The following is a 57,671-nucleotide window of genomic DNA, read 5'->3' as shown; positions in this document are numbered from 1 at the left end:
AAGGTCGCGTGACCTTCCGGGCCGATGGTGAGAGCGGCGATTTGTTTGACGCGCTGCATGGGCGATTGGCCCGGATCCTTGGTTCCGAGTTTGCCGAAAACGCGCTTCGCATTGATGCGGATCGTGAGGGCATCAAGCTGATCGGTTACGCAGCATTGCCAACCTATTCTCGCGGCTCCAGCACGGCGCAGTACCTATTCGTGAACGGCCGCCCGGTGAAGGACAAGCTTTTGGTCGGTGCGTTGCGCGCGGCTTATTTTGATTTTCTGTCGCGCGACCGTCATCCCGCAGCTGCGCTGTTTATTGATTGCGATCCACAGCTCGTGGATGTGAACGTTCACCCGGCGAAATCAGAAGTGCGGTTCCGCGATCCTGGCTTGGCGCGGGGGCTGATCGTTTCCGCTCTGCGTCACGCCTTGGCAGAGGCCGGGCACCGGGCATCGACCACTGTGGCCAACGCCACCCTAGGGGCGATGCGCCCGGAACCCACCGGACCTGCGCGGGTCTATCAAATGGATCGCCCATCGCTTGGCGCGCGAACTGCCGCCTACCAAGCGCAAGCGCCGGGTCTGGCGGAGCGGAGCTCGGCTTGGGACAGTACCCCCGGCGCGCCGCTGATGGAGACACCGGTTTCTGGGCGGGTTGATGTGGTCGAGGTTCCCGCTGAAAGCGCGGATGAACCAACGCTTGAACAGAACCCCTTAGGCGCGGCGCGCGGTCAGGTGCACGAGAACTACATCATTGCGCAAACCGCTGATGGTATGGTCATTGTCGACCAGCACGCGGCGCATGAACGTCTGGTCTATGAAAAACTCAAGAAGCAGATGGCTGAGAAGGCGGTGCCGGCGCAAGCACTGCTGATCCCTGAAATCGTTGAACTGTCATCGGCTGGCTGCCAACGCCTGTTGGGGCATGCTGATGCGCTCACCAAGATGGGGCTGACTATTGAGGCCTTTGGGGGGGACGCCATCGCCGTGCGCGAAACGCCCGCGATCCTAGGCGAGGTCAACGCACGGTCTATGATCCTCGATATTCTGGACGAGCTGGATGATCAGGGCGAAAGCCAGTTGGTTCAGGCCAAGATCGAAGCAATCCTGAGCCGCGTGGCCTGTCATGGCTCCATTCGCTCTGGCCGCCGTATGCGGGCTGAAGAGATGAATGCGCTTTTGCGGGAAATGGAAGCCACGCCTCACTCCGGGCAATGCAACCATGGGCGCCCGACTTATGTAGAACTCAAGCTGGCCGATATCGAGCGGCTGTTCGGACGGACGTGATGGATTTTTCTGATCCGCAAATTCAGATGTACCTTTTGATCGGTGCTGGCATTTTGGTGGCCCTGATCCTGCTGATGCTGCGCGCCGTTCTAAGGCAGGCGTCTGGTTCAGCGTTGCAGATGAATGCTTTGGCGCAGCGTGTCGACCAACTTTCGTCTGGCCAAGAACAGCTGGGCGGCAGCCTGTCGACGGTTGTTCAAAACCAAAGCCAAGGCCAAAACCAGATCACCAATCTGATGGAACAGCGATTGGGCGAGGTACAGCTGAACCTGCATGAGAACCTCTCCAAAGTTCAACGTCGGACCGGTGAAAACCTTGCAACGATGCAGCAGCAGATGGCGGATAACTTGGCCGCGCAGCAGCTGAAGATGCAGGAAAACCTTGCCAATATGCAGATGCGGACGAACCAGTCCTTGTCGGAGCTGCAAGAGAAGATGAACAACAGTCTGATGGGCAATGCCAAGCAGACCGCGACGTCCTTGACGCAATTGCAGGAACGGCTCGCGACCATCGACAAGGCGCAGGACAATATCACCAAGCTCTCCAGCGACGTTTTGAGCTTGCAGGACATCTTGAGCAACAAGCAGACACGCGGGGCGTTTGGGGAAATTCAGCTCAACGACATTGTGGGCAAAGCCCTACCGCGCGACAGCTACGCATTGCAACACACATTGCCGAACGGAAAACGCGCCGACTGTTTGATTCACCTGCCCAACCCTCCGGGTCCGATTGTGATCGACAGTAAGTTCCCGTTAGAGGCCTATGAGGCGATGTTGGCGTCCGAAACAGAAGCCGAGTTGAAGGCGGGTATCCAAGCGTTCAAAACTTCCGTGCGCAAACACATCAATGACATCGCTGATAAATACATCATCGAGGGCGATACCGCCGATGGGGCGCTGATGTTCTTACCTTCCGAGGCGATCTACGCTGAACTTCATGCAAAATTCCCTGATTTGGTACAGGAAGGATTTAGCAAGCGGGTTTGGATTGTGTCCCCGACCACCTGTATGGCGACGCTGAACACCATGCGTGCGATCCTCAAGGATGCGCGCATGCGCGAACAGGCGGGTGAGATTCGCAAAGCGCTGCGCAATCTCCACCGCGATGTTGAGATCGTGGGCGAGCGTGCCGGAAAATTGGAAACCCACCTTCGCCAAGCGGGTGAGGACGTCAGCGGCATTCTGACTGCAGCTTCGCGGGCCGGTAAGCGTGCACATAAGCTTGATAATTTCGATTTTGAAGAGCTTGCGCCAGAGCAGGCCCCTGAGCCGCCCAATGTGGTTCCGTTGACCAAACAGCCGGGCGAATAAGCTCCTTTTCGCCGCTTGCGCCAGATCAAAGCGGGTATGTGGTATACTCAGGCACAGTGGCACTGAGAAAGGAGCCGCGACATGCTTGAAATCACACCATGGAAGGTTGCGCAGGTTGTCCTGATGGGGCGCGAGTTGGATCGTGCTGAGGGGGAGCTGCGTGGGTTTTTTGAACGCCTGACCGACGACGAAATGATAGATCTGGTGGCCATCATGTGGATTGGCCGAGAGAGTTTTGAGCCGGAAGATTTGGCGGAAGCGCTGAAGACCGCGCGAGACGAAAGATCGACGCCTTCGGCTGATTATCTATTGGGAACGCCGCATCTGTCAGATCATTTGGAAAACGGAATGGACGCTTTGGGCATTTCTTTGGTGGATGCCGAAGATGATCTGATGGCCCGCCAATAGAAAGTTTCGTTAGGTCCAAATGGTCAAAAACGCGATGAAATTTCATTGAGCGTTTGTGTTTCCTGATTCGATGCGAGAAGCTCTCTCGAAGCTTTCTGCATGTGAGGATACGATGCTGAATTTGAATGATCCTTCCCTGTTCCGCCAAGCGGTACCTGTCGGCAACCGTTGGATTGAGGCTGATGCCGAAACAGGAACGCCGATCTATAACCCGTCCAACGGTGACTTGATCGGCTATGTCCCGAACTTGGGTGCTGCTGAAACCGAAGAAGCGATTGCTGTGGCGGAAGACGCGCGACATGCTTGGGCGGCGCAAACAGCCAAACATCGAAGCGGTGTACTGCGTCGTTGGTTCGAATTGCTGATGGAGAACCAAGATGATCTGGGGGCGATCCTAACGGCTGAGCAAGGCAAGCCTTTGACTGAGGCGAAAGGCGAAATCGCATATGGGGCGGGCTTTCTAGAGTGGTTCGCAGAAGAAGCGCGTCGAGCTTATGGCCAGACAATACCGGCCCCCATGTCGGATCGACGGATCGTCGTGATCAAACAGCCTGTTGGTGTTGTTGCGGCGATCACGCCTTGGAACTTCCCGAACGCGATGATTACGCGCAAAGCAGGGCCTGCGCTGGCGGCAGGCTGCGCGATGGTTCTCAAACCTGCACCGCAAACTCCATTTTCAGCGATTGCATTGGCGATCTTGGCGGAACGCGCTGGATTGCCCGCTGGCTTGTTCTCTTTGGTGACAGGCGATGCCGCAGAGATTGGTGGCGTCATGACGGCCAGCCCCACCGTGCGCAAGATGACCTTTACAGGTTCAACCGGTGTCGGATCGTTGCTTTATGGGCAGTGTGCTCCAACGGTGAAAAAGCTTGGTCTAGAGCTGGGTGGCAACGCGCCATTCATTGTGTTCGACGATGCTGATCTTGATGTCGCGGCTGAAGGTGCATTGTGGTCGAAGTTCCGCAACAATGGCCAAACCTGTGTTTGTGCGAACCGGATCTATGTGCAGGCAGGGGTGTACGATGCCTTCGCCGAAAAATTCGCCGAGAAGGTCGCTACTTTGAAAGTGGGCGATGGCTTTGCGGATGGTACAGTGATCGGCCCTTTGATCGATGACAAAGCGGTTGCCAAGGTTGAGCGTCACATTAGCGATGCGGTCGATAAAGGGGCGTCCGTGGTGACAGGTGGTAAGCGTCATGACCTAGGCGGCAAATTCTTTGAGCCAACCATCTTACGCGACGCAACGGTGTCTATGGCCTTTGCCAGAGAAGAAACGTTCGGGCCGGTTGCACCACTGTTTAAGTTTGAAACGGAAGCCGAGGTGATCGCCGCTGCCAATGACACAGAATATGGCCTGGCGGCTTATTTCTACACCAAGGACATGGCGCGCAGTTGGCGTGTCAGCGAGGCGCTGGACTATGGCATGGTCGGCGTCAACGCAGGGGTGATTTCTGCTGTCGAAGCTCCGTTTGGTGGCGTGAAGATGTCTGGTCTTGGTCGCGAAGGCGCGAAACAAGGTTTGGACGATTATATGGAAGAGAAATATATCTGCATGGCCGAGGTTAATCCGGCCTAAGCCATTCCGTTAAACAAAAAGCCCGCCAGACCGGCGGGCTTTTTTTGTCTTCAGGTTTAGAAGTCGAGGTTCTCAACGCTGAGTGCGTTCTTCTGAATGAACTCGCGACGTGGTTCCACAACATCACCCATCAGCTTTGTAAAGAGGTCATCGGCGTCCGCCATGTCTTCGACCTTCACCTGCAGCAGCGTGCGCGCATCCGGGTCCAAAGTGGTTTCCCACAACTGATCCGGGTTCATTTCGCCGAGACCTTTGTAGCGCTGCAAGGTCAGCCCGCGCTCGCCCTCAGACAAAATCGCGTCCAGCAGGTCTAGCGGGCCATGAATGACCTGATTGCGCTCTTTGCGGGTAAGGGATGCCGCAACGCCGTACACTTCTTGCAGGCTTTGCGTGAAGCTGCCGGTTTTACGCGCTTCGCCAGAGCGCAGCATCGGGCCGTCAAGCGTGCGAACTTCTTCGACACCGCGCAGGATGCGGGCTAGACGAATGCCGTGGTCTTGTGTGATGCGGCCTTGCCAACCCTGTTCGTATTCCAATGCGATCAGGTTCAAACGCTCTGCAACCTTGTCAGCAACGCCCTGCAAGTCGGCTTCAACTGCGCCCGGAACAAAGGCACCTGCAATGGCTGCCTGTTCCAGAATGTGGCGCGGGTAATGGGTCGGGAACGCATCCAGCACGCGCTTGAGTTGGCGCGCTTCGTTCACGACACGGGCAAGATCCGCGCCAACAATCTCTTCGCCAGAGCCAAGGCGCAAAACGGCACCATCGACGCCTTGTTCCACCAGATAGTCATCCAGTGCCGCTTGGTCTTTGAGGTACACCTCGGACTTGCCGCGAGAGACTTTATAAAGCGGCGGCTGCGCGATGTAGAGGTGGCCACGTTCGATCAGCTCTGGCATCTGACGATAGAAGAAGGTCAAAAGCAGCGTCCGAATGTGCGCACCGTCCACGTCCGCATCGGTCATGATCACGACCTTGTGGTAGCGCAGTTTATCGACGTTGAATTCATCACGGCCAATCCCGGTGCCGAGCGCCATGACCAAGTTGCCGATTTCCTGAGACGATAGCATCCGGTCAAAGCGTGCGCGTTCGACGTTCAGGATTTTACCGCGCAGCGGAAGCACGGCCTGTGTGCCCCGGTCACGACCGGTCTGGGCAGAGCCACCAGCGGAGTCACCCTCCACCAAGAAGACTTCGGTTTTGGCCGGGTCTTTTTCAGAGCAGTCTTTCAGCTTGCCAGCGAGGTAGTTCACATCCATCGCCGTTTTACGGCGGGTGAGTTCGCGCGCTTTGCGCGCTGCTTCGCGGGCCATGGCTGCTTCGATGATCTTCCCAACGATCATCTTGGCCTCATTAGGGTTTTCCTCAAACCATTCCGACAGCTTTTCACCCATCAAGCTTTCAACCGCCGGGCGCACCTCGGAGGAAACCAATTTGTCTTTGGTCTGAGAGGAGAATTTCGGATCAGGGACTTTCACGGACAGGACACAGGTCAAACCTTCGCGAGCATCGTCGCCGGTGAAGTTGATCTTTTCCTTTTTCGCGATCCCGCTTTCCTGGGCGTATTTTGTCAGCGTCCGGGTCAAAGCACCACGGAAGCCCGCAAGGTGTGTACCACCATCGCGCTGTGGAATGTTGTTGGTGAAGGGCAGGACGGTCTCGTGGTAGCTGTCGTTCCACCACATGGCCACTTCGACGCCGATCTCGTCCTTTTCACCGTTCACATAGATCGGCGTGTCCATCATCGCTGTTTTGTTGCGGTCGACGTATTTGACGAATTCTTTCACGCCGCCTTCATAGAACAACTCGGTCTTGAGCGGCTCTGCGGGACGCTCGTCCTCTAGGATGATGCGCACACCGGAGTTTAGAAAGGCCAGTTCGCGCAGGCGCTTTTCAAGAGTGTCGAAGGAGTATTCGAGATTGGAGAATGTGTCTGTGGAGGCAAGGAAACGCACTTCGGTACCGGTGTGATCGCCAGCGTCCCCAACCACTTTCAGGTGTTCGGAGGTCTCACCGCCCTCAAACCGCGCAAAGTGTTCTTTGCCGTTGCGCCAGACCCGCAATTCCAGCCAATCCGACAACGCGTTCACAACGGAGACACCCACCCCGTGCAGACCGCCGGACACCTTGTAGGAGTTGCTGTCAAATTTACCACCGGCGTGGAGCTGGGTCATGATAACCTCGGCTGCGGACACGCCTTCTTCGGGGTGAATATCAACTGGAATGCCGCGCCCGTTGTCGCTGACAGAAACAGAACTATCTGCGTGAATTTTCACGGTCACATAGTCAGCGTGTTTCGCCAAAGCTTCGTCGATGCCATTATCCACGACCTCATACACCATATGGTGCAGGCCAGAGCCATCATCGGTGTCACCGATATACATGCCCGGGCGTTTCCGGACGGCTTCCAAGCCTTTGAGAACTTTAATAGAATCCGCGCCGTATTGCTCGGGGTTTTGCGCGTTGTCGCTCATGTGGTGAGGTCCCTTATTCTTTCAGGAATTTATACCGGTTTGCCGTGGGAATGTCACGTGATTGGGGCAAAAAACTGGGCGGAAGGTTGCGTGCGTTTTAAGGGGCTTTGCACGTGCCGCTGGCGCTGGAATTTGAGTATTTTTGCAAAGGTGAATTTAGGAGGTTTTGCTTTCAGAAATACCGTTGGTTTCGGTGATCTCGAGGTATTGGCCGCGCGCCCCAAGCGAGTCAAAAAGCCCGTCTTCTGTGCCGGTCATCCATGCTTGTGCGCCTAAGGCACAGATCTCATCATAAAGGGCTGCGCGACGGTTTGCGTCGAGATGGGCCGCGACTTCGTCGAGCAGTAGGATTGGCGGCGTGCCGATTTGATCTGCAAGCGCGCGGGCATTGGCAAGGATGAGGGAAATCAGGAGTGCTTTTTGCTCTCCGGTAGAACACTCAGACGCCGGGACACCTTTGGCAATATAGGCCGCGTAAAGGTCGCTGCGGTGTGGGCCGACCAGCGTGCGCCCTGCCATGATATCGCGGGGCCTGCTTTCGGCGAAGGCGTCTTTGAAATCGTCCTCTGTGGTTGGGATCGCGCCTTCTGTCTGTTGGATCTCAAGTTCCGCGATTGGAAAGGCCGTGGTGGTTTGCGCTTGTGCACTGGTCAGCGATTGGATGGTGGCTGAGCGGTTTGCATGGATCTTTGTCGCCGCCTGCGCCATTTGATCCTCAAGAGCGCGGTACCAGTGCGCATCGCGGACTTGCTCTTTAAGCAGACGGTTGCGCTCTCGCATGGTTTTTTCATAGGTCAGTGCGGCTTCGGCGTGATCCGGAAAGAAGGACAATGCGGTTCGGTCCAGAAAACGACGGCGGCCTTCTGCGCCCTCGATCCAAAGGCGGTCCATGGCCGGGATCAACCAGATGACACGGCAGAGTTCTCCGAGGCGCGTCTGGGGCGTGGTTTTGTCGTTTATCTTGACCTGTCGTGCCGCGCCTTCATCTGACCAGGTTTCGATCTCTTGCGGGCCCGTGGTGGCGTTCAGGATGCCTTTGAGCTTCCATCCAAGGGCTTCTGGGCGACGTGTCATGTCTTGGGCGCTGGCGCGGCGGATGCCGCGGCCCGGGGAGAAAAGGGACACCGCCTCTAGGATGTTGGTTTTGCCGGCGCCGTTCGGGCCAAAGATCGCAATAGGGCGTGCGTCGCACTCGATCCGGCTATGTTTGTGGCTGCGAAAATGGCTGATGGTCAGCTGCGTAAGCGCAAGAGTCATAAGGCCCCCGGCAATGTTGCGGAGGCCTTAAGGAATAGGAATATGGTTGCTGGCTCGCTCACACGCGCATTGGCATCACGACATAGACCGCAGTCGTGTCGTTGCCTTCTCGCATCAAAGTTGGGTCGCCAGCGGAATTGAACATGAAGACCGCGTTTTCGCGATCCACCTGGCTTGCGATTTCCAGCAAGTATTTGGCGTTAAAGCCGATTTCCAAGCGCTCGTCGCCATAGGCAACTGCGAGCTCTTCTTCTGCAGCGCCGGAGTCCGGTGCATTCACTGACAGGATCAGGCGGTCTTCATCGAGTGCGAGTTTCACGGCGCGAGAGCGTTCAGAGGAGACCGTCGCAACACGGTCGACTGCTTGTGCAAAGTCCGACGCGTCGACTTCCAAGCGGCGGGTGTTGCCTGCTGGGATCACACGTGTGTAGTCCGGGAAGGTGCCGTCGATGACTTTGGATGTCAGGGTGATGTCAGGGGTTGCGAAGCGTACTTTGGTTTCAGAGACGGACACCGCGATATCCATTTCGTCGTCATCCAGAAGCTTGCGCAATTCGCCCACGGTTTTGCGGGGCACGATGACGCCCGGCATGTCAGCCGCACCATCTGGCAGATCAGAGTCGATGCGCGCTAGACGGTGACCGTCCGTCGCTACGCAGCGCAGAACTTTGCCGCCATCTGCGTCAGAAACGTGCATGTAAACGCCGTTCAGATAGTAGCGCGTTTCCTCGGTTGAGATCGCAAACTTGGATTTATCAAACAGGCGACGCAGCTGGGCCGCGTTGGCGCTGAAGTTGCAGGCATATTCAGAGGATGCCATGACCGGGAAGTCCTCTTTCGGCAAGGTTGCCAAAGAGAAGTTCGACCGACCCGCTTCCACGGTCAGACGTCCGGATGTGCCATCGTCAGTCAGAGTCACCAAAGCGCCGTCTGGCAGTTTGCGGACGATTTCATGCAGCGTGTTGGCGGAAACCGTTGTTGCGCCTGCGCGCTCCACTTGAGCCGGGGCCTTGTCCACCACCTCGATGTCCAAATCAGTCGCGCGGAACTGAACCGTGTCACCTTCTGCTTCGATCAGAACGTTTGCCAAGATTGGGATTGTGTTGCGCCGCTCCACCACGGATTGCGCTTGAGATACTGCCTTCAGCAGGGTGCCACGTTCGACGCTGATTTTCATCTCTTCTTCCTCCGAAGTGCGGGCGGGTTCCCGGGGCGACTACACTAGCCGCTTCATCCCATTGCTCAAGCCCTTTTTGCCTTTTTCCGCCGTTATTTAAAGGGCGTCAAGCGTTAGACAGAAAAGCGGGCCACAATGGGCCCGCTGAACATGAATTTTTGCAAATTGGTTACGCTTCAAGCGCACGGCGCAACAATTCCAGATCTTCGGCGATCTGACCGTCAGAGCTGCGCAGCTCTTCGATGCGACGCACGCCATGCATGACTGTGGTGTGGTCGCGGCCACCGAAGCGACGGCCGATTTCTGGCAAGCTGCGGCTGGTAAGCTGTTTGCACAGGAACATGGCGACCTGACGAGGGCGCGCAAAAGTGCGCACACGTTTCGGGCCAATCATGTCGCTCAGGCGAATGTTGTAGTGTTCCGCCACACGACGCTGGATTTCCTCGACGCTGATCTTGCGCTCGGATGCACGCAGAACGTCAGATAGACAGTCCTGTGTCAGGTCCATGGTGATTTCGCGGCCTACCAGCGATGCGAATGCGAAGAGGCGAGTCAACGCACCCTCTAGAACGCGCACGTTTGTAGAGATGCGGTGTGCAAGGAATTCCAGAACACCGTCGGCAATTTTCAGGTCAGGGTACTGACCGCGATATTGCTCGACCTTGCTTTGCAGAATGCCCAAACGCAGTTCGTAGTCGGTTGGGTGCAGGTCCACAACCAGACCACATTGCAGGCGTGAGCGGATGCGGTCTTCCATATCCTTAATCTCACCCGGTGCGCGGTCAGCCGAAATGATGATCTGCTTGTTCTGATCAACCAAAGCATTGAACGTGTGGAAGAATTCTTCCTGAGTGGAGTCTTTGCCCGCGATGAACTGTACGTCGTCGACCATCAAAACATCCACCGAGCGGAACATTTCTTTGAAGTCCATCATTTTGCGGTCACGCAGGGCTTGCACGAAGCGATACATGAATTGTTCAGCAGAGAGGTAAAGAACGTTCAGGTCCGGGCGCTGGGTCTGAAGCTCCCATGCGATCGCGTGCATGAGGTGGGTTTTACCAAGGCCAACGCCCCCATAGAGGAATAGCGGGTTGAAAGAGACAGGACCACCCTCGGCGACGCGGCGAGCGGCAGCGTTTGCCAGCTCGTTTGGTTTGCCAACGACGAAGCTGTCAAACGTAAAGCGCGTGTCGAGCGGTGCACCAGGCAGGTCGTCTTTGCTTGACGCGACCGTACTTGTAGCCGGTGCTGAGGCACGGTTCGCCGAAGGCTTCCCCGGAGCGGCGATGCTAGGTGACGCTGCGCCGTTGCTATTGGCCGCTGCGCGACCAACAGTGAAATGCACGCGCTGAACGTCTTCGCCCGCTTGCGAAAGCTGGTGAATGATTAAGTCACCGAAATTTTGAGATACGTAGTTCCCGATAAAGTTGGTTGGCACCGTAAAGGTCGCCACACCATTTGCCAGTTCCGTAAGCCGCAGCGGCTCGATCCAAGCTTTGTAATTATTCTGCCCAACTGTCTTTAAAAGGTCTTGCTGAAGCGACCCCCACTGCTCCTGTGTCATCTGTCCCCGTTTCTGCGCCTTGCTTTGTGGGGCGCGAGCCCCGTCTTTGCCATTCCCAGATCCACAGCACCTCTACGGGAATCGCGGCTCATGGAGCCTGGACAAAACTATCCCGTCAGGAAAAGTCCCCACTTTTCCCGTTTGTTTCGTCCAACGCACGTTAGCGCGAGCAAAAATAGGCTTTGGCACCTCGCTGTTACACCCTGGAAACTTGCAATGCGGTTGAAACCGAGCGCGTCTCCTTTGGGTTGTAATAGCAAGCAACTTTCCAGTTTAAACTGACTAGGCGCCGGCCCCCCGATGTGGCGATGTGAATCGCAGAACCAAGCTAGCAATATCGCCTGCGGCCCGGCAACTGATCTTCGAACTTGACTCTAAGATTCAGTAAAAAGAATCTCTTTGGCTCGTTGAACTGAGCATATAAAAAAGGCGCCTCTCTCAGAGAAGCGCCTTGAAATCTTGCAGTCTTATAAAGACTTAGCTCAGTGCTTTTACACGAGCTGCCAGACGGGAGATTTTGCGAGAAGCGGTGTTTTTGTGGAATACGCCTTTGGTAACACCACGCATAACTTCTGGTTGTGCTGCTTTCAGTGCTTCTGCAGCTGCAGACTGGTCGCCAGTCTCGATCGCTTCTTCTACTTTGCGCAGGAAAGTACGAATGCGAGAGCGGCGTGCTTTGTTTACTTCAAAGCGGCGTTCGTTTTGACGGGCGCGTTTCTTCGCCTGTGGTGAGTTTGCCATGAATCTCAGACCTTTATTTCTAACTTTGTTCAGCGTTTCACGCGTCTCATAACACCAAACAGGTCTGTCCAGTTTCCCGGACCGATTCTTGCCTGAGCGGGCATCACGCGCATGTATGACGGCGGTCTATAAAGGGTTTGGCAGAGATTGTGAATAGCAAAATAATCAGTAAGTATTTTGCACATGCAGCGAACTTTTTGCTTCGCAACAATTCGAATCATAAAGATGATTCTTGCGCGGCTGTGTGGCAAAAAAGCCGCCCTGATTGGGCGGCCTTCTGATTCTTTTGCGAGCTTACCGTTGGGTCGCTCTTACTTGTCACGGAATTGGGCTTCGCGCTTTTCTTGGAAAGCTGCCATGCCCTCTTTCTGGTCTTCTGTGGCGAAGAGCGAATGAAACAGGCGACGTTCAAATAGGATGCCTTCGGTCATCGTTGTTTCATAGGCGCGGTTTACGGCTTCCTTTGCAGCGAGGCTCGCAATGATGGACTTCTCCGCGATCTTTTGTGCTGCACCCATCGTTTCGTCGATCAGCTTTTTCGCCGGAACCACCCGAGAAACGAGCCCAGAGCGCTCTGCTTCTTCCGCATCCATAAAGCGGCCCGTGAGATGCATATCCATGGATTTCGATTTACCCACAAACCGCGTCAGGCGCTGAGTGCCACCAATCCCAGCAATAACACCAAGGTTGATTTCTGGCTGGCCAAACTTCGCGGTGTCGGAAGCGATGATGAAGTCACACATCATTGCCAGTTCGCAACCGCCGCCAAGAGCATAGCCTGATACCGCAGCAATGATTGGCTTACGTGTGTTCACAACGGCATCACCTTCGCCCGCAAAGAAGTTGGACAAAAACATATCCACGAAGGTCTTCTCGGACATTTCTTTGATATCGGCTCCGGCGGCAAAGGCCTTCTCCGAGCCTGTTAGGACGATGCAGCGCACTTTGTCGTTGGCGTCTGCTTCTTTGAGAGCCTGAGCAAGCTCGCCCAGCAATTCGGAGTTCAGCGCGTTCAACGCGTCAGGGCGGTTTAACTTGATCAGTGCAACGTGATCTTCAACTTCGACGATGATCGTCTCAAAAGCCATGAATCTGCTTTCTGTTGTTTCCGTTCAGACTCAAAGCCTTACCACCTGCGTGCGCCGGATCAAGCTATCTTTGGCATTGCGGGCAGTAGAAAGAAGAGCGCCCCGATTGGGTGATTCTCACGATTTCCCCATTGCAATCCTCGCTGCGACAAGGCTCCGAGTCGCGTCCGTAGGCGTCAAAGGAATGCTGAAAATATCCAAGTTCTCCATCGGCTTGGCGGAAATCCTTGAGCGAAGACCCTCCCGCAGAAATGGCGTCAGTCAACACATCGCGGATGATTGGAACGAGGCTGGATATGCGCGCTGAAGAGATCTTGTTGACGTGACGTTTGGGCGAAATTTTTGCACGATAGAGCGCTTCACAGACGTAGATATTGCCTAATCCTGCGACGATTTTCTGATCCAAAAGCGCCGATTTGATGGGCGTTTTCCGTCCCTCGAGCTTTTTGACCAGATAATTTTCGTTAAAATCGTTGCCCAAAGGTTCCGGGCCAATTGATGCCAATAGAGGGTGTTCGGCAGCGGTCGCGGTGTCCAGAAGATCCATCGCGCCGAAACGGCGAGGATCATTAAATGTGACACGTGCTCCGTTCTCCATATGAAACACCACATGATCGTGTTTTTCCGGGGCAGGGTGCTCGTGCACAAATTGCCCCAATGGATCACCCGAAATCAGCATACGTCCTGACATGCCGAGGTGAATAAGCAGGGTCTCGTCTGTCGATAGGTCTGCGAGGATGTATTTTGAACGCCGCCTTAACGCATTCACGCGCGCGCCAGTCAGCCGCTCTGCCATGCGATCTGGAAAAGGCCAGCGCAGATCTGGCCGGTTCACATCTGCCTTCGCAATCACGATGTTTTCCATGGCCGGGACAAGACCTCGGCGAACGGTTTCGACTTCTGGAAGTTCAGGCAATTTTGGGCCTCTCTGGTCTGGACCATCGATTGCTAGCGCAATTTGGAAAGGGGCGGAAGTGGGGCCACCTTGGGCGCGTCAAAATGATCGTGAATTCAGCGCATTGTCTGAGGCTGAAGAGGCCTATATGTAAGGCACGACATTTAAGGTGGCACCGCTATGACACAGACAGAAGAAAACACCACGCATTTTGGTTTTGAAACCGTTCCGGAATCTGAAAAGGCGGGGCGCGTGAAAGGGCTGTTCTCTGACGTAGCCGACAATTACGACCTGATGAATGACGTCATGAGCATGGGGATCCACCGCATCTGGAAAGATGCGATGATGGATTGGCTTGCGCCGCGTCCGGGTCAGAAGCTGTTGGATGTGGCTGGCGGCACGGGCGACATTTCATTCCGCTTTCTGAAACGCGCTGGCGAAGGCCATTCAACGGTGTTCGATCTGACCGCGCCAATGCTCGAAGAAGGACGCAAACGGGCAGAAGCAGAACAGATGGCTGACAGCTTGGACTGGGTGACTGGCGACGCTATGGCTTTGCCGTTCGCCGACAACACATTCGATGTCTACACAATCAGCTTTGGTATTCGGAATGTGACCCGCCCTCAGGAAGCCCTGAATGAAGCGTTCCGCGTACTGAAGCCCGGTGGGCGTCTAATGGTTCTGGAGTTTAGCCAACTGCCAAACCCGGCAATGCAATGGGCCTATGATCGCTATTCATTCAATGTGATCCCGGAAATGGGAAAGCTGATCGTAGATGATCGAGACAGCTATCAGTACCTTGTGGAATCCATCCGTAATTTCCCAGACCAAGAAACCTTCTTAGGCATGGTGAAAAAGGCAGGCTTCTCCAACGCCAAATACCGCAACATGTCCATGGGCATCGCGGCGCTGCATTCTGGTTGGAAAATCTAATATGCGCGGACCGCATAATATTTGGCGCTTGATCCGAACTGGCGCAACGCTTGAGCGCACGGGTGCCATGGGTGTCGTGCTTGAGGCCTTTAATGCACCAAAACCTTTGCGCATTATGGCACGCTCAATTGTTTGGCCGTTTCGCTGGCTGGGCATCAAGGGTGATCAAAACATGCCGCCCGTCGTACGTGCACTCAGCGCTTTGGGACCGGCTTACATAAAGTTCGGGCAAGTGCTGTCCACGCGGCCAGATGTGGTTGGTGGCGAGATGGCGACGCAGCTGCGTGTTCTGCAGGATCGCTTGCCGCCATTCTCGGTGGCAGAAGCCAAAAAGGCGATTGCCGCTGAACTGGAAGTATCAGCCGATCAAATCTTCTCTGAGTTTTCTGAACCCGTTGCGGCGGCGTCAATTGCGCAAGTCCACAAAGCGACTTTGGCTGAGACGGGCCAAGTCGTGGCGGTCAAGGTCCTGCGTCCGGGCATCGAACGCGCCTTTCGCAAAGATGTGGATGCGTTTTATTTCGCCGCGCGTTTTGCCGAACTCTTCTTGCCCGGCTCACGCCGTCTGAAACCAACCGACGTCATCAAACATTTTGACGGTGTTGTCACCGGTGAGCTGGACCTGCGCCTTGAAAGCGCATCGGCCAGCGAGTTTGCCGCGAACACGGCAAAGGACGCAGGCTTTCAGATACCTACGATCCTTTGGCAGCATTCCGGGCGGCGGGTGATGACAATGGATTGGGCAGAAGGCGCTCCGCTTGGCGACAATGACGCTTTGGACGCCGCTGGCCATGATCGTCATGCCCTTGGAAGCCGTGTCCTTCAACTATTCCTGAGCCACGCTCTGCGCGACGGATTTTTCCACGCAGATATGCACCAAGGCAACCTGAAGGTCGCTGCCAATGGGGATATCATCGCCTATGACTTTGGGATCATGGGCCATATCGACGAGTACACCCGTCGGGTGTATGCAGAAATCCTGTTTGGATTTATCCAGCGCGATTATCAGCGCGTGGCAGAAGTGCATTTTGAGGCGGGATATGTTCCAGCTGATCGAGATGTCGATGAGTTCGCCCGCGCTTTGCGTGCCGTTGGTGAGCCGATCTTTGGTATGGACGCAACCAAGATTTCAATGGGGCGGTTGCTGAATTACCTGTTTGAGGTAACCGAGCGCTTTGGCATGGAAACGCGTACCGAGCTAATCCTTTTGCAACGCACCATGGTTGTTGTCGAAGGGGTGGCGCGGTCCTTAGATGAAACCTTGAATATCTGGGATGTGGCGAAGCCAGTGGTGGGTGACTACATCAAGCAATCAATTGGCCCGCGTGCGCTTGCAAGCGATCTGATGAAAACCGCTAAGGTCATTGCGCGCTTTGGGCCTCGGTTGCCGGGGCTGGTGGAGAGCGCATTGATTGCACAGTCGACACCAGTTGAGACACCGCCTGTCCGGGTTTGGCGCTATGTTGCTTTAGGGATTGTCGCCGGAGCTGCTGCTGCGCTGGGTGGAAGCTATGCAGCGCTCTTGTGGCTCTAGAAATCAAACCCCGCAAACAAAAAAGCCTCGGTGATGAACCGAGGCTTTTGTCATTTTAGAGATCGCTTAGATTAGCTGATCAGGCCCGCATGGCGCATAGCCGCGTCGATCTGCGCTTTGGTGTCGTCCAGAAGGCCGGTCAACGGTGAACGAACTTCTTCGCTGCACAGACCCAGTTTGGACATCGCGTATTTTGCGCCCACAAGGCCAGGCTCCACAAAGATCGCTTCGTGCAGCGGGAAGAGACGGTCCTGCAGTTCCAACGCTTTCGCGTAGTCGCCTGCCAGAGTAGCTTCTTGGAACTCTGAACACAGACGCGGTGCGACGTTGGCGGTTACAGAGATACAGCCTTGGCCACCATGAGCGTTGAACGCCAATGCGGTGCCATCTTCGCCAGAAAGCTGGGCGAACTCTGTTCCACAAGTAATGCGTTGTTGGCTGACACGGTTCAGATCGCCTGTTGCGTCTTTCACGCCAACAATGCGCGGAAGTTTCGCGAGTTCGCCCATGGTTTCTGGGGTCATGTCGACAACCGAGCGGCCCGGAATATTGTAAATGATGATCGGCAGCTCGCAGCAGTCATGCAGCGCCGTGTAATGCGCGATCAAACCACGTTGGGTTGGCTTGTTGTAGTAAGGTGTCACCACCAAACCCGCATCCGCACCCGCTTTCTCAGCAAATTGCATAAAGCGGATGGCTTCCAGTGTGTTGTTGCTGCCTGCGCCGGCGATGACCGGAACACGACCAGCGGACGCACGGACCACTTCTTCGATTACGGTTTCATGCTCGTCATGGGTCAGGGTCGGAGATTCGCCTGTTGTGCCCACTGGAACAAACCCGTGTGTGCCTTCGCCGATATGCCACTCGACCAGCTTTTTGAGCGTCTCAAGATCCAGCTCGCCGTTCGTAAACGGCGTGATGAGTGCGGGAAAAGACCCTTTAAACATGACACGCTCCTTTGTTTTTGCGGTGCTGGGCAAGACGCCCGGGTTGAAAGTCGCGCGGAACCTAGCGGGATCACGCCGGTTTGCCAAGTTTATGATTGGCGCAATCGTCCACGCAGACCTATGTTTGGGTCATATCCTTCGTCAGTCGGGAAATTGCAAGCGTGATACGATTTCTTTGGGTCCTCATTTTTTCCCTGAGCTTCACCGGTGCTGCATCTGCGCAAGCGCTTTCAAACGCCATGGACGCGGTCCGTGCCAAAGATTGGGCGGAAGCAGAGCGCTTGGTGCGGCGCCAGGATGAAGTGGTGCGTGATATCGTTGAATGGCATCGCTTGCGCGCGGGAGAGGGCACGTCGCGTGAGACGGTTGCCTTCTTGGCGCGCCGTCCAGACTGGCCCGGATTGCCCTATTTGCGGCGGCAAATGGAAGATAGTTTTGAGGACGCGCCGAATGAGCGCGTGATCGGTTTCTTCGGAGCGCAAGATCCCCGCACGGCAGAAGGTGCTTTAGCTTACGCGCGTGCGCTCAAGTCTTCCGGCCAAAGTGGAGCAGCGGAAGCTGAAATCGTCCTGGCATGGCGTACGATGGCGATGTCTGAGTCCCTTCAAGCAGAGTACCTGGCGGACTATGGCCGGGTTCTTCGAGATCATCATGAGGCACGGCTCGATTACGCCCTATGGAAAGGGTGGAAAGAGAACGCGCAACGGATGTATCCGCTGGTCTCTGATGGTTGGCGCAAACTTGCGGCAGCGCGACTGGCCTTGCGGCTCGATCGAACCGGTGTGGACGTTTTGATCGAAGCGATCCCGCAGCTTTTGGCCAATGATCCGGGGTTAGCTTACGAACGTTTCCAATGGCGCGCACGAAAGGGCAGAAGCGACTCGGCAATTGAATTGTTGGTGGCGCAAAGCAAGGCGGGCAACCTTGGCGAGGCTCTGCCTTGGGCCGGTCGTCGCCAGACATATGCGCGGAGCCAAATGCGTGCAGGCAACCATCGTCTCGCCTATCAGATCGCCATCAACCACGGCCTCGTCGAGGGCAGCAAGTACGCCGACCTAGAATGGCTCGCTGGCTACATTGCGCTGCGCTTTCTGGACAAGCCAAAGACCGCACTTCAGCATTTCGTGCGTTTTGAGCAAGCGGTTGCGACCCCTATCTCTTGGGGCCGTGCAGGGTATTGGATCGGGCGCACCTATGAAGCGCTGGGAGACAAAGCCTCTGCACAACGCGCTTATGCTGGCGGTGGGCAACATCAAACAAGCTTTTATGGATTGCTTGCCGCAGAAAAGGCGGGCGTTCCGATCAAGCCTGAACTTGCTGGGGCGCGTGCTACAGATTGGCGGGGCGCACCTTTCACGCGGAGCTCTGTCCACCAAGCGGCACTGGCGCTTTTGAAAGCGGGTGAAATGTCTTTGGCCGAGCGTTTCTGGACGCATCTTGCAGAAACGCAGGATCGCGGAACCATGGCTCAGATGGGACAGATGGCGATTGATATGGGACAGCCTCATATCGCAGTGATGCTTGGTAAACGGTTTATCAAGTTCGGCCAAACGATCCACGCGCCTTACTACCCACTGCACCCAATGGCGAAACGCCGCAATCTCTCTGTTCCTGCCGAAATGGCCTTGTCCATCGCGCGACGCGAAAGCGAGTTTGATCCGGTCGTTGTATCAGGTGCGAATGCACAAGGCTTGATGCAGATCTTGCCGGGAACGGCCAAACAGGTCGCGGGCGCTTTGGGCATCGCTTATTCAAAGCCCCGTCTACTGAGTGACCCTGAATATAACGTTACTTTGGGCACAGCTTATTTGGCAGGGCTGGCAGACGAGTTTGATGGCAACGTCATTATGGTCGCCGCAGGTTATAATGCCGGGCCAAGTCGGCCGACCCGTTGGATGTCAGAACGGGGTGATCCACGCCGCCGGGGGGGTATGGATATCATCGATTGGATAGAACACATCCCGTTTAATGAGACCCGAAACTACGTGATGCGTGTTGCCGAAAGCTTGCCAATTTATCGCGCGCGACTTGGCAAAAACCCTCTTCCAGTCCCCTTTAGCAAGGAATTGGTCGGACGGTCGTTGCTCACCAATTAAACTGTCTAGGACGCGCTTTTCACACGACGCTCGCGCAGCAGCGCAAACACACCCGCGCCGATGATAATCGCGGCACCAATCGCGACATTGGCGCGCAATGTTTCGCCAAAGGCCATCATGCCCACCGCAACCGCGAAGGGCATTTGAAGATAGGCAAAGGGCTGAACCGCACTGGCTTCGGCGATCTCATAGGTTTTGATCAGCATCCAATGTCCCAGAATGCCTGTGCCACACAGCAACAAGAGCCAAGCGAGGTCTGTGCCGAGGATTGGCTCCCAATGGAAAACGCCAATGGCGGTCATAACCAGCGCCCCGACGGTGCCATTGTAAAAGAAGCTGGTGATAGAGCTGTCATATTGGCCAGCGTAACGGGTCATGATTCCATACAGCGCAAACATGAAAGCGCCGACCAACGGGATGATTGCTAACGGAGAAAAGACACCCGCTCCAGGCTGTAGGATGATGAGCACGCCGAGGAAACCGACACCGACAGCGGACCAACGGAACCAACCGATTTTTTCACCCAATAAGGGGCCTGAAAGCGCAACAATAAGCAGAGGGTAGCAGACGAATATCGCATGGCTTTCCGTGAGACCGAGCAATGTGAAAGCAACCACCGTCACACAAATTTCCAGCGCCAACAAAGCGCCGCGCGCCCATTGCAGCCAGGGTTTTTGGGATTGTGCTACCTTGCGAACGCCACCATTGCGATGGGCCCAAATCAAAGCAAAGGTCGCAAAAAACCAAAACCGGACCATCACGACCATATAGACGTTATATTCGGCGGCCAGATGACGCGAGATGCCATCCTGCAAAGCAAAAATGAGCGACGTCAGGGTCATAAGCACGAAACCCAAACGGTTGTTGGTAGCGGTCATGAGCTTGCCTTTCGGGCGACGGTCATATGACGCTTGCGCCCGAAGCCTGGGACGCGTTCGACTTCAAATCCCGCGGCTTCTAAACCGCGGCGCACAAACCCAGCAGCTGTGTAGGTTGCGGCCGTGCCGTCGTCCTTGGTGTGCAAACCGACTTGTTTCATCAGTGCCTCATCCCAGAGTTCTGGGTTCTTCGCCGGGGAGAACCCGTCCAAGAACCAAGCGTCCGCTTGCCAGTTCTGTTCCGCAAGTGTTTCCCGTGCGTCGCCAATCACAACGCAAGCGTCGATACCTTGCAGCGTGGAAAGAGTTGGGTCCTCTGCCCAAGCCACACAGAGTCGTTCCGCGTAGGCAGCAACTTCCGGAAAAGCGGCCAAAGCGCGTGCCATCTCTTCCGCATTCATCGGGAAGGCCTCAAAGCTGGTGAACCGCAATGGCGTGTCGTGCCCAGCTTCCTCCCAAGCCTTCCAAACGGCCAGAAAGTTAAGGCCGGTACCAAAGCCAAGCTCTGCGATATGAAAGCCGGGCGCAAATCGTGCAGGTAGATCATTGCCTGCCAAAAACACATGCTGTGTTTCACTTAGGCCATTGTCCAAACTGAAATAAGGATCATCAAAATGCGTGGAGACTGGGATCTTATCATCCCGCCATTCCAGCTTTGCCGTCTGGTCGCTCATCACAGTTTGCCTTAGAGGTTGGTCTGACTTCGTCCGAGGCTGAAGCTTTGGGCAAAATCGAAGTGTTTTGCAACAGCGTTTTGAAATGGGGTTTCGCAATGGTGGACGTCACAGTCATGGGGGCAGGTGCCTTTGGTTTGTCTGTCGCCTGGGCCTGCGTGAAACGCGGTGCCTCGGTGCGTGTGGTCGATCCCAACGGGGTTGCCGCGGGCGCGTCCGGCGGTTTGGTCGGAGCGCTGGCACCACATACCCCCGAGAACTGGAACGATAAAAAAGCGTTCCAATTTGAAAGCCTGATCATGGCGGAATCGTTTTGGGCTGAGGTGGAACACATCTCTGGCCTGCCGAGTGGTTATGGCCGGTTGGGACGCCTTCAGCCTATCGCGGATGAGCGGGCTTTAAACCTCGCTAAATCCCGCGCGGAAACTGCGGTTCCCCTGTGGCAAGGCAAAGCTGAGTGGCGCATCGTGAACCAAGATGACTTCGGTGATTGGTCTCCTGAGAGTCCTACGGGTCTGGTCGTGTATGACACATTGAGCGCGCGTATCCATCCGCGGCAGTCTTGCCATGCCCTAGCCGACGCGTTGCGGAAAAAAGGTGTCGAGATTTGCACCGAGGCGAAGCCTGAGGGTGCTGTCGTCTGGGCCACAGGCTGGCGGGGACTTATTGAGGTTTCAGACCAAATGGGTCGCATGGTTGGAAACGGTGTGAAGGGGCAAGCGGCTCTGTTTCAGCTGGATCGAAAAGGATTGCCGCAACTCTTTGCTGACGCGCTCCACATCATTCCCCATGCGGATGGCACGGTCGCAGTGGGTTCTACCAGCGAACGCGACTTCGACACGCCCGACCAAACCGATACGCAACTGGATGATGTGATCGACCGCGCTATCAACGCCATGCCGGCGCTCGCGGATGCGGAGGTTCTTGAGCGCTGGGCGGGTGTACGTCCGCGTGCCAAAAGCCGCGCGCCAATGCTGGGCGCTCATCCGACACGAACGGGTGAGTTCATTGCCAATGGCGGCTTTAAGATTGGCTTTGGCATGGCTCCTAAAATTGGAGAATGCATGGCCGATCTGGTGTTGTCGGGCCAAGACACAACCCCAGACGCCTTTAAGCCGGAGGCATCGCTCTAGCCCATTATCACGCTTCAATCTCGCGGCGCAGCGCCTGCATGAGGCGTTCAACGGAAGCTGTGTACCGCTCGGAAATCAATTGTCCGTGCGCATCAAATTCAGAGCCAGCCCCGGCAATTGCGACTTCCGATCCTGGCACAATGCGGACGCTGAAAGACGTCATGCAGCTTCGCAACATTGTTTGTGCCCGGATACCACCGGCGCGTCCTGCTGCGGCGCTCATAACGACGACTGGTTTACCAACCCACGGACTTGGCTTGTGGCGGCTCACCCAATCCAACGCGTTTTTTAGAACGCCCGTGATGCCCGCGTTGTATTCGGGCGTTGAGATGATGACGCCATCTGCGTCTGAAATCTGTGAAACAAGATTGAGGACATTGTCTGGCAGGCCATGACGGTCTTCATCGTCGCCATTGTACAAGGGCAGCTTAATGTTGGCTTCCTTGAAGTCAGCCTCGCCGTAAAGCCGCGCGGCTTCGCGTACGAGTTTGCTATTTACAGACTCTGTCCGAAGCGAGCCGGAAATTCCGAGAAGTTTTGTCATGTCATTACCTGGTTCCTATCGAGGGATAAGCTATGGCAATGAATCGTGCTGACAAGCCACTGATCGCGCGCAGGGCCTGTGCGCTCGAAAACAAGAAACCCGCCTGATTGGCGGGTTTCGGGAATTGATCTTTCCTATGCCTTAGCCTTGTGCGTTTGGAAGGATTACGATTTCAACGCGACGGTTTTGTGCGCGCCCCTCAGGTGTGAGGTTGGTTGCGATCGGCTGGTCTTCGCCGCGACCCACCGCGTCGATCCGCCCAAATGGCACCCCAGAGTCCAGAAGCACATCCGCGACCGCTTCCGCGCGTCGCAGGCTGAGCCCTTGGTTGTAGGACGCATCACCTACATTGTCGGTGTGGCCCAGAATTTGGATCGTAGAGTTCGGGTAAGCCATCAGGTTGCCAGCAATCGTGCGCAGATCACGTTGAAGATCGGTGCGCACAAAGCTGCTGTCTGTTGCAAAAAGGATGTCCTGCGGAAGAGTGACAATCAGACGGTCGCCGGTGTTAGTGATCTGGACGTTATCGTTGTTCAGATCGCGGCGCAGGTCAGCCTCTTGTTTGTCCAGCTCATTGCCGACCAACGCGCCGACACCAGCACCAATCGCAGCACCACGCACCGCGCCGCCGCCTTTGTTGTCGCTGACAATCGCCCCGAATATACCACCCACGGCTGCTCCGATTGCAGCGCCTTGTTTGGTGTTGGTGCGATCAATGCCCGCATAGTTTGGGTCGGTACATGCGCTTAGCGCCAAGGTTGCCCCAAGGGTCAAGCCGACTGCGAATTTCGCTCGGATCATGGTTGCCTCATTTTCTCAGGTCCGTTCAATCGGACGTTTAAGCTCTGCCCAAAGTCTGCGCGCGCAGGTGTTGACCAGCAAGGGGAAATGCGCAGGATAATGCCCAAAAACGATCAAATCGGCGGGAATTGGCTGTAAACCTTGGGGTTAGATCTCTGCTCGTGCGCTTTCGTAGGCAAGCATCGCGCGTTTCACGGGAAGACCCCAGTGATAACCGCCGAGGCCGCCGGTCTTGCGCAGAGCCCGGTGACACGGGATCAACCAACTGATTGGATTGCGACCGATGGCACTTGCCACGGCGCGCACAGCTTTTGGCCGACCGATGGTTTCTGCAATGTCCGAATAGGTGCACACAGAACCCTCTGGGATGGATACGAGCGCTTCCCAAACCTTGATTTGTAATGCGCTGCCCATAACAAAAATGGGTGTCTGCGACAGCGTCTCAGGACCACCAAAGGCAGAAGCTGCCAAAGGGTGAATTCGGGTCGGATCTTCTATAAATTCTGCTTCGGGCCAGCGCGATAGCATGTCCGCCATTGCCGCGTCCGCACCCGTTTCCGCAGCAAATGCAATCCCGCAGATGCCTTTATCGGTTGCCATAATCAAAGCTGGACCAAACGGGCTTTCACACCACGCCCAAAAAATCTGAAGAGCGGCGCCTCCGCGCGCGTAGTCTCCCGGACTCATTGCTTCCCATTTAAGGAACAAATCGTGCAATCGTCCGGTGCCCGACAGGCCAACCGACTGCGCGGTTTCTAGTGTCGTGAAGCGATCTTCAAGCAATGCTTTGGCGTGGCCCAAGGTGAGGTATTGCTGGAACTTTTTTGGCGATACGCCGGCCCATTTTGAAAAGAGCCTCTGGAAATGAGACGGGCTCATGCCCATCGCATCACTCAGCTCTTCCAGCGACATGTTTTGACCGCCATCGTCAATCAGTTCGATCGCGCGGCGAATGACGCCGTAGTGGTAACTTTGTTCCATGTCGGTCATGGGCATGTCTTTCATGAGTGTATCAATGGTTTCACCCTATGTGCTGGGGGATGTGCAATCGACCCGATTTCTGCGCATTTAAGGTCGATGTTTTGGTTCAAAGGTTCTACATCTTTGTGGACCCACGCATAAGAGATCCGAGCGGAACCAATGGCCAGGCAACTTGACTATCACACAATTCGCGAAATCTTTGAACGCTTTCGCGAGGCGGATGCAGAGCCGAAAGGCGAACTGGACCACGTGAATGCCTATACGCTTGTTGTGGCTGTGGCGTTATCTGCACAGGCCACCGACAAAGGTGTGAATAAAGCGACAGCGGAGCTGTTTAAGGTCGCCGATACCCCGCAGAAGATGCTGGATCTTGGCGAAGAAAAATTGATCGAACACATCAAAACGATCGGCCTATACCGCAATAAAGCCAAAAACGTGATGAAGCTCTCCAAAATCTTGGCTGAGGATTATGGCGGAGAAGTCCCCAACTCTCGCGCAGCCTTGGAAAGCTTGCCGGGCGTCGGGCGCAAAACGGCCAATGTTGTCTTGAATATGTGGTGGCAATACCCGGCTCAGGCGGTCGACACGCATATTTTTCGCTTTGGAAATCGCTCTGGCGTTTGTCCAGGCAAGGACGTCGTTGCGGTTGAACGGGCAATTGAAGATCACATTCCGGCAGATTTCCAATTGCACGCGCATCACTGGATGATATTGCACGGCCGCTACACTTGTAAGGCACGGAAACCCCTTTGCGGCACATGTGTGATCCGCGATCTCTGTATGTTTGAGGAAAAGAACCTATGAGCAATTACCAAGTCGTTGGCATTGGCAACGCTGTTGTTGATGTGATCAGCCAGTCTGACGATAGTTTTCTGGACCTGATGGGCATTCAAAAAGGCATCATGCAGCTGGTCGAAAAAGAACGCGGCGAAGTGCTCTACGGCGCCATGACCAATCGCGTGCAAGCGCCGGGTGGGTCCGTTGCCAATACGTTGGCGGGGTTGGGCAACCTAGGTTTGACCACGGCCTTTATTGGTCGTGTCAATGATGATGCTCTTGGCAAGTTTCATGAGCAGGAAATGATTGCGGGTGGCACTGATTTTCCAAACGCTCCGGTTGCGAGTGGCGAACTGCCGACCTCTCGGTCTATGATTTTTGTGTCTCCGGATGGAGAGCGATCCATGAACACCTACTTGGGGATTTCTTCAGAGGTTGGCCCTGAGGATGTATCCGACGATGTGGCCGGTCAGGCCAAGATCCTGTTTCTGGAAGGTTATCTTTATGACAAGCCGAAAGGCAAAGATGCCTTCGAGCGTGCAGCATCACTCTGCAAAGCGGGTGGTGGGAAAGCTGGCATCTCATTGTCTGATCCATTTTGTGTGGATCGCCACCGGACAGATTTTCGTCGTTTGGTACGTGAATTGGATTACGTGATCGGCAACGAGCACGAATGGAAATCACTTTATGAAACCGATGATCTGGGGTTTGCCTTGGAAACGGCCGCATCAGAATCGGGTTTGATCGTCTGCACGCGTTCTGGCCATGACGTGGTACTTGTCCAGGGGGATGAACAGGCGGCTGTCCCTGTGAACGAAATCGTGCCCGTTGATGCGACGGGTGCTGGCGATCAGTTTGCTGCCGGATTCCTGTATGGGTATGCGACTGGGCAGACACTTGAAGTGTCCGGACGTATGGGTTGCGTCGCAGCGGCAGAGGTGATCAGCCATTTCGGCGCGCGTCCAGAAACGGATCTAAAATCACTGTTTCGGAAAGAGGGCCTTCTCTAGAGACCTTTATCCAGTCGCCTTTTTTGATTTGGATATTTGAACCAAAAAGAAGCAAAAGCTGCGTTCTTTTCAGGCCGGTCGACCAAGCGCCGATGCTTACCTGAAAAGAACGTCTTCTTCTTGGACGGTCATCGGCTTCCCAGCCTGTACCGCACATGCAAGATTACCGAAGAGTTTTAATAAACTCTTAGCTGCTTTCTTTTTGGCAGAAATATCCGGGGTGAGGCCGAAGGCCGAGGGGCAAAGCCCCTCATGCCGTACCTATTTAATCACCCAACTTGGCGTGGATCTCGTCGAGGTCGATTTCGCCAACAGGTTTCTTGTTCGCTGGATTTTCGAAATCGTATTTGAACAGGTCAAAGTCGCGTTTGTAGATTTCGTAGACCAAGTGCATCGACAGGTCGTCGAAATAGTCTTCAATCGGGTGCAACCGTTTTGGACCGTGCCCTTCCGACTCATTGAACCGCGGCACTTCATCCAGATCTATAGCGTGTGGAATTTCTATACTGTCGAGTACATCCTGCATGCCTGCGTTGAAATCTTCCGTCCAGAAAATCTTGTCGTAGCGCCCACCATTCACGATAAACGTCGATACATGTCCGGAGCTTGCGGACCAATGAATGTCTGGATCCATAGGCCGTCGCCAACGGATGGTATCACGGGCAAATAGCAAGAAACGACGGAAGCTTTTGATTTGGTCAAACTCTTCTGTACCGTCCGGGCCGCCCACTTCGATCCCATATTGTTGGATCAACATAGGCACCATATTTCCACGGTAGCGTTTGCCATTGCGTTGTATGCCGCAAATCTTATCGAAGAACGAGCTCAAGATCCGTGAGTACGGATTTCGAACGCAGGTGAAAGAGTATGTCTCGCCGTTATGGACAACATCGCTGATAGAGCTCTTACTGTCATCCTGAGCCCACTTATGGAGCCCTTCCTTTGCGTCGTGAATGTCACCATCGAAATATTCTCCATGATCGGAGAAGTACATAATCTGGCCGATGGTCGAGCACGCGCATTTCGGAACAACGCGGTACACGACACTTTGACTTTCTGTCATCCAGGTGCCCGGGAATCCCATATTAAATGCCTCCGGTTATCGGCAACCTAAATTCTTCAGGTCACACATTTATTTAATCTTTAAAAAAGCAAATTATCGCGGTTTATTCAATCTATGTTCACCTATATTAGGTAAACAATCGGGTTAATAGGGGGTTACCGTTTCGACTATGGCAAAGATCGCTTTTATCCTTCTCTGCCATAAAGATCCCGAAGCGATCATCCAACAAGCGGAACGATTGACCGCGACTGGCGACTGTATGTCGATCCATTTTGACGCCAGTGCGAAGCCTGAATATTATCAACAAATTCAAGAGGCTCTCGGGGATAATCCTAATGTGACTTTCGCCACCAAACGCATCAAATGTGGTTGGGGCGAGTGGTCTTTGGTGCAAGCCACACTTTATGCAATCGAGGCCGCTTTGCGCGATTTTCCCCGCGCCACTCATTTTTACATGCTTTCAGGCGATTGCATGGCGATCAAGACCTCAGAGTTTGTGCACGACTATCTAGACGAGCATGATTGCGACTTCATTGAAAGTTTTGATTTTTTTGAAAGCGACTGGATTAAGACTGGGATGAAGGCGGAGCGGCTGACCTACCGCCACTTTTTCAACGAGCGAGACAATAAGAAGCTCTTTTATGCGTCTTTTAACTTGCAAAAGAAGCTCGGTTTGTCGCGCCAAATTCCAAGTGACATTCAAGTACAGATCGGCAGCCAATGGTGGTGTTTGCGGCGCCCGACGGTAGAGGCCGTAATGGATATGGTGAAGTCTCGCCAGGATGTCGTGAGGTTTTTCAAAACCACCTGGATCCCGGATGAGACTTTCTTCCAAACGCTTGTTCGGCACCTGATCCCCTCGGACGAAATCAGTTCTCGCACGCTGACCTTCTTGATGTTTACCGACTACGGGATGCCGCTGGTCTTTTATAACGATCACTACGACCTGTTGCTCAATCAGGATTATCTATTTGCTCGAAAGATCAGCCCAGAAGCTGTCGAGTTGAAAGAGCGTCTTGGTAAGCTGTATGCAGCCACTGGAGTTGAATTCAAAATCTCGGGCGAAGGCCCAAGCCTGTTTAAGTTTGTAACAGGGCGTGGCCGAGTTGGCCGACGTTTCGCCAACCGGTTCTGGGAAACTGAGGCGACCCTTGGACGCGAGCGCGAGTTGATGATCCTTGTCTGTAAGAAATGGCACGTGGCCAAGCGTATGCTCGCTAAAATCAAGCAGGAGACCAACGTTCCCGCCATTGACTATCTCTTCCAGGAAGAAGACACGGATCTTCCAGATTTGGGCGGTATTCAATCTACCATCGAAAAGCGCACCCGCCATCGGCGCGCGTTGATCCGGATGCTATTTGATTATTTCCAAACCAACCGCATGATCATCTGCATGGACCCGGGTTCCATCGACTTGCTGCACGATTTTTATAATGATCGTTCCACCACAAGGGCGTTGGAAATCCAATGTGATTACTCGGAAGATTACCTAAAAGGTCATGCAAGCCGTATTGGGTTGGCCGGAGAGCAAACGCCTCAGGAAACCTTGAACCGTATCCTGCCGACCATCAAGCGGGACATCGAAGACGAAAGCGATGCGATCCGTGATGCAGATTTTGAGAACTACGCCCGTATTCGCGAAGTCGATGAAATTGGTGACTTCTTAGGCCCGATCATGAATTTCCTGTCTGTCAGTGAGGATAAGGCGCGTGATATTGCGATGACGCCGCATCTTTTTGCTGATTGATCAGCGGTGCTTGCGCGGTTCTTCGTGATGTCACATATTTAGCGAATGTGATGCTCGCTATTTGAGGAATAAGCCATGCCGCTTGACGCTCCAGAAACCAAAGTTGTGGATGAATACCGCGTCGCTTGTGATGGCGGAGAAGGGGCACTGGGGCATCCACGCGTATGGCTAAGCATTCCCAAAGACACGGGGACAGTTGAGTGCGGCTATTGCGATTGCAAATACGTGCACCGAGATTTCGTGACGTCCGAAGACTAGACTGTTTCGGCTAACCTTCAGTTAGATATAGGTCTTTGCGTCCAATCGGTCGGAACGATCCAAATGCGGCACAGCGTTAAATTGTGTCAGCTGACGTTTTCCTGCGATAGGTTCCCATTTATGAACCGATGTATTCAAGGTTGCCAAACAGGTTTGTGTCCACGTCTCTAGCTCAAAGCCCAGCGTGTGCCGAATTGCCGTGCTAATAAAACCACCTGACGTGACCAAAAGCGCGGGACCTTCCCCAGATGCGATCTCTTCCATCACAGCGCTTACGCGGCCGGAAAACTCAGAATAGCTTTCGGTGACATCATCAAGGGCATCCCGCTCCCAGTGCGACAACAATTGGGTGAGCAAGTCGGCGAACTCTGTTTGAGTCGTCGGGTTTACGGCCCCGAACTGTCGTTCATATGCCGCACGCAGCGAATAATATGGGAACTCATTCAGTCGTTCATCTTGCTCTAGGGGCCCGTACCGATGTGACCCAAGGCTCTCTGCGGTTTCCCGGTGGCGCCGCATTGTGCCGCAATAGACTCTTGAAAATCCATGACCTGTATCGTCTAGGTGCTCTCCAAGCCAGCGAGACTGTTGATGACCTAGCTTGGACAGTTGATCATAGCCAGCTTCGTCTGTAGCGCCCGAATTGGCTTGCCCGTGGCGCACCAATGTCAAATATCCCATTTTGGCTTTTCCTGTCGCAGCGGTTCCGGTTCCTGAGTAAGTGGCCAAAGCGGATTTCAAAAGAAAAATGTTCACCTGCGCGGTCGTTTTCAATGGAACCTTTCAAGACCGCCGCTTGGGACGGACGTCATTTATGGCGCGTTCTCTGCGTGCTGCGTCGCGAAAGAGACATTTTCATTATGTCCTTTTCCGGTAAGCTGGTGGAACCAAGGCGTCTTTTTGCGGACAACCAAGGAGAAATCAGTGTCGAATCCGGTCACCTTCACACTCAATGGGAAGCGCGTCACAGCGCAGCCTGGAGAAACTATTTGGGAAGTTGCAAACGGGCGTGGGCTGATTATCCCGCATCTTTGCCACAAACCCGCGCCGGGCTATCGCCCAGACGGGAACTGTCGCGCCTGTATGGTCGAGATTGAGGGTGAACGCACGCTAGCAGCATCCTGTATTCGCGAGCCGAGCGAAGGGATGGTTGTTACGACTGACTCTGCGCGCGCCGAAAATGGGCGGAAAATGGTGATGGAAATGCTGGTGGCTGACCAGCCTGCGCGCGAGGAAGCGCGCGACAAATCCAGTCATCTTTGGGATATGGCTGACCTAAATGGTGTGTCCGAGAGCCGCTTTCCAAAACTAGAAGACGGTCGCATTCCGCTGCTGGATGACAGTCACGTGGCGATGAGTGTCAACTTGGATGCCTGTATTTCCTGTGGCCTCTGCGTGCGCGCATGTCGTGAAGTTCAGGTGAATGATGTGATCGGCATGGCTGGGCGCGGCCACGACGCCTATCCGACTTTTGATATTTCCGATCCGATGGGCGCTTCAACCTGTGTCGCTTGCGGTGAATGTGTTCAAGCCTGTCCAACCGGAGCCCTGATGCCGTCCAATGTGGTGGACGAAAACCAAGTGGGTGATCGTGCCGACTATGACAGCGAAACCGAAAGCGTTTGTCCGTTCTGTGGTGTTGGTTGCAAGGTCAGTCTGAAGGTCAAAGACGGAAAAGTAAAATATGTGGAGGGGATCAATGGCCCCGCCAATGAGGGTCGTCTTTGTGTAAAAGGCCGCTTTGGCTTTGACTATATTCACCACCCCCACCGTTTAACCAAGCCTTTGATCCGTCGCGAGGACGCGCCAGCCAAGGGGCTGAACGTTGATCCGGGTGATCTATCGACGCATTTCCGCGAAGCGACTTGGGAAGAGGCGCTGGATCTGGCTGGCAAACGACTTGTTGAGCTGCGCGAACAAGATACAAAATCCGTTGCTGGCTTTGGATCGGCCAAATGTACAAACGAAGAAGCCTATCTGTTCCAAAAGTTCATCCGGCAAGGTTTTAAGCACAATAACGTCGACCACTGCACCCGGCTGTGCCATGCGTCCTCCGTATCTGCACTTATCGAAAACGTTGGTTCCGGCGCGGTGACTGCGACCTTCAATGAGATCGAAAATGCAGATGTAGCGATTGTCATTGGGGCGAACCCAATTGAAAACCATCCAGTTGCTGCGACCTATTTCAAGCAATTCACCAAACGCGGCGGCAAGCTGATCGTCATGGATCCGCGCGGCGTTGGTATGCGCCGATTTGCAACCGAGATGCTGCAATTCCGTCCCGGTGCAGATGTGTCTTTGCTCAACGCGATTATGAATGTGATCGTGGAAGAAGAGCTCTACGACAGTCAGTATATTCACCGATGGACCGAAAACTGGGATGCCGAGAAAGCGCATCTCAAGGATTTCAGCCCTGAGAAAATGACCGATATTTGCGGTATTGAACCGGACCAAATTCGCCGCGTTGCGCGTATGTTTGCAAAGGCAAACGCTGGATTGATTTTCTGGGGTATGGGTGTTTCTCAACACATCCACGGCACAGATAACTCACGTTGCTTGATTTCGCTTGCCTTGATGACTGGCAACGTGGGCAAACCGGGCGCGGGTCTGCACCCTCTGCGCGGCCAGAACAATGTGCAAGGCGCGTCCGATGCGGGGCTTATCCCGATGTTCCTGCCTGACTATCAGACGGTCACCAGCGATGATGTGCGTAAGAGCTTCACAGACGTTTGGGGTGGTGGCGATTTCTCAGATGAGAAGGGACTGACGGTTACGGAGATCGTCGATCAGGTCTACGCGGGCAATATCAAAGGCATGTATATTCAGGGTGAAAACCCGGCCATGTCAGATCCCGATGTGGATCATGCGCGGGATGCTTTTGCAAAGCTCGACCTGCTGATCGTGCAAGACATCTTCCTCACTGAGACGGCGAATTTTGCGGATATCATTCTGCCGGCCTCCGCGCTTTATGAAAAGAACGGCACGGTCAGTAACACGAACCGCCAAGTTCAGCGCGTTCGCCCAGCGGTGGCCCCGCCCGGTGACGCGCGCGAGGATTGGAAGATAACGGTTGATCTTGCCAAGCGCATTGGTTTGCCTTGGGACTACAAAGATGCGTCCGAGATCTTTGCGGAGATGAAGCTCAATATGAAGAGCCTGGACAATATCACATGGGAGCGCCTGCGCACCGAAACTGTGACCTATCCATCCCTTCATGAAACCGATCCGGGTCAGCCGATTGTGTTTGGCGATGGGTTCCCACGCCCTGAAGGCCGTGCGCGTTTCACACCTGCATCCGTCATTGCACCTGATGAAGCACCGGATGCGGAATACCCGATGGTCATGACAACGGGGCGGCAGCTGGAACATTGGCACACGGGCTCCATGACTCGCCGGTCTCTTGTCCTGGATACCGTGGAACCAGAAGCGAACTGTTCGCTTAACCCACGCACGCTTAAATTGATGGGGGTTGAGCCAGGAGACACAATCCGGCTGACAACCCGTCGCGGCTCGATCGAAATCATGGCGCGCGCAGACCGCGCGATTGCCGAAGATATGGTTTTTGTGCCGTTTGCCTACGTGGAAGCTGCAGCAAATATCCTGACGAACCCTGCGATCGACCCTTACGGCAAAATTCCCGAATTTAAATATGCGGCTGTCCGCGTTGAAAAGATCGAAGCGGATGTCGCTGCTGAGTAGGCGTTTTCTTTTTGGCTTAAATATCCCCGCCGGAGGCACCTTCGCTTCGACGTTTTGCCATCGCTAGATCAGGGCGACCGCTCGATCAAATCGCGCGTAGCCTTTGCGCTGGGCGCGTCTACGCCGTCTATCTGCTTCTAGTGATGCTTCACGTAAGTTGGAAAACGTCGTGCGCGCCTCGCTGGCCTTGCCACCGGCAATACCCCACTCGGAAAGCACTGCGACATTGTCAAAGAGATCATACGCAATTTCGACCCGATAAAACCGTGGGCGACGCGCTTTGCGCCTTTGATACAGCAAACACACAGCCATTCGGTGGGCGTAACCTTCCTTAAACTTTATGAGAATCTATCGTGGCAGACTCTGCGGTTCAAGCTTCAGTTAAACCGAAACCCCTTGATGTCGATGGGTTTGCACTTAGGTAATCGTCAACGATGCGGCGTTTACAAGCCGTCATATGCTGGAGAAGATCGATGTCAGCACATTGGGATGATTTAAAAACTGTGATGCATTTGGTGCGCGGTGGATCGCTGTCCAACGCAGCGGATGCTCTTGGGGTTTCCTACACCACAGTGGCGCGGCGCGTGAAGCGGGCCGAAGATGATCTGGGCATACAGCTCTTTGATCGTATGGCGGATGGCTACCAAGCCACCGAGGCAGGCGAGGTCGTGGCGCGCAAAGCGGCCGCTATGGAAACCGAAGAACTCGATTTGTTGCGCAATCTAGTGGGTGCAGAGCAAGTTATTTCAGGGCCACTCACAATCACCGCCCCGCAGCTTTTGTGTTCTACGCATCTTATCCCGGTCTTTAAGGAGTTCACCAAAAAATACCCGGAGGTCGAACTCCATATTCGTTCCGACAGTGCGTTGCTTGACCTCAATCGTCGCGAAGCGGACATCGCCATTCGTGTGAGCGATGCGCCGGGAGATAGCCTGACAGGCCGCGTGTTAGCGCGCCAGGAATCCTTGCCATTTGCCAACGCTGAATGGGCTGATCGGATCGCGGAGAATACAAATGTCCCCATACCTTGGATCATCCCAGAAAGAGTGCCACCACGTTTCAAAAAATACATTCCGGAAATCCCCGAAGAGAATGTTGTTCTGCGAACCGATGATATGACCACGATGATTGAAGCGGCGCGGGCAGGCATGGGGGTCGTCATGTTGCCGACCTTCTTGGGGCGGCATTGGTCGGACTTGCAAGAATTAGACATCTGCGACGCCATTCCATTCCCAGATGTCTGGGCCGTTGCTCATCGTGATATCTGGCGTTCTGCACGCGTAGCCGCTTTCCGCGAAATCTTGGTTCCTTATTTCAAAAAACATGCCCACCGGTTCGTCGCTTAAACAAAGCCCCCGCTGGAGTTGCATCACAGCGGGGGAGTGGGAGTGACTTTCCCCGGAACGTTACTGAGGCAGACGGCCCGAGATTTCCGGTCTTGGAAGAGGAAATGAGTCTGAGATCTCCGATAGGCTCATATTACTTTAGATTGAATGAGAAATCTAGATGTTGTGTGTTGTTTCGACATATCCGCTTCATATTGAGCGAGTTCTTGCCGTTATTGCCAACTTACATCCCCTAAGAAAATGTAACCTGCACCATATATCGTTTTGATCAAGCGTGGATTTTTTGGATCTTCGCGGAGTTTGGTCCGAAGACGGGAAATGCGCACATCCATCGCGCGATCAAAGCTTTCGCCCGCTGCCCCGCCGAGCATCTCCTGCATTTGAGAGCGACTGATCAATCGTTTTGGGCTTTCCAAAAACAGACGCAGAACCTCCCCTTCTGCATGGCTGAAAGGGGTTTGGCCGCCTTCAGAGTCCTCCAACATATAGCCATCAAAATTGGCGACCCATCCGTTAAAGCTTGCAATGTTGGACTGAGCAGGGGCTATGGTTCGTTCTTTGCGGAGATGGGCGCGGACACGAGCGACGACCTCCATAGGGTCGAAAGGTTTGATGATATAGTCATCGGCACCAAGCTCTAGGCCTGTCACTCGGTCCTGAACCTGCGCACGTCCAGAGATTATGATCACGACAGCCCCTTGTTCCAATGCGAGGCGATGTACCAATGTCAGCCCATCTTTGTCGGGCAAGCTAAGGTCCACCAGACAGACATCGGGCACCGCTTTTCGCAGGCTTGCTTCGAATTCCGTTGCGCGTCCAAAGCTCGTGGTTCGAAACCCGGCGTCTTCTAGGGCGTCAGATAGGATTTGGCGGATCTCTGGTTCATCATCCAGAATGGAAACCAATGGCTGACTCACTGCGCTTCCTCCGGTCTAAGGAACCGCATGAGCGCATCTGCTGAAAACGGCTTTCGGATGATCGGCGCGCGCGCTGCACCCTCCAAATACAACGGGTGGTTTTCGGCGAAACTTGTCATCAAAAAAGCAGGGATCTCTTTGGATTGTAATCTGTCAATGAGATCGACCCCTGTTGCGTCACCTTCTACCTTGATGTCCGAAAGCACCATGGAAATTCCCGGAACATGATCGATCAACATTTCTGCCTCATCAATACTGCTGGCTTCTATGACCATGTGGTTTTGCGCTCTTAGTATGTCGCGGACCTCAACTCTGATTTCGGGGTCGTCCTCTACGAGTAGCGTGAGGCCGGGCGCCCGCACGCCGTGGAATGGACGCAATGGCAAACGAAGGCGCACCACCGCACCGCCATTTTCCGCGTTTGCAATCCGGACTTCGCCCCCCATGAGTTTTGTCATGTCATAAACCATTGGGAGGCCCAGACCCGTTCCTTCGGTGCCTTTAGTCGTAAAGAACGGGTCAAGTGCGTGGGCCAAGGCTTCGTCTGAAAAACCACTGCCACTGTCTTGAATAGAGATTTGCACCCAAGTGTCTTTGACAATTTCCCCGTGAACCTCAATTTTTCCTGCGCCCTGACAGCCGTCCCGCGCGTTTAAAATGAGATTGAGAAGACTGTCCTGTAACATTCCAGGGTCAAGCAAGAGCGGCTCATCAGGGATGTCGTTTTTGACGAGAAGATCGATTCTGTTCGTGAGCGCGGGACGCGCGAGTGTCTGAATGTCTTTGAGTAATTTACCCAGTACAACCGCGCGCATCTGAGGGGCACGTTGACCGGTCATATCGGCGAGACGATTGAGCAGATTGCCGCCGCGTTGCGCGGCGGCCATGGTACCGTCAATCATCTCTTGCGCATCGTCGGGCAATGGCATTTTCCCAAGCTTGCCCTGCATGCCCATGATGATTGTCAGTAGATTTGAGAAATCGTGCGCCAGCCCGCTGGTCATTTGTGCCGCGATTTCACGCCGTTTTGTCTGCTGCAAAGCAACGCGCGCTTGCGTTTCCTCAGTAACGTCCATCGATAATATATAGACACCCCGATTGCCCCCTTCTTCGCTGTCAGGCGTCAGGGCCAATCGAATGCGTCGCGTGCTCATGGGGTCGTTGAACTCAAATACCTTGGGAGTGCCTGCGAGGGCCGCTGTCAGGTTTGGCGAAATGATCTCATAGGTTTCAGCGCCGAGCGTGTCGCTGATATGCGCGCCAATGAAATTACTAGGTCGGCCAGGCATCACTGCAGAAAGGCGGCGGTTGGAATAGGTGTAACAGCGGTCGGGTCCAACATGGGCGATATGAGCAGGCATCATCTCTGCGGTGAGCCGCATACGGGCTTCACTGTCAGTGATTTGACGTTTGGCTTCTTCTAGCGCGGTCACGGTACTTTCGAGTTCTCTGTTTGCGCTGGCCAGTTCTTCGGAATAGCGGATCAACTGATCCGAGAGTTCTTCGGATCGTGATCTCAACAATTCCTCTTGGCGCTTGGTGCGCGTGATGTCTGTATAGACTGCAACCCAGCCACCTTCGGCCAGTGGGCTTCCCTCGACGCTGACCCAACGTCCGTTCGGTCTTTGGCGTTCTACGTAATGGGGTTCAAATGTCTTGGCGAGGTCGACTTTCTCTCGCACCAGCTCGTCTACGCTTTGTTCAGTACCATATTCACCGCGCTCCACGAGATATCGGATGACGCCTTCGAAACTCGCCCCCGGTTCCGCAAGCTCTTGAGGAACATCAAACATTTCTCGGAATTGCGTGTTCGCGACCACCAACTTCAAGTCACTGTCATAGATTGAAAGCGCCTGCTGAATCAGGTTCAGCCCGGACATGGTCATGGCATGTTTGTAGTCGCGATTAACCGACATTTTACTCCTCCTCCCTCATGGCTAACACCTGATTGCCAGCTTGGAAAAGGGGCAAATCCCAGTTGTTACAATTCGTTAGGATTGAGAAATGATCGCGAAAAAGTTGACGGGCTATCATGTCAGCACGCCTAATGGATTGGGGAGAATCGTTTAGGCGATTCAGCTCACGATTGTGGGCCTGAGGGAGGAAGAGAATTTGACAAAGTCGTCACCGGCGACCGATGGGCTTGTGTCCATCCCCGCGCTCTTGCAACGCAATGTGGAGCTTTACGGCTCAAAAACTGCGTATCGCGAGAAAGAATTCGGAATTTGGCAAACATGGACGTGGTCTGAGACCGAGAAAGAGATCGAAGCACTGGGCTTGGGTCTTTTGAATCTTGGTGTGTCTGAAGGTGACTTTGTTGCCATCATCGGCCGCAACCGTCCGTATTTTTATTGGGCCATGGTTGCGATCCAATCCATCGGGGCGGTGCCCGTGCCGATGTATCAAGACAGCGCCGCTGAAGAAATGGCGCATGTTCTGGCCAATTGCGGTGCGAAATACGCCATTGTGGATGACCAAGAGCAGGTCGACAAAGTGATCGAGGTGCAAGAGCGCCTGACAGGTTTTGAGCATATGGTTTACGTAGACCCACGCGGTTTGCGCAAATACGACCACTCAAAACTGCATGAATATTCTCATGTGCAAGACCAAGGTCGCGCGGCTTATGACGAGCTGATCAATGAGTTCAAAGCGCGCCGCGACAAGCTTACTTTCGATAGTACCTGCGTGATGCTTTACACGTCTGGTACAACAGGCAAGCCAAAAGGCGTCGTCCTATCGAACCGGAACATTATCAAGAGCGCGCAGAATGCGTGCGAGTTTGATGCTCTGGTTCGGGATGATGAGGTCTTTGCCTATCTTCCCATGGCCTGGGTCGGCGACTTTATCTTCTCGATTGGTCAGGCCTACTGGTCTGGTTTCGCGGTGAACTGCCCAGAGTCAGCTGAAACAGTTGCGTCGGATATGCGCGAGATTGGCCCAAGCTATTTTTTCGCGCCACCTGCGGTATTTGAGCGTCATCTGACCGAAGTGATGATCCGCATGCAGGACGCCAGCAAGTTCAAACAGTGGCTGTTTGAACGCTACATGGCACATGCCAAAAAAGTGGGTCCGGCTATTTTGGACGGAGATTCTGTAAGTGCGATGGATCGTCTGAAGTACAAACTCGGCGAGCTGTTTATCTACGGACCTTTGAAAAATACGCTTGGTTTCTCCCGGGTCCGCGTGGGGTATACCGCAGGCGAAGCTATTGGACCGGAGTTGTTTGATTTCTATCGCTCTTTGGGGATCAACCTGAAGCAGCTTTACGGTCAAACAGAGGCGTCGGTTTTCATTACTGCGCAGCCAAACGGAGAAGTCCGCGCGGATACCGTGGGTGTTCCATCGCCCGAGGTCGAGCTACGGATCGATGAGAGCGGGGAGATTTACTATCGTTCTCCTGGCGTCTTTGTTGAGTACTACAATAACCCGGACAGCACCGCGTCGACCAAAGACAAAGAAGGTTGGGTCGCGACCGGAGATGCTGGATTCATCGACGAAAAGTCTGGACACTTGCGGATCATCGATCGCGTGAAGGACGTGGGCAAGCTCGCCGATGGGTCCATGTTCGCGCCGAAATATGTCGAAAACAAATTGAAGTTCTACCCAGATATTCTGGAAGCGGTGCTGTTTGGGAATGGCAAAGATCGCTGTGTGGCGTTCATCAACATTGACCTCACAGCGGTAGGTAACTGGGCAGAACGCAACAACATTGCTTATGCATCTTACCAAGAACTTGCAGGCCATCCGCGTGTCCTAGAGACGATCCAATCCCACGTCGAAGCCGTGAATGCGTCTGTCGCCGAAGACCCAATGCTGTCTGGTTGCCAGATCCATCGCTTTCTCGTCTTGCACAAAGAACTGGATGCCGATGACGGCGAAATGACCCGGACTCGCAAGGTCCGCCGCGCCTATGTCGAAGAGAAGTTCAACGATCTGGTGGATGGTCTTTACGCTGGCCTGCCGGAAATCGAGACAACTACCGAGGTGACCTATGAGGATGGCCGCAAAGGCAGCATCAGTGCGACGCTGGAATTGCGCGACGTGAATGTTGTTCCAGCCGCTCCACAGAAGGTGGCGGCAGAATGATTGCTTTTGAGAAATTGACGACCAAGGAGGTGCATCATGCTTGATGCCTCTGATAGCTACGTAACCGAGGACGGACGCACGATAGGCGCCGTCGTCATGGAGATGAAGAACATCACCCTGCGCTTTGGCGGTGTGGTGGCCATTAAGGATATCAGCTTTGACATCCGTGAAGGTGAAATTCGCGCGATCATCGGCCCGAATGGTGCCGGTAAGTCATCGATGCTGAACGTGATTTCAGGCTTCTACAATCCGCAAGAAGGGCAGGTCTTTTACAAAGGCAAACAACGTCCTCAGATGCGCCCCTACCAAGTGGCGCGACAGGGGATTGCGCGGACCTTCCAGAATATCGCGTTGTTTGAAGGCATGACCGTGCTCGATAACATCATGACGGGCCGTCTGCACCACACAAAAGCAAATATCTGGCAGCAGGCTTTCTGGAAAGGCAAGGCTGAGGCAGAAGAGGTCGCCAACCGAGAAGTGGTTGAAAAGATTATCGACTTCCTCGAAATCCAATCGATCCGCAAAACCCCGGTTGGGCGCTTGCCTTACGGCTTGAAGAAACGCGTTGAACTTGCTCGCGCGCTGGCGGCAGAGCCATCCATTCTGCTGCTTGATGAGCCTATGGCCGGCATGAACGTCGAAGAAAAAGAGGACATGAGCCGCTTTATTCTCGACGTGAATGACGAGTTCGGCACCACGATTGCTTTGATCGAACACGACATGGGCGTGGTGATGGATCTGTCTGACCGGGTGGTTGTGATGGATTACGGCCAAAAGATCGGCGACGGCACCCCGGATGAGGTGCGCAACAACCAAGCCGTCATCGACGCCTATTTGGGGGTCGCACATGACTAATCAAGAATACATGACAGTAGGGGGCCGCATCGATGCCTGACCAGTTGATTTTTGGCATGGAGGTTTTCCTCAACGGCCTGATGGCCGGGGTGCTTTATGCGCTTGTCGCGCTGGGCTTTGTGTTGATCTATAAAGCGTCCGGGATCTTTAACTACGCCCAAGGTGTTATGGCACTGTTTTCCGCGCTGACGCTTGTTGGGATCATGGAAGGGCAGATCCCGTTTGCCCACCTGATCAACGCCATCTTTGGCACGGAATTGCATCACTTCGGTTGGCACGTTCCGGGCATTCTGGCGATCGTTTTGACGATGGCTGTGATGGTGCTGTTGGCGATCTGCGTGCAGAAATTCGTGTTCCGTCATCTGGTGGGGCAGGAACCGATCATCCTGTTTATGGCAACCATCGGTCTGGCCTATTTCCTTGAAGGCGTAGGCGACCTGATGTGGGGGTCGGAGATTAAGAAGCTCGACGTTGGTCTGCCGCAGGGCATCAACCTCGCCATTGATGAAACCACCTTTGGCTGGTTCGGCTACGGGTTCTTTATCGACAACCTCGATATTGTGGCCACCATCATTGCGGCTTTGCTTGTGGCAGTGCTTGTGATTTTTGCCCAATACACCAAACAGGGCCGTGCTATGCGCGCTGTGGCCGACGATCACCAAGCGGCGCTCTCTGTTGGTGTTTCCCTCAACTTCATTTGGGTCATGGTGTGGTCCGTTGCAGGGTTTGTCGCGCTGGTGGCTGGGATAATGTGGGGCACAAAATCGGGCGTTCAGTTCTCGCTATCCTTGATTGCTTTGAAGGCTCTACCTGTTCTGATGCTCGGTGGGTTTACCTCGATCCCAGGGGCCATCGTTGGTGGCTTGATCATCGGTGTCGGCGAGAAACTATTTGAATTCGCAATTGGCCCACTTGTGGGCGGCGCGACAGAAAATTGGTTCGCCTATGTGCTGGCCCTGATCTTCTTGGTGTTCCGCCCGCAGGGCTTGTTTGGGGAGAAGATCATTGAACGTGTTTGACGTCACTTCCCTAAACCACAACGCAACCCAAACGGAGTTTTGAGAGATGTTCTATCGTGAAGCGGGCGATTTCAAAACGTCCTACAGAGAAGACAACCAGACCTTCCCGATCAAGTTCGACCGGTATCGTTATTATTCGGTGATGTTTGCGGCTTTTGCAGTCGTGCCATTCCTGATCAACGACTACTGGGTCAACGCGATCTTCCTGCCGTTCCTAATTTACTCAATCGCGGCGATCGGCCTCAATATCCTGACGGGCTACTGCGGTCAGGTGAGCCTCGGGACCGGTGGGTTCATGGCTGTGGGGGCCTATGGCTGCTACAAACTCATGACCGCCTTCCCAGAGGTTAGTATCCTGATCCATGTGATCTTGGCTGGCGGTGTCACAGGCATGGTCTGCGTACTCTTCGGCTTGCCATCCCTGCGCATCAAAGGCTTCTACCTCGCGGTTGCGACACTGGCGGCGCAGTTCTTCTTGGTCTGGCTCTTTAACCGAGTGCCTTGGTTCTACAACTACTCTGCGTCCGGTCAAATCAACGCCCCAGAACGCACCATCTTCGGTATCGCCGTGACAGGGCCAAACACGCAGGCTTGGGCGACGTATCTGTTCTGTCTGGTCATCGTGACGGTCTGTGCATTGGTGGCGCGCAATTTGACGCGCGGCATGCAGGGACGCCAATGGATGGCGATCCGGGATATGGATATTGCGGCAGAAATCATCGGTGTGAACCCTCTAAAAGCCAAGATCTCAGCCTTTGCAGTCTCTGGTTTCTTTGTCGGTATCGCGGGGGCTCTGCTCTTTGCTGTCTACCTCGGCGCGGCAGAAGCGGGCGACAGCTTTGGCATCACCAAATCATTCTTGGTGCTCTTCATGATTATTATCGGCGGCTTGGGCTCGATCTTTGGCAGCTTTGCCGGAGCGGCGTTCCTCGTCCTATTGCCGGTCTTCTTGAAGAACGTGCTGGTAGGCTGGCTCGGCTGGCCAACGGATATGGCGGCGCATCTGGAATTCATCATTGTGGGGGCTTTGATCGTGATCTTCTTGATCGCAGAGCCTCACGGCCTCGCCCAACTCTGGCGCGTGGCGAAAGAAAAGCTACGGCTCTGGCCCTTCCCACACTGAGTGGGGCCACAGCCAATCCATAAACCAAGAGGCAGAGGAGGCCTCACCCATCGAATTCACTTAGGGAGGAGAAAATCGATGAAATTAAAACTGGCAACCCTGGCGCTTGGCGCCACAATGGCGGCAGCGCCTGTGATGGCGGACCTCGTGTTCCCATCGCTCAGCTATCGCACCGGTCCATTCGCAGCGGGCGGTATCCCATTCGCTGACGGTTATGCCGATTACTTCACCTTGCTCAACGAACGCGACGGCGGCATCGGCGGCGAAATGGCCAGCGTGCCAGAGTGCGAGACCGCCTATAACACCGAAAAAGGCGTGGAATGCTACGAGGCCACAAAGGACTCTGGCGCGTTGATTTATCAGCCGCTGTCAACTGGCATTACCTATCAGCTCATCCCGAAAGTGACCGCAGATGGCATCCCGCTGCACACGATGGGATATGGCCGGACTTCTGCGAAGAACGGTAAGGTCTTTAGCCACGTCTTTAACTATCCAGTGAACTACTGGGATGGGGCATCTGTGGGTGTGAACCACTTCATGAAACAAGCTGGCGGGTCGCTGGAAGGCAAGAAGATCACGCTCCTGCACTTTAACGGTGCCTATGGTCGTGAGCCGATCCCTACGCTTGAAGCCCTGTCTGCAAAGCATGGTTTTGACTTTAACGCGATCCCGATTGACTACCCGGGTCAGGAGCAAAAGTCCCAGTGGCTGCAAATCCGTCGTGAGCGTCCAGACTTCATCTTGTTCTGGGGCTGGGGTGTCATGAACCAGGTTGCGGTGCAAGAAGCCGCCAACATCCGTTTCCCGATGGAAAACTTCATGGGCATCTGGTGGTCTGGCTCTGAAAATGACGTGATCCCAGCAGGGGATGGGGCGAATGGCTACAAATCGCTGCAGTTCCACAATGTGGGCAATGACTTCCCAGTCTTTGACGACATCCAGAAATACGTTGTCGATGCGGGCAAAGCAGCGGGTGCAGGCGATCAAGTTGGTACGGTTCTTTATAACCGTGGTGTTTACGCAGCCTTTCTTGCAGCGGAAGCGGCAAAACAAGCTCAGGCGGCAAATGGCACCTCAGCGATCGACGCGTCCATGATGCGTGATGCAATGGAAAGCCTGGAAATCACTGCGGCCACCATGGAAGCTGCTGGCCTGCCTGGCTTTGGTCCAGAGTTCAAAGTGTCTTGTGAAAACCACGGTGGCGACGGCCTTGCCGCTGTTGGCCAGTGGGACGCTGCTTCTCAATCCTGGAGCCTGATCTCTGACTTTGAGCCGTCTGATGGTTCTGTGATCGGCCCATTGGTTGATGCGGACTCCGCGGCTTACGCCGAAGAAAACAAAGTTGCGATGAGCTGCAACTAAACCCTTCAGCCCGGCCGGTTCGGCCGGCCGGGCTCCTTTATGAACGACAGGACGCATAGAATGCTCGACGCTGCTGCAAATGACGAAACCTTGCTAGAGGTCAACAATATCGAGGTGATCTACAACCACGTGATCCTCGTCTTGAAAGGCGTGAGCCTGAGCGTGCCCAAGGGTGGCATCGTGGCCCTGCTTGGGGGCAACGGGGCGGGGAAGACCACCACCCTAAAGGCCGTGTCTAACCTGCTGCATTCCGAACGCGGCGAAGTCACCAAAGGATCGGTCCACTATCGTGGAGACCGCGTGCAGGACCTTGATCCCGCTGCTTTGGTGAAGCGCGGTGTTATTCAAGTGATGGAAGGCCGGCACTGCTTTGAGCACCTGACCGTCGAAGAAAATCTGCTGACCGGGGCCTATACCCGGACGGATGGCAAAGCCGCCATCCAGCGCGATCTAGAAATGGTCTACCACTACTTCCCGCGCATCAAAGAACGTCGGAAATCTCAGGCAGGCTACACGTCCGGTGGGGAACAACAAATGGTCGCCATGGGGCGCGCGTTGATGAGCCGCCCAGAGACGATTTTGCTTGATGAGCCCTCCATGGGACTCGCGCCGCAACTGGTGGAGCAGATCTTTGAGATCGTGAAATCAGTGAATGAGAACGAAGGCGTGACCTTCCTCTTGGCAGAACAGAACACCAACGTGGCGCTACGCTATGCGCATTACGGCTACATTTTGGAATCCGGTCGTGTCGTGATGGACGGCCCCGCGGCTGAACTTCGCGAAAACCCTGATGTGAAAGAATTCTACCTCGGCATGTCCGAGGAAGGGCGGAAGTCTTTCCGAGACGTGCGGTCCTACCGCCGTCGGAAGCGCTGGCTAAGCTGATCTGCTTGTTTGATCCCCTTCGCGCCAAAGACACAACTAAGGAAGACAGTTTATGACCCGGTATTTTGATAAGCTGGAAACGCGGTCACAGGATGAACGTGCGGCAGATATCGCCAAAGCACTGCCAGAACAAATTGCCCGCGCCAAAGCTTTGCCCGGATATGCTGCAGCGTTAGCCGATGTGGATCCGTCAGGCGTGACGTCGATCTCAGATCTCGCGTCATTGCCTGTCTTGCGGAAGTCAGCTCTCGTTGAGGCTCAGAAAGCGTCAGCGCCTTTGGGAGGATACAACGCACGACCGGCACAAGACTTCGAGCATCTTTTTCAATCGCCCGGACCAATCTATGAGCCCGGCGGCACCGGACATGACTGGTGGCGCATGGGGAGGTTCCTTCACGCGTGTGGAATAGGACAGGGTGACATCGTTCAGAACTGTTTTGGGTATCACCTAACGCCTGCAGGCATGATTTTTGAAAGTGGCGCGCGGGCCGTCGGCGCGTCGGTTATCCCTGCGGGGACAGGCCAGACTGAACTCCAGATCGAGGCAGCCGCTGCTTTGGGTAGTACCGCTTACGCCGGTACACCTGACTATCTGAAGATTATTTTGGACAAAGCTGATGGACTGGGTACGAAGCTTGGCATCACCAAAGCTGCCGTTGGCGGCGGTGCGCTGTTCCCCAGTCTTAGGGACTATTATGAGGCGCGTGGGATCAGCTGCTTGCAGTGTTATGCCACTGCGGATCTAGGTAACATCGCTTACGAGTCCGCTTCAAAAGAAGGCATGATACTGGACGAGCATGTGATCGTTGAAATCGTGACGCCCGGAACTGGTATTCCTGTTGCGCCGGGCCAAGTTGGCGAAGTTCTCGTGACCACTTTGAACCCGGACTATCCGCTGATCCGTTTTGCGACGGGTGATATGTCCGCCGTCATGGAAGGTGAAAGCCCTTGCGGACGAACCAACCTGCGGATCAAAGGTTGGATGGGCCGCGCAGATCAAACCGCAAAAATCAAAGGCATGTTTGTACGGCCTGAGCAGGTGGCTGCACTAGTGGCACGTCATGACGAGGTGGCCAAAGCACGCGTTGTTGCCAGTCGTGAAGGCGAACAAGATGTGATGACCGTACAGCTTGAAACGCCACGTGCAGATGCGGACAGCTATCAAGAGAGCATCGTGGGACTTCTCAAATTGAAAGGGCGTGTTGAATTGGTTGCCCCGGGATCCTTGCCAAATGATGGCGTCGTGATTGAGGATCAACGCAGCTATGACTAAAGTTTTGTGATCCTTGATGGATCAAAAAGTTGCCTTAATTGAATAAATGACGCCCGCGTGGCCGTGGCGAATTCTGTTTAATATATTGAATTAGAAGCAACTTTACCTGCCCCATTTTTGCCCCAATTCGGCGTTAACCTTCCTTTAACCAACGGAAGAACTCCGATTTGAGCAGAGGCAAAATCAGGCATGCCAGCAACGTATACAGACCAGTTTTGGGTCCTTGACCCGTATGCCCCTCCGCCTGCGGGTACGGCGCTTGCCGTACAGAATTATGATCTCGTAGACCAAGATGATGATGGTGATATCGGTCGTTTTGGCGGTGATACGATCAATGGCGTTGACGTTACACGGGCCTACCCAGGCGACACGGTGACTGTCACCCTTGATGATGGTTCCTCGATGACTGTGACAGGAACGACGTTTTATCTGGCGAACGGGACGCAGGTTTTCACACCCACTGACGGCAGCGTGCTCCAAGATGCTACCTTTTCCAGCTCCGGTTTTGTTACAACAACAGGGGTTCTGGATGTTAGCGAAGACCTCGGTCCTCCTTGCTTAACAAGCGGTACACTCATTCAGACAGATGAAGGACCGCGATTGGTCGAAGACCTTGAGTCCGGTTCGATCTTGTTGGGACCAGAAGGTCAGAGTCAGACGCTGCGTATGGTGCTTAAGACCAGTTTCTGTGCGCGTCAGTTGGGTGAGATTTCAAAGCTTTTGCCGGTTCGGATTGTGGCGGGCGCATTGGGCAATGGTCTGCCAAAGCGAGATCTTTTGGTGTCCCGTCAACACCGGATGCTTTTGAATGCCCCTATGGTCAAACGCATGTTTGGTCACGCGGAAGTTTTGGTGCCTGCCATACGTTTAACTGATCTTCCGGGCATCTACGTTGATCACTCTGTGAAGTCTGTGACTTACTATCATTTGGTTTTTGACCAACACGAGATCATCTATGCGGAAGGTGCAGCGACCGAGAGCCTTTATACAGGACCTGAGGCGCTTCGCAGCGTGCCTGACGACGCGCTGTCTGAGCTGCTGCTTATGTTCCCTGATCTAAAGCGGCGTCCAGAGATGACCGAGCCGGCTTTGCCAATCCCAGAGCGTGCAGAGCAAAAAGAGCTGATTTCTCGTCTAGGCGGTGCAATCTACCCGATTTTGCAGCGTGCCTAACCATCTGCCGTTAAGCATATTTCCAATAAGAAAAGCCGCCCTAAATAGAGCGGCTTTCAAAATCACCAATTGGCGTCAGTAAACCTAACGGCTTAACCCTGACGCGCTTTGAACCGGCGTTGCGTTTTGTTGATCACATAAACGCGGCCCTTACGGCGCACAACACGGCAGTCGCGGTGACGCTGCTTGAGCGAGCGGAGCGAGTTCTTGACCTTCATGGCAATCTCCTCATTTCGCGGCGCGACATGCGCCTGGTTAATCGGGCACCCCTGAATGGGGCAATGAATTCATGGTGGGCGATACTAGGATCGAACTAGTGACCCCTTCGATGTCAACGAAGTGCTCTACCGCTGAGCTAATCGCCCATGAAACCTTTGCGAAGCTGGCCCTTCAAGAAAAAGGGCGCGGAAATCCGCGCTGGTGGAGGGTCTATAAAAGGAGTCGTAGGGGGGATCAAGAGCTTTCGACAAATATCTTTTTTGCGCTATGTTCTAATCTGAATAAGGAGAGCAAATGCCTGCACGCGCTTATATATTGGATCGACCCAAAGAGCTGACCTCTGCCGTTGTATTTGCATCTCCACACAGTGGCAATGACTACCCGGATTGGTTCCTACGCCGCTCTATTTTGAATGCTATGAGTATTCGCAGCAGCGAAGACGCCTTTGTAGACAGGCTTTTTGAAGCAGCGCCGGAATTCGGCGCGCCTATCCTCAAAGCCGGCGCACCGCGCGCCTTTGTGGATTACAACCGAAGTTCAGAAGAATTGGACCCGGCACTGATTGCAGGAGTGAAATGGACCGGGAACAATCCACGGATTGCTTCCGGTTTAGGAGTGATTCCTCGCGTGGTATCCAATGCGCGCCCCATTTATCGGGGCAAACTGCGGATTGATGAAGCGGAAAGCCGCCTGACCAATTATTGGCATCCCTACCACAACGTCCTTAAGTCATTAATCCATGAGGCAGAGGTTGAATTTGGTCGCGCGATCCTGGTGGATTGCCATTCAATGCCTCATGAGGCTCTGGAAAACGTGCGTCTGAAAAACGGAAAGCGGCCAGAGATTGTGCTGGGTGACCGGTTTGGTGCGTCTGCCCATCCTGAAATTGTCGAAGAAATTGAAGCGGCGTTTAAGGCCGTGGGGTTTGTTGTGTCGCGCAACACTCCGTTTGCTGGGGCCTATGTTACGCAACATTATGGTCGCCCCTCACGTCGTCATCACGCGGTGCAGGTTGAGATCGATAGATCGCTCTATATGAACGAAGCGCGGATCGCACCAAATTCCCAATTTGATGATGTTCGACGTGCATTGCGATCCGTCACCGAACAGATCGCCCGTATTGGCCACGCGCCGCAGCGCTTGGCGGCAGAGTAAGTCAGTCACTTATTTGCGTATTGCACGCCCTTTTTGGATGGCATCAGACCCAAAACGCTTGCGGATGGCATCCGTTGCGCGCTCGGCTTTGCGTCGTTTGGCCGCCTGAGGGTCTAGCAAATCCGCGCTGAGGTCGGCAGCGCTCTCGTCCACAATATCGGAAATACCCACGCCAATGAGACGATAGGGACCTTGGTCACCGACTTGGTCCAAAAGTCCGCGGGCCGTTTGGTAGATTGTGTCCGCCATTTGCGTGGCGTCGCGCAGGCTAATCCTGCGAGAGATCAGGGAAAAGTTTGCGCGTTTGAGCTTCAACGTCACAACACGCCCGGCTTTGCCTTTTGCCTTTGCGCGATCCGCGACCTGTTCGCTGAGCCGCCACATATGACCGTCAAGCAGCTCAATGCTGCTCGTGTCTTCAAAGAATGTGGTTTCTTTGCTGATGCTTTTCACCGGTTGCCGCGCTGAGACTTTCCGACGGTCTTGTCCGCGTGCAAGGTGCCAAAGGCGATACCCCATGGAGCCAAATCGTTCGGTGAGTTCTTGCTGATCCCAACGCAGAAGGTCGGAGAAGGTGTGAATACCTGCGCGTTCAAGACCTTCTTGTGCGGCCGGTCCAACGCCCCAGATCATGCGAACCGGTTTGTCGCGCAAGAACGCATCGGTTTCCGCCTTGCCGATAACTGCAAACCCCTGAGGCTTGTCGAGATCCGAGGCCACTTTAGCGAGGAACTTGTTGTGGCTCAGGCCAATGGACCCAGTGACACCGATCTCCTCTTTCATGCGTTTAACAAGTCGCGCCAGCATCACCGCCGGAGGGGCGCCATGCAGTTTGGCAGTTCCGGTGAGGTCCATGAATGCTTCGTCCAGCGAAAGTGGCTCGACTGAGGGCGTAAGCTCATCCATCAATGCGCGGATTTGACGGCTGGTTTCGACATAAACCGACATGCGCGGTTTTACGATCACCGCGTCGGGACACAGCTTGGTTGCCTGAAACATTGGCATTGCCGACCGGACACCCCGAATACGCGCGACATAACAGGCCGTCGAGACCACGCCCCGCCGCCCACCGCCAATAATGACTGGTTTATCCGCCAATTCCGGGTTGTCGCGTTTTTCCACGCTTGCGTAGAAGGCATCGCAATCCATATGCGCTATAGAAAGGTCAAATAGCTCGTCATGACGCACGATGCGCAAGCTGCCACACTCAGGACAGCGGCGCGCATCAGTGACTTCGGACAGGCAATCGCGGCAGAGGGCAGGCATTGGAGTTTCCGGCGATGGGTGAGGTACCCAGCATAGCATTTCGATCAGGTGAGGGCATCCGTTTTCACGGTGCGAAGGTGGCAGTTTTTGTCGGTAGCAAGCTCGTCACCTTATTGCGCGATGAAAAACCTGACATCCCTTGGCCCGGTGCCTGGGATTTGCCCGGAGGTGGGCGCGAGGGAGCGGAAAGTGGTTGGGACTGCGCTGCGCGAGAATGCTTTGAAGAGGTCAGCCTAAAGCTATCGCCCAATGATGCCATTTGGGCGAAATGCTATGAAAGCAAGGGCCTAAATTTCTGGTTCTTCGTCGCGCGGGTCGATGCCAATCGTCAAGAAGAGCTTGTGCTTGGCTCTGAGGGCCAAAGTATCAGGCTCATGGCTGTTGACGACTTCCTATGTGATGCAGACGCGGTGCCGCATTTTCAGAAGCGGTTGGCGGATTGGATCAGCGGTTTGGCCGCTGAGCCTGAACCGAGCTGAGTTCCTGAACGATCGCTTCTGCTGCGGCACGCGGGTTTTCTGAACGCCAGATTGGGCGGCCAACGACAATGTGGTCTGCACCATCTGCGACAGCGCTTGCAGGAGTTGCCACGCGTTTTTGGTCGCCTAGGTCGGCACCCGCTGGACGAACCCCTGGTGTCACGATCAACTTGCCTTCCGCTTCCGGCAATGCGCGGATCAGAGCAGCCTCTTGTGGGCTGGCGATCACACCATCGGCGCCCGCAGCAAAGGCATTGCCTGCGCGTTCTTGTACCAGATTCCGGATTTCACCGTCCTTGATCAGTGCACCATTTAGATCTTCGCGATCCAGAGAGGTCAGAATGGTCACCGCCAAGATTTTCATATCTTTACCGGACGCGCCTTCTTTAGCGGCTTTCACCACATAGGGGTCGCCATGCACGGTCAGGAAATCCAGATCAAATTGAGCCAAGCCACGAACCGCGTTTTCGACCGTTGCGCCGATGTCAAAGAGCTTCATGTCGAGGAAGATCTTTTTGCCGTGTTCGCCTTTGAGCTCATTCGCCAGTGCCAGGCCGCCGCCGGTCAGCATGCCAAGGCCGATCTTATAAAACGACACCGCATCGCCGATCTGTTCGGCCAGTTTCAGACCTTCGATGGCATTGGGCACGTCTAGGGCTACAATCAGGCGGTCGTCAGCTTTTGTCATGGGGCGGCTCCGGCAGGCAAAGGGTGGCAAAGAAACTGGCCCTGTCTAGGCAGCGTAGCACGCAATATCAAGCGTGTTTCAAATGACGTTACCCAGCCAATCGAATGACGCGTTGTTCGCGCAGCCTAGGCATCGCGTGTTTGCTTACTTCTAAAGATTTGCCACGGTGCTCCGGCATGCGCCGCAATTGCCGAATGGCCTCTTTGGCCAAAATACCGTTCACGCTCTGGTGGGATAAAACATGATCTAACCGCACGGTGGATTGGACCTGTATCCGTTCGCCGTGCTCGCCATGTAGGCAAAACGTCCCCACACATTTGTTGTCCCCAAATTTTCGCCGGTCCAGCAGTTCGAGATGTATGACTTTCATGTCGACCTCCGGCCTTCGTCTTAGATGTGTAGAGTTAAGGTGACCCTTACTTGTCTAAACGCGCCGAAATCTCTGGTCGAAACTGGATCGCAAGGTCTTGAATGCTTAAGGTAAAGTCACCAATTTGTGAGTGAGGCCCAAAACGGGGCGTGCCGCAAAGCGGGCGCCATTCCAAATCCGGGCGCTTATAAAAGGAGAGAGACCATGGACTTCAATAAGTTCACGGAGCGGTCGCGTGGATTCGTGCAGGCAGCACAGACCATCGCGATGCGGGAAAACCACCAGCGGGTGATGCCCGAACATATTCTGAAAGCATTGATGGATGATGATCAGGGGCTTGCATCCAATCTGATCAAACGTGCCGGTGGCGCGCCAAGCCGTGTGGTTGAGGCGCTGGACACGGCCATGTCCAAAATTCCTCAGGTATCCGGCGATGCCGGGCAGGCCTATATGGACAATGCAACGGCGAAGGTCCTGACTGAGGCCGAGAAAGTCGCCAAGAAAGCGGGCGACAGTTTTGTTCCGGTGGAACGTATTCTCATGGCGCTGGCCTTGGTGAAGTCCAAGGCACGCGAAGCGTTGGAAGCGGGCGCTGTAAATGCACAGGCTCTAAACGGCGCGATCAATGACATTCGCAAAGGGCGTACTGCGGATACAGCTTCTGCGGAAGAAGGTTACGACGCACTTAAGAAGTATGCTCAGGATCTGACCGAGCGTGCGCGCGAAGGCAAAATCGACCCTATCATTGGACGAGATGATGAAATTCGCCGTGCCATGCAGGTCCTGTCCCGCCGTACAAAAAATAACCCGGTTCTGATTGGTGAACCCGGCGTGGGTAAGACTGCGATTGCAGAAGGCCTTGCGCTGCGCATCGTGAATGGCGACGTGCCGGAATCTCTGCGCAATAAGCAATTGTTGGCGCTTGATATGGGCGCCCTGATTGCGGGCGCGAAGTATCGCGGTGAATTTGAGGAGCGTTTGAAAGCTGTTCTGACTGAAGTCACCGAGGCCGCTGGCGATATTATTCTGTTCATTGACGAGATGCATACGCTGGTTGGCGCGGGTAAAACCGATGGTGCCATGGATGCGGCCAACCTTATCAAGCCAGCCTTGGCGCGGGGTGAGCTGCACTGCGTGGGTGCGACCACGCTGGATGAGTACCGCAAACACGTCGAAAAAGACGCGGCCCTGGCGCGGCGCTTCCAGCCTTTGGTTGTGGAAGAGCCAACTGTTGAGGACACGATCTCGATCCTTCGCGGTATCAAAGAGAAATACGAGCTCCACCACGGGGTACGAATTTCTGACTCCGCTTTGGTCTCAGCGTCTACGTTAAGTCATCGCTATATCACTGACCGGTTCCTGCCGGACAAAGCGATTGATTTGGTGGACGAAGCGGCAAGCCGTCTTCGTATGGAAGTCGACTCTAAACCAGAGGAACTCGACGCATTGGATCGCCAGATCTTGCAACTTCAGATCGAGGCGGAAGCGTTGCGTCTGGAAGATGATGCGGCGTCCAAGGATCGGTTGGAGAAGCTCGAGAAAGATTTGGCTGACCTGCAAGACAAGTCATCAGAGATGACAGCGCAATGGCAGGCTGGCCGCGATAAGCTCGCGTCTGCGCGTGACCTGAAAGAACAGCTCGATCAAGCGCGTGCCGAACTCGACATCGCGAAACGTGATGGCAATCTCGCGAAAGCGGGCGAGCTGAGCTATGGCGTTATACCGGGGCTTGAGAAGCAGCTTGCCGAGGCGGAAGAATCCGAAGGCGACATGACGATTGAGGAAGCGGTGCGTCCAGAGCAAATCGCTCAGGTGGTCGAACGCTGGACAGGTATCCCGACCTCCAAAATGCTGGAAGGGGATCGTGAGAAACTCTTGCGCATGGAAGACCAACTGCACAAACGCGTCATCGGTCAGGGTACTGCGGTGACCGCGGTTGCGAACGCGGTGCGCCGTGCGCGCGCTGGGCTTAATGATGAGAATCGACCACTTGGATCGTTCCTATTCTTGGGGCCAACCGGGGTCGGTAAAACCGAGCTGACCAAAGCGGTCGCCGATTTCCTCTTTGATGATGACAGCGCCATGGTGCGTATTGATATGTCGGAGTTCATGGAGAAACACGCGGTGGCCCGTTTGATCGGCGCGCCTCCGGGCTATGTTGGCTATGACGAGGGTGGTGTGCTGACGGAAGCGGTTCGCCGGCGTCCGTATCAGGTGGTTCTGTTTGACGAAGTCGAAAAGGCGCACCCGGACGTCTTCAACGTGCTGTTGCAGGTTCTTGATGATGGTGTGCTGACGGATGGCCAAGGCCGAACTGTCGACTTCAAACAAACACTGATCATCCTGACGTCGAACCTTGGTGCGCAGGCGCTCAGCCAGCTGCCCGATGGTGCAGATGCGTCTCAGGCCAAACGGGATGTGATGGACGCGGTGCGCGCGCATTTCCGTCCGGAGTTCCTGAACCGTCTGGATGAAACCATCATCTTTGACCGTCTTGGTCGCGAAGACATGGATGGGATTGTGGATATCCAACTTGCCCGCCTTCGCAAGCGCCTTGCCGCGCGTAAGATCGAGATCACCCTGGATGATGCCGCCCGCAAATGGTTGGCGGATGAAGGATATGACCCTGTCTTTGGGGCACGCCCATTGAAACGCGTGATCCAACGCGCGTTGCAGAACCCATTGGCAGAGATGCTGCTTGCAGGTGACGTGAAGGACGGCGAAACGATCCCAGTCAGCGCCAAAGAAGGCGGTTTGATGATCGGAGATCGACTGGGTTCCAGCAACTCACCCAAACCGGATGATGCAGTCGTCCACTAAGGAACTCAAATTGAAGAAACAGGTTGGCCGGGCTTTCGCCCGGCTTTCCTTTGCAACATTTCTCACGAAATTCCCCACCCGGATTGGCAGCAACGTGACTTGCTCGTTGGCGTGATCTCTCCCACAGTGCGTGCATCCAATAGCCAGCCGGGAGCCAGCATTATGTCGATGGAACGCGCCTTTTACGTTGTCGAGTTTTTGGGACTTCTGTTTGTCTGGGTTGTCGGCCTTATGGCCCTAGCTGCGGTTGTGCTTTTTATTATCGACCGCACGCAGACCGGCGATGCGGTGCGCAGGAACTACCCGGTTATTGGGCGGTTTCGGCATATTTTCAGCGAGTTAGGGGAGTTCTTCCGCCAGTATTTCTTTGCAATGGATCGCGAAGAGATGCCGTTTAACCGGGCCCAACGTGACTGGGTCGCACGGGCCGCGCGCGGTAAAAGCAATACGATCTCTTTTGGATCCACGCGAAATATCAACACGGCAGGCACGCCGATTTTTGTGAACGATCCCTATCCGCCACTGGATGATCAGTTCGCTGCGTCCGAACCTTTGCTGATCGGACCAACCGCGAAACAGCCCTATCTAGCGCCATCCTTCTTTAACCTTTCCGGCATGAGCTATGGCGCCCTGTCTCGCCCAGCGGTTCAGGCACTGTCGCGAGGTTGCAAAGAAGCGGGTATTTGGATGAATACCGGGGAAGGGGGCGTGTCGCGGTATCACCTGGAAGGTGGCTGCGACATTGTCTTTCAGATCGGGACGGCAAAATATGGTGTTCGCGATGAGCACGGTGGTTTGAGCGATGACAAGCTCCGAGCCGTCGCCGAGCATGATGAGATCAAAATGTTTGAACTCAAGCTGGCCCAAGGTGCGAAGCCGGGCAAAGGCGGTATCCTTCCCGGCGAAAAAGTAACGGAGGAAATCGCGGCGATACGCGGTATTTCAGTGGGTGAAAGTAGCCTGTCGCCTAACCGGCATCGCGAAATCAGCAATAACGACGAGTTGTTGGATATGATTGCGCATATCCGCGACGTCACCGGGAAGCCAGTTGGCATCAAAATTGTGGTTGGCTCACCGGATCACACGCGTGCTTTGTTTGAAACCATCGCCAAGCGGGGCTCAGACGATGCGCCTGACTTTATAACGATCGATGGGGGCGAGGGCGGCACTGGTGCGGCCCCCATGCCGTTGATGGATCTGGTCGGTATGACCATTAGAGAAGCTTTGCCACGGGTTGCTGATCTGCGCGCAGAGTTTGGATTGACTGACCGAATTCGACTGATCGCCAGCGGTAAACTCGTGAATCCCGGCGATGTCGCTTGGGCTTTGGCCGCTGGTGCAGATTTTGTCGTGTCCGCCCGGGGTTTCATGTTCTCACTTGGCTGCATCCAAGCTTTGAAATGCAGCAAGAACACGTGCCCAACCGGGATCACCACCCATGATCCGCGTTTCCAGAAGGGCTTGGTGCCGGAAAGCAAATATCAGCGGGTGGCACATTACGCGCAAGGTATCATCAAAGAAGTTGAAGTGATCGCGCATTCGGTGGGCGTGAGCGAGCCGCGCAAGCTGCGGCGTCATCATGTGCGTTTGGTGCAAGACACTGGGCGGTCCGAGCGCATGAGCCATATTTACCCTGAGATTGGTTAGAGCGCTCGTCGACAATTGTTACAGCCATCCCACCACATCGTTATGTGATGTGGTTTGGCTTGCTTGGCACGGGTCTCTACATCACTCTTAAGCAAACACGAGTGACCACAGGAGACCCCATGGCCCATCGCTGGAAGAACAAACTAAGCAGAGACGACGTTACCCCATACGGTGCGTTTATGAATCGTCGTCAGGTGATGGCGGGTTTCGCGGGCCTTGGATTGGCGACAATGGCAGGTGGCAAAGCGCAAGCATCAGCGCTTGAGCCCAACAGCTGGGAAGAGATCACCACCTACAACAACTTCTATGAATTCGGCACCGGCAAGGATGATCCTGCTAAGAACGCGCATCGACTGACGACGTCCCCTTGGTCGATCACGATCGACGGCCTGGTGGACCGCCCCGGTGACTATGCGTTTGATGAAATCATGGCGGCGATGACCGTTGAAGAGCGGATCTATCGATTCCGCTGCGTCGAAGCCTGGTCGATGGTTGTCCCGTGGAATGGGTTTGAGCTGAAAGACCTGCTGGATCTGGCTGGGGTTCAAGATGGCGCGAAATACGTAGCGTTTGAAACGCTCTATCGTCCCGAAGAAATGGTCGGCCAAAAGTTCGGCACGCTAGATTGGCCTTATGTTGAGGGTCTGCGTCTGGATGAAGCGATGCACCCGCTTACGCTGATGGCGTCAGGGATCTATGGAAAACCCATGCCGAAACAGAATGGCGCACCGCTGCGATTGGTCGTTCCGTGGAAATACGGCTTTAAGTCGATCAAATCGATTGTGAAAATCACCCTGACTGACAAAGAACCGCCGACCAGCTGGAATAAAGCCAATGGGCGCGAATATGGGTTCTATTCGAATGTGAACCCCGAGGTGGACCACCCGCGCTGGTCTCAGGCGACAGAACGCCAGATCGGTGGCGGAATTTTTGCCAAGCGCATTCCGACATTGATGTTCAATGGCTACGAGGAAGAGGTCGCCGGTCTTTATGACGGCATGGACCTGAAGGAGTTCTATTGAGCCAGCCGGTTCTCATATCTAGGCTGACCTGCCCGCACTGTGGCCACGCTGAAGAGCTGACGATGCCAACCGACATGTGTCAGTTTTTTCATCAATGTGTGGGATGCAATGTGGTCTTGAAACCAGAGCCTGGCGACTGCTGTGTTTTCTGTTCCTATGGCACGGTTCCGTGCCCGCCAATCCAAGATGGCGCTGGTTGCTGCGGAGTAGATTCATGATTGATACTCTCAATAAAAATGTCCGCAAATTACCAGCATGGGTGATCTGTCTGATCGGCGGCCTCTATCCTTTTTGGCTTCTTTGGCTTGCTCTGTCTGGCGACCTGGGTGTCGACCCCGCCAAAGCGATGGAGCATTTGCTAGGAGAGCGTGCGCTGCAAATGCTGATTGCCGGATTGGCGATCACGCCTCTGCGCAACGCCTTTGGCATTAACTTGATCAAATTCCGACGCGCGATTGGTGTTACGGCTTTCTATCTTGTCTTTTCACACTTGCTCGTGTGGCTGGTCCTGGACGTCCAGCTGTTCGACCAGATCTGGGCGGACATCTTGAAGCGACCTTATATTACGATTGGTATGGCGGCCTTTGTGATCATGATCCCGTTGGCGGTGACATCAAACAATTGGTCCGTGCGGAAACTCGGTCGCACGTGGCGCAAACTCCATAAGCTGACTTATGTGATCTGCCTCTTGGGCGGCCTGCATTTTGTAATGCTTGCAAAAGGGTTTCAGTGGGAGCCGGTGCTTTATTTGGGGACAGTGATTGTCTTGCTGCTTATGCGCCTAAAGCTTGCAGGTTTTACCTTTGCTTGGAAACGCGCCTAAACACCTCGGGAAAATAAAGAATCTCGGGTTGGTCGCTCTGAATCAGGGCCTCTCTGATTCACACCCTACTTCAATATTTTGTGGCCGGGCCGTGTAAGGGCACCCAATATAGACCCTGGGGTGTGCCCGACTTTCGAAAACTTCGCGCATCGACATGGCGTTAGCGAGTGTGGATGCCGTTCTGGGATCCAATGAGTGTGATTAAGTTGTTGAATTTAAACGAATTTCACATTTTCTTCAAAAATCTTCGCAAAAAGTCAAAAAAGCTCTTGCGGCTATGGTGAGTTACTCTTAGAACCCCCTT

51 protein-coding genes and 1 tRNA gene (1 of these 52 running past the window's edge) are annotated in these 57,671 nt (G+C 54.5%); 29 read left to right on the top strand and 23 right to left on the bottom strand.

The features are described 5' to 3' along the window. The 4 genes from mutL to TA5113_RS03760 form a co-directional block, all read left to right on the top strand. Positions 1-1,274 carry the 3' portion of a DNA mismatch repair endonuclease MutL gene (gene mutL / locus TA5113_RS03775; RefSeq protein WP_058313369.1) on the top strand. Its footprint begins 616 nt before the window's first position, so 1,274 of the gene's 1,890 nt are visible here — the last part of the coding sequence; the start codon falls outside the window, past its left edge; it ends in the stop codon at positions 1,272-1,274. Further along, the gene (locus TA5113_RS03770; RefSeq protein WP_058313368.1) at positions 1,274-2,584 is read left to right on the top strand and encodes a DNA recombination protein RmuC; all 1,311 of its coding nucleotides are present in this window, start codon (positions 1,274-1,276) and stop codon (positions 2,582-2,584) included. The genes mutL and TA5113_RS03770 overlap by 1 nt, the downstream gene beginning before the upstream one ends. An 81-nt stretch (positions 2,585-2,665) precedes the next feature. Further along, the gene (locus TA5113_RS03765) at positions 2,666-2,992 is read left to right on the top strand and encodes a DUF3775 domain-containing protein (protein ID WP_058313367.1); all 327 of its coding nucleotides are present in this window, start codon (positions 2,666-2,668) and stop codon (positions 2,990-2,992) included. Between the two features lie 112 nt (positions 2,993-3,104). Then, on the top strand, positions 3,105-4,568 hold the full coding sequence (locus tag TA5113_RS03760) for an NAD-dependent succinate-semialdehyde dehydrogenase (protein ID WP_245627094.1): 1,464 nt from the start codon (positions 3,105-3,107) through the stop codon (positions 4,566-4,568). Positions 4,569-4,624: 56 nt separating this feature from the next. Here the strand turns inward: TA5113_RS03760 and gyrB are convergent, their stop codons facing one another. The 7 genes from gyrB to mutM all read right to left on the bottom strand — a co-directional run bounded on the left by gyrB (position 4,625) and on the right by mutM (position 13,785). Further along, positions 4,625-7,042, bottom strand: a complete 2,418-nt coding sequence (gene gyrB / locus TA5113_RS03755) for a DNA topoisomerase (ATP-hydrolyzing) subunit B (RefSeq protein ID WP_058313366.1) — start codon at positions 7,040-7,042, stop codon at positions 4,625-4,627. Between the two features lie 156 nt (positions 7,043-7,198). After that, on the bottom strand, positions 7,199-8,299 hold the full coding sequence (gene recF / locus TA5113_RS03750; RefSeq protein WP_058313365.1) for a DNA replication/repair protein RecF: 1,101 nt from the start codon (positions 8,297-8,299) through the stop codon (positions 7,199-7,201). Positions 8,300-8,357: 58 nt separating this feature from the next. Next, positions 8,358-9,476: a DNA polymerase III subunit beta gene (dnaN, locus tag TA5113_RS03745; protein WP_058313364.1), complete on the bottom strand. Its 1,119-nt coding sequence runs from the start codon at positions 9,474-9,476 to the stop codon at positions 8,358-8,360. A 169-nt stretch (positions 9,477-9,645) separates the two neighbouring features. Beyond that, the gene (dnaA, locus tag TA5113_RS03740) at positions 9,646-11,040 is read right to left on the bottom strand and encodes a chromosomal replication initiator protein DnaA (RefSeq protein ID WP_058313363.1); all 1,395 of its coding nucleotides are present in this window, start codon (positions 11,038-11,040) and stop codon (positions 9,646-9,648) included. Positions 11,041-11,517: 477 nt separating this feature from the next. After that, complete coding sequence (gene rpsT / locus TA5113_RS03735) at positions 11,518-11,781, bottom strand: 30S ribosomal protein S20 (protein WP_058313362.1); 264 nt, start codon at positions 11,779-11,781, stop codon at positions 11,518-11,520. Between the two features lie 311 nt (positions 11,782-12,092). After that, positions 12,093-12,869: an acryloyl-CoA hydratase gene (gene acuK, locus TA5113_RS03730; protein WP_058313361.1), complete on the bottom strand. Its 777-nt coding sequence runs from the start codon at positions 12,867-12,869 to the stop codon at positions 12,093-12,095. Between the two features lie 64 nt (positions 12,870-12,933). After that, the gene (gene mutM / locus TA5113_RS03725; protein WP_058313360.1) at positions 12,934-13,785 is read right to left on the bottom strand and encodes a bifunctional DNA-formamidopyrimidine glycosylase/DNA-(apurinic or apyrimidinic site) lyase; all 852 of its coding nucleotides are present in this window, start codon (positions 13,783-13,785) and stop codon (positions 12,934-12,936) included. A 159-nt stretch (positions 13,786-13,944) separates the two neighbouring features. Between mutM and ubiE the strand changes: the two genes are divergently transcribed. After that, positions 13,945-14,697 carry a bifunctional demethylmenaquinone methyltransferase/2-methoxy-6-polyprenyl-1,4-benzoquinol methylase UbiE gene (gene ubiE / locus TA5113_RS03720; protein WP_058313359.1) on the top strand — a complete coding sequence of 251 codons (753 nt, stop codon included), beginning with the start codon at positions 13,945-13,947 and terminating at the stop codon, positions 14,695-14,697. A gap of 1 nt (position 14,698) precedes the next feature. Next, complete coding sequence (ubiB, locus tag TA5113_RS03715; RefSeq protein WP_058313358.1) at positions 14,699-16,231, top strand: 2-polyprenylphenol 6-hydroxylase; 1,533 nt, start codon at positions 14,699-14,701, stop codon at positions 16,229-16,231. Positions 16,232-16,302: 71 nt separating this feature from the next. On the opposite strand, the gene dapA is transcribed toward ubiB, so the two are convergent. Beyond that, on the bottom strand, positions 16,303-17,178 hold the full coding sequence (dapA, locus tag TA5113_RS03710) for a 4-hydroxy-tetrahydrodipicolinate synthase (RefSeq protein ID WP_058313761.1): 876 nt from the start codon (positions 17,176-17,178) through the stop codon (positions 16,303-16,305). Between the two features lie 161 nt (positions 17,179-17,339). Between dapA and TA5113_RS03705 the strand changes: the two genes are divergently transcribed. Further along, complete coding sequence (locus tag TA5113_RS03705; RefSeq protein ID WP_058313760.1) at positions 17,340-19,274, top strand: lytic transglycosylase domain-containing protein; 1,935 nt, start codon at positions 17,340-17,342, stop codon at positions 19,272-19,274. A 5-nt stretch (positions 19,275-19,279) separates the two neighbouring features. Here the strand turns inward: TA5113_RS03705 and TA5113_RS03700 are convergent, their stop codons facing one another. Beyond that, on the bottom strand, positions 19,280-20,152 hold the full coding sequence (locus TA5113_RS03700; RefSeq protein WP_058313357.1) for a DMT family transporter: 873 nt from the start codon (positions 20,150-20,152) through the stop codon (positions 19,280-19,282). Further along, positions 20,149-20,826 carry a tRNA (5-methylaminomethyl-2-thiouridine)(34)-methyltransferase MnmC2 gene (mnmC2, locus tag TA5113_RS03695; RefSeq protein WP_058313356.1) on the bottom strand — a complete coding sequence of 226 codons (678 nt, stop codon included), beginning with the start codon at positions 20,824-20,826 and terminating at the stop codon, positions 20,149-20,151. The genes TA5113_RS03700 and mnmC2 overlap by 4 nt, the downstream gene beginning before the upstream one ends. Positions 20,827-20,924: 98 nt before the next feature. Here mnmC2 and TA5113_RS03690 point away from each other — a divergent pair, with 98 nt between their 5' ends. Continuing rightward, positions 20,925-21,959: an NAD(P)/FAD-dependent oxidoreductase gene (locus TA5113_RS03690; RefSeq protein ID WP_058313759.1), complete on the top strand. Its 1,035-nt coding sequence runs from the start codon at positions 20,925-20,927 to the stop codon at positions 21,957-21,959. A gap of 7 nt (positions 21,960-21,966) precedes the next feature. On the opposite strand, the gene TA5113_RS03685 is transcribed toward TA5113_RS03690, so the two are convergent. The 3 genes from TA5113_RS03685 to TA5113_RS03675 form a co-directional block, all read right to left on the bottom strand. After that, complete coding sequence (locus TA5113_RS03685; RefSeq protein WP_058313355.1) at positions 21,967-22,503, bottom strand: NADPH-dependent FMN reductase; 537 nt, start codon at positions 22,501-22,503, stop codon at positions 21,967-21,969. Between the two features lie 141 nt (positions 22,504-22,644). Beyond that, entirely contained in the window at positions 22,645-23,304 is a 660-nt protein-coding gene (locus TA5113_RS03680; protein WP_058313354.1) for a YiaD family glycine zipper/OmpA-like lipoprotein, read from the bottom strand. 147 nt (positions 23,305-23,451) lie between these two features. After that, positions 23,452-24,300, bottom strand: coding sequence for a bifunctional helix-turn-helix domain-containing protein/methylated-DNA--[protein]-cysteine S-methyltransferase (locus TA5113_RS03675; RefSeq protein WP_058313758.1), 849 nt, complete (start codon positions 24,298-24,300; stop codon positions 23,452-23,454). 144 nt (positions 24,301-24,444) lie between these two features. Here TA5113_RS03675 and nth point away from each other — a divergent pair, with 144 nt between their 5' ends. Continuing rightward, the gene (gene nth / locus TA5113_RS03670; protein WP_058313353.1) at positions 24,445-25,089 is read left to right on the top strand and encodes an endonuclease III; all 645 of its coding nucleotides are present in this window, start codon (positions 24,445-24,447) and stop codon (positions 25,087-25,089) included. Next, positions 25,086-26,072 carry an adenosine kinase gene (locus tag TA5113_RS03665; protein WP_058313352.1) on the top strand — a complete coding sequence of 329 codons (987 nt, stop codon included), beginning with the start codon at positions 25,086-25,088 and terminating at the stop codon, positions 26,070-26,072. The genes nth and TA5113_RS03665 overlap by 4 nt, the downstream gene beginning before the upstream one ends. Positions 26,073-26,337: 265 nt before the next feature. On the opposite strand, the gene TA5113_RS03660 is transcribed toward TA5113_RS03665, so the two are convergent. Next, the gene (locus tag TA5113_RS03660) at positions 26,338-27,156 is read right to left on the bottom strand and encodes a sulfotransferase family protein (RefSeq protein ID WP_058313351.1); all 819 of its coding nucleotides are present in this window, start codon (positions 27,154-27,156) and stop codon (positions 26,338-26,340) included. A gap of 148 nt (positions 27,157-27,304) precedes the next feature. On the opposite strand from TA5113_RS03660, the gene TA5113_RS03655 reads away from it, so the two are divergent. Together TA5113_RS03655 and TA5113_RS03650 are read left to right on the top strand one after the other, a co-directional pair. Beyond that, positions 27,305-28,882: a DUF5928 domain-containing protein gene (locus TA5113_RS03655; RefSeq protein WP_058313350.1), complete on the top strand. Its 1,578-nt coding sequence runs from the start codon at positions 27,305-27,307 to the stop codon at positions 28,880-28,882. A gap of 75 nt (positions 28,883-28,957) precedes the next feature. Next, complete coding sequence (locus TA5113_RS03650; protein ID WP_058313349.1) at positions 28,958-29,140, top strand: zinc-finger domain-containing protein; 183 nt, start codon at positions 28,958-28,960, stop codon at positions 29,138-29,140. A 21-nt stretch (positions 29,141-29,161) separates the two neighbouring features. Here TA5113_RS03650 and TA5113_RS03645 read toward each other — a convergent pair whose 3' ends face one another. After that, the gene (locus TA5113_RS03645) at positions 29,162-29,896 is read right to left on the bottom strand and encodes a histidine phosphatase family protein (protein ID WP_131726465.1); all 735 of its coding nucleotides are present in this window, start codon (positions 29,894-29,896) and stop codon (positions 29,162-29,164) included. Between the two features lie 168 nt (positions 29,897-30,064). Here TA5113_RS03645 and fdhF point away from each other — a divergent pair, with 168 nt between their 5' ends. Then, positions 30,065-32,839: a formate dehydrogenase subunit alpha gene (gene fdhF, locus TA5113_RS03640; protein WP_058313347.1), complete on the top strand. Its 2,775-nt coding sequence runs from the start codon at positions 30,065-30,067 to the stop codon at positions 32,837-32,839. A gap of 63 nt (positions 32,840-32,902) precedes the next feature. On the opposite strand, the gene TA5113_RS03635 is transcribed toward fdhF, so the two are convergent. Beyond that, on the bottom strand, positions 32,903-33,151 hold the full coding sequence (locus TA5113_RS03635) for a WGR domain-containing protein (RefSeq protein WP_058313346.1): 249 nt from the start codon (positions 33,149-33,151) through the stop codon (positions 32,903-32,905). A gap of 161 nt (positions 33,152-33,312) precedes the next feature. On the opposite strand from TA5113_RS03635, the gene TA5113_RS03630 reads away from it, so the two are divergent. Continuing rightward, positions 33,313-34,185, top strand: a complete 873-nt coding sequence (locus tag TA5113_RS03630) for a LysR family transcriptional regulator (protein ID WP_058313345.1) — start codon at positions 33,313-33,315, stop codon at positions 34,183-34,185. A gap of 212 nt (positions 34,186-34,397) precedes the next feature. On the opposite strand, the gene TA5113_RS03625 is transcribed toward TA5113_RS03630, so the two are convergent. Both TA5113_RS03625 and TA5113_RS03620 read right to left on the bottom strand, forming a co-directional pair. Continuing rightward, positions 34,398-35,102, bottom strand: a complete 705-nt coding sequence (locus tag TA5113_RS03625) for a response regulator transcription factor (RefSeq protein WP_058313344.1) — start codon at positions 35,100-35,102, stop codon at positions 34,398-34,400. Next, on the bottom strand, positions 35,099-37,018 hold the full coding sequence (locus TA5113_RS03620) for a PAS-domain containing protein (RefSeq protein ID WP_058313343.1): 1,920 nt from the start codon (positions 37,016-37,018) through the stop codon (positions 35,099-35,101). The genes TA5113_RS03625 and TA5113_RS03620 overlap by 4 nt, the downstream gene beginning before the upstream one ends. Before the next feature lie 196 nt (positions 37,019-37,214). Between TA5113_RS03620 and TA5113_RS03615 the strand changes: the two genes are divergently transcribed. The 8 genes from TA5113_RS03615 to TA5113_RS03580 all read left to right on the top strand — a co-directional run bounded on the left by TA5113_RS03615 (position 37,215) and on the right by TA5113_RS03580 (position 46,878). After that, on the top strand, positions 37,215-39,188 hold the full coding sequence (locus TA5113_RS03615; RefSeq protein ID WP_058313757.1) for an AMP-binding protein: 1,974 nt from the start codon (positions 37,215-37,217) through the stop codon (positions 39,186-39,188). 36 nt (positions 39,189-39,224) lie between these two features. Beyond that, positions 39,225-40,043 (top strand): ABC transporter ATP-binding protein, encoded by an 819-nt coding sequence (locus tag TA5113_RS03610; RefSeq protein ID WP_058313342.1) that lies wholly within the window; start codon positions 39,225-39,227, stop codon positions 40,041-40,043. Positions 40,044-40,075: 32 nt separating this feature from the next. Then, entirely contained in the window at positions 40,076-41,062 is a 987-nt protein-coding gene (locus TA5113_RS03605) for a branched-chain amino acid ABC transporter permease (protein WP_058313341.1), read from the top strand. A gap of 46 nt (positions 41,063-41,108) precedes the next feature. After that, positions 41,109-42,185 carry a branched-chain amino acid ABC transporter permease gene (locus TA5113_RS03600; protein ID WP_058313340.1) on the top strand — a complete coding sequence of 359 codons (1,077 nt, stop codon included), beginning with the start codon at positions 41,109-41,111 and terminating at the stop codon, positions 42,183-42,185. 78 nt (positions 42,186-42,263) lie between these two features. Beyond that, a complete protein-coding gene (locus tag TA5113_RS03595) occupies positions 42,264-43,547 on the top strand; it encodes an ABC transporter substrate-binding protein (RefSeq protein ID WP_058313339.1) in 1,284 nt (427 codons plus the stop codon). A 60-nt stretch (positions 43,548-43,607) separates the two neighbouring features. Beyond that, complete coding sequence (locus TA5113_RS03590) at positions 43,608-44,432, top strand: ABC transporter ATP-binding protein (RefSeq protein ID WP_058313338.1); 825 nt, start codon at positions 43,608-43,610, stop codon at positions 44,430-44,432. 52 nt (positions 44,433-44,484) lie between these two features. After that, on the top strand, positions 44,485-45,705 hold the full coding sequence (locus tag TA5113_RS03585; RefSeq protein WP_058313337.1) for a phenylacetate--CoA ligase family protein: 1,221 nt from the start codon (positions 44,485-44,487) through the stop codon (positions 45,703-45,705). A 189-nt stretch (positions 45,706-45,894) separates the two neighbouring features. Next, on the top strand, positions 45,895-46,878 hold the full coding sequence (locus TA5113_RS03580) for a Hint domain-containing protein (protein WP_058313336.1): 984 nt from the start codon (positions 45,895-45,897) through the stop codon (positions 46,876-46,878). 92 nt (positions 46,879-46,970) lie between these two features. Here the strand turns inward: TA5113_RS03580 and ykgO are convergent, their stop codons facing one another. Both ykgO and TA5113_RS03570 read right to left on the bottom strand, forming a co-directional pair. Further along, positions 46,971-47,096 (bottom strand): type B 50S ribosomal protein L36, encoded by a 126-nt coding sequence (gene ykgO / locus TA5113_RS03575; protein ID WP_012177066.1) that lies wholly within the window; start codon positions 47,094-47,096, stop codon positions 46,971-46,973. Between the two features lie 72 nt (positions 47,097-47,168). Continuing rightward, positions 47,169-47,243 (bottom strand) — tRNA-Val (locus TA5113_RS03570). A gap of 148 nt (positions 47,244-47,391) precedes the next feature. Here TA5113_RS03570 and TA5113_RS03565 point away from each other — a divergent pair. Beyond that, positions 47,392-48,252, top strand: a complete 861-nt coding sequence (locus TA5113_RS03565; protein ID WP_058313335.1) for an N-formylglutamate amidohydrolase — start codon at positions 47,392-47,394, stop codon at positions 48,250-48,252. A 9-nt stretch (positions 48,253-48,261) separates the two neighbouring features. Here TA5113_RS03565 and TA5113_RS03560 read toward each other — a convergent pair whose 3' ends face one another. Next, positions 48,262-49,518: a DNA polymerase IV gene (locus tag TA5113_RS03560; RefSeq protein WP_058316615.1), complete on the bottom strand. Its 1,257-nt coding sequence runs from the start codon at positions 49,516-49,518 to the stop codon at positions 48,262-48,264. Positions 49,519-49,595: 77 nt separating this feature from the next. Between TA5113_RS03560 and TA5113_RS03555 the strand changes: the two genes are divergently transcribed. After that, on the top strand, positions 49,596-49,997 hold the full coding sequence (locus TA5113_RS03555) for an NUDIX domain-containing protein (protein ID WP_165589377.1): 402 nt from the start codon (positions 49,596-49,598) through the stop codon (positions 49,995-49,997). Here TA5113_RS03555 and pyrF read toward each other — a convergent pair. Both pyrF and TA5113_RS03545 read right to left on the bottom strand, forming a co-directional pair. Continuing rightward, on the bottom strand, positions 49,963-50,685 hold the full coding sequence (pyrF, locus tag TA5113_RS03550) for an orotidine-5'-phosphate decarboxylase (protein WP_058313332.1): 723 nt from the start codon (positions 50,683-50,685) through the stop codon (positions 49,963-49,965). The two genes, TA5113_RS03555 and pyrF, sit on opposite strands and share 35 nt — an antisense overlap. 88 nt (positions 50,686-50,773) lie before the next feature. Continuing rightward, positions 50,774-51,055 carry a hypothetical protein gene (locus tag TA5113_RS03545; RefSeq protein ID WP_058313331.1) on the bottom strand — a complete coding sequence of 94 codons (282 nt, stop codon included), beginning with the start codon at positions 51,053-51,055 and terminating at the stop codon, positions 50,774-50,776. Positions 51,056-51,259: 204 nt separating this feature from the next. Between TA5113_RS03545 and clpB the strand changes: the two genes are divergently transcribed. The 5 genes from clpB to msrQ all read left to right on the top strand — a co-directional run bounded on the left by clpB (position 51,260) and on the right by msrQ (position 57,367). Then, positions 51,260-53,875, top strand: a complete 2,616-nt coding sequence (clpB, locus tag TA5113_RS03540; RefSeq protein ID WP_058313330.1) for an ATP-dependent chaperone ClpB — start codon at positions 51,260-51,262, stop codon at positions 53,873-53,875. A gap of 168 nt (positions 53,876-54,043) precedes the next feature. After that, positions 54,044-55,522 (top strand): FMN-binding glutamate synthase family protein, encoded by a 1,479-nt coding sequence (locus TA5113_RS03535; RefSeq protein ID WP_058313329.1) that lies wholly within the window; start codon positions 54,044-54,046, stop codon positions 55,520-55,522. 119 nt (positions 55,523-55,641) lie between these two features. Next, positions 55,642-56,544: a protein-methionine-sulfoxide reductase catalytic subunit MsrP gene (gene msrP, locus TA5113_RS03530; protein WP_058313756.1), complete on the top strand. Its 903-nt coding sequence runs from the start codon at positions 55,642-55,644 to the stop codon at positions 56,542-56,544. Next, positions 56,541-56,762: a GDCCVxC domain-containing (seleno)protein gene (locus tag TA5113_RS17135; RefSeq protein WP_082625759.1), complete on the top strand. Its 222-nt coding sequence runs from the start codon at positions 56,541-56,543 to the stop codon at positions 56,760-56,762. Before msrP ends, TA5113_RS17135 begins: the two co-directional genes overlap by 4 nt. Beyond that, the gene (gene msrQ, locus TA5113_RS03525; protein ID WP_058313328.1) at positions 56,759-57,367 is read left to right on the top strand and encodes a protein-methionine-sulfoxide reductase heme-binding subunit MsrQ; all 609 of its coding nucleotides are present in this window, start codon (positions 56,759-56,761) and stop codon (positions 57,365-57,367) included. The genes TA5113_RS17135 and msrQ overlap by 4 nt, the downstream gene beginning before the upstream one ends. Positions 57,368-57,671 lie beyond the last annotated feature (304 nt).

Origin of the sequence: Cognatishimia activa (genome assembly GCF_001458335.1) — a bacterium.
Taxonomy (GTDB): domain Bacteria; phylum Pseudomonadota; class Alphaproteobacteria; order Rhodobacterales; family Rhodobacteraceae; genus Cognatishimia; species Cognatishimia activa.
This window is presented reverse-complemented; position numbering and strand designations above follow the sequence as displayed.

Excerpts from the sequence above, each read along its gene's own strand:
- TA5113_RS03565 (WP_058313335.1), top strand. The coding sequence starts at position 47,392 with ATGCCTGCACGCGCTTATATATTGGATCGACCCAAAGAGCTGACCTCT.
- gyrB (WP_058313366.1), bottom strand. The coding sequence starts at position 7,042 with ATGAGCGACAACGCGCAAAACCCCGAGCAATACGGCGCGGATTCTATT.
- TA5113_RS03635 (WP_058313346.1), bottom strand. The coding sequence starts at position 33,151 with ATGGCTGTGTGTTTGCTGTATCAAAGGCGCAAAGCGCGTCGCCCACGG.
- mnmC2 (WP_058313356.1), bottom strand. The coding sequence starts at position 20,826 with ATGAGCGACCAGACGGCAAAGCTGGAATGGCGGGATGATAAGATCCCA.
- TA5113_RS03660 (WP_058313351.1), bottom strand. The coding sequence starts at position 27,156 with ATGGGATTCCCGGGCACCTGGATGACAGAAAGTCAAAGTGTCGTGTAC.
- ubiB (WP_058313358.1), top strand. The coding sequence starts at position 14,699 with ATGCGCGGACCGCATAATATTTGGCGCTTGATCCGAACTGGCGCAACG.
- TA5113_RS03675 (WP_058313758.1), bottom strand. The coding sequence starts at position 24,300 with ATGCCCATGACCGACATGGAACAAAGTTACCACTACGGCGTCATTCGC.
- recF (WP_058313365.1), bottom strand. The coding sequence starts at position 8,299 with ATGACTCTTGCGCTTACGCAGCTGACCATCAGCCATTTTCGCAGCCAC.
- TA5113_RS03685 (WP_058313355.1), bottom strand. The coding sequence starts at position 22,503 with ATGACAAAACTTCTCGGAATTTCCGGCTCGCTTCGGACAGAGTCTGTA.
- TA5113_RS03580 (WP_058313336.1), top strand. The coding sequence starts at position 45,895 with ATGCCAGCAACGTATACAGACCAGTTTTGGGTCCTTGACCCGTATGCC.
- msrP (WP_058313756.1), top strand. The coding sequence starts at position 55,642 with ATGGCCCATCGCTGGAAGAACAAACTAAGCAGAGACGACGTTACCCCA.
- dnaA (WP_058313363.1), bottom strand. The coding sequence starts at position 11,040 with ATGACACAGGAGCAGTGGGGGTCGCTTCAGCAAGACCTTTTAAAGACA.
- TA5113_RS03650 (WP_058313349.1), top strand. The coding sequence starts at position 28,958 with ATGCCGCTTGACGCTCCAGAAACCAAAGTTGTGGATGAATACCGCGTC.
- TA5113_RS03690 (WP_058313759.1), top strand. The coding sequence starts at position 20,925 with ATGGTGGACGTCACAGTCATGGGGGCAGGTGCCTTTGGTTTGTCTGTC.
- acuK (WP_058313361.1), bottom strand. The coding sequence starts at position 12,869 with ATGGCTTTTGAGACGATCATCGTCGAAGTTGAAGATCACGTTGCACTG.
- TA5113_RS03590 (WP_058313338.1), top strand. The coding sequence starts at position 43,608 with ATGCTCGACGCTGCTGCAAATGACGAAACCTTGCTAGAGGTCAACAAT.
- ubiE (WP_058313359.1), top strand. The coding sequence starts at position 13,945 with ATGACACAGACAGAAGAAAACACCACGCATTTTGGTTTTGAAACCGTT.
- TA5113_RS03765 (WP_058313367.1), top strand. The coding sequence starts at position 2,666 with ATGCTTGAAATCACACCATGGAAGGTTGCGCAGGTTGTCCTGATGGGG.
- nth (WP_058313353.1), top strand. The coding sequence starts at position 24,445 with ATGGCCAGGCAACTTGACTATCACACAATTCGCGAAATCTTTGAACGC.
- TA5113_RS03545 (WP_058313331.1), bottom strand. The coding sequence starts at position 51,055 with ATGAAAGTCATACATCTCGAACTGCTGGACCGGCGAAAATTTGGGGAC.
- TA5113_RS03760 (WP_245627094.1), top strand. The coding sequence starts at position 3,105 with ATGCTGAATTTGAATGATCCTTCCCTGTTCCGCCAAGCGGTACCTGTC.
- dnaN (WP_058313364.1), bottom strand. The coding sequence starts at position 9,476 with ATGAAAATCAGCGTCGAACGTGGCACCCTGCTGAAGGCAGTATCTCAA.
- pyrF (WP_058313332.1), bottom strand. The coding sequence starts at position 50,685 with ATGACAAAAGCTGACGACCGCCTGATTGTAGCCCTAGACGTGCCCAAT.
- TA5113_RS03595 (WP_058313339.1), top strand. The coding sequence starts at position 42,264 with ATGAAATTAAAACTGGCAACCCTGGCGCTTGGCGCCACAATGGCGGCA.
- TA5113_RS03605 (WP_058313341.1), top strand. The coding sequence starts at position 40,076 with ATGCCTGACCAGTTGATTTTTGGCATGGAGGTTTTCCTCAACGGCCTG.
- TA5113_RS03630 (WP_058313345.1), top strand. The coding sequence starts at position 33,313 with ATGTCAGCACATTGGGATGATTTAAAAACTGTGATGCATTTGGTGCGC.
- TA5113_RS03560 (WP_058316615.1), bottom strand. The coding sequence starts at position 49,518 with ATGCCTGCCCTCTGCCGCGATTGCCTGTCCGAAGTCACTGATGCGCGC.
- dapA (WP_058313761.1), bottom strand. The coding sequence starts at position 17,178 with ATGTTTAAAGGGTCTTTTCCCGCACTCATCACGCCGTTTACGAACGGC.
- TA5113_RS03665 (WP_058313352.1), top strand. The coding sequence starts at position 25,086 with ATGAGCAATTACCAAGTCGTTGGCATTGGCAACGCTGTTGTTGATGTG.
- clpB (WP_058313330.1), top strand. The coding sequence starts at position 51,260 with ATGGACTTCAATAAGTTCACGGAGCGGTCGCGTGGATTCGTGCAGGCA.
- TA5113_RS03680 (WP_058313354.1), bottom strand. The coding sequence starts at position 23,304 with ATGATCCGAGCGAAATTCGCAGTCGGCTTGACCCTTGGGGCAACCTTG.
- TA5113_RS03535 (WP_058313329.1), top strand. The coding sequence starts at position 54,044 with ATGGAACGCGCCTTTTACGTTGTCGAGTTTTTGGGACTTCTGTTTGTC.
- ykgO (WP_012177066.1), bottom strand. The coding sequence starts at position 47,096 with ATGAAGGTCAAGAACTCGCTCCGCTCGCTCAAGCAGCGTCACCGCGAC.
- rpsT (WP_058313362.1), bottom strand. The coding sequence starts at position 11,781 with ATGGCAAACTCACCACAGGCGAAGAAACGCGCCCGTCAAAACGAACGC.
- msrQ (WP_058313328.1), top strand. The coding sequence starts at position 56,759 with ATGATTGATACTCTCAATAAAAATGTCCGCAAATTACCAGCATGGGTG.
- TA5113_RS03620 (WP_058313343.1), bottom strand. The coding sequence starts at position 37,018 with ATGTCGGTTAATCGCGACTACAAACATGCCATGACCATGTCCGGGCTG.
- TA5113_RS03600 (WP_058313340.1), top strand. The coding sequence starts at position 41,109 with ATGTTCTATCGTGAAGCGGGCGATTTCAAAACGTCCTACAGAGAAGAC.
- TA5113_RS03585 (WP_058313337.1), top strand. The coding sequence starts at position 44,485 with ATGACCCGGTATTTTGATAAGCTGGAAACGCGGTCACAGGATGAACGT.
- TA5113_RS03770 (WP_058313368.1), top strand. The coding sequence starts at position 1,274 with ATGGATTTTTCTGATCCGCAAATTCAGATGTACCTTTTGATCGGTGCT.
- TA5113_RS03700 (WP_058313357.1), bottom strand. The coding sequence starts at position 20,152 with ATGACCGCTACCAACAACCGTTTGGGTTTCGTGCTTATGACCCTGACG.
- TA5113_RS03610 (WP_058313342.1), top strand. The coding sequence starts at position 39,225 with ATGCTTGATGCCTCTGATAGCTACGTAACCGAGGACGGACGCACGATA.
- TA5113_RS03655 (WP_058313350.1), top strand. The coding sequence starts at position 27,305 with ATGGCAAAGATCGCTTTTATCCTTCTCTGCCATAAAGATCCCGAAGCG.